We start from the raw sequence: 57,671 nt of genomic DNA on the forward strand, positions 1-57,671 counted from the left end.
CAGCTTGAAGCTGGCGTCAAATTGTCGGCGCCTTCTTGTCATCTATCTTTCTTCCTCGTCGATTCCGGATTGTCCTCCTATCGACCTGTCCGAGGAAATTAGACCACCACAGTAACGGTGTACCACGCGGCCAAGGTGAAGTGTCCTCGAGTGCAGCGATCGCTTCGGCGAGGAAGAAGTAACGTCGTAACGTTTCGCGATGTCGCTGTTGCGACCGCGTCAGGTGCCTGCACACTTCGGCTTCAAGATAAGGAATAAAGTGGACCGTAAAGAGTTCCGCAAGGTAGGGAAAGCGCTTGCCGTGATCGAGGCAGTACCTGATGTACTTTGCCAGCACGACGGTGTAGGGAGCCCCGTCGAAATACGGATCTCGGTAGTAAGCTGCCCGCGCGTAACGGATAGCGCGCTCGAAGTCGCTCGCTTCCCAGTGTGCCGTCTTATCGAGCGGAGGGATAGGAATAGAAGGTTCCCACCAAGCGGGCGGGATTATCGGTCGCTTTTTTGACATCATGGCCTCCTACGAGCTCACCATCGGGATGATCTGAATCATAGTTCGCCGGCGGTGGCGGCACCGACTGCGGCCGTTCCTCGACACGCTACTCGCTTCAACCAGTCGGGGGCCTTGGGTTTAGGCGCGTAGGCTCTGGTGCGCAAAGCAGTGCCCTGGGACGATCCGACACGGAAGCACATGCTGGGCGGCTGTCACCGAACGGGCCCAGGCCATCATGGGGCTAATGCAGATGGCGCGCGCGCTGGAGCACTTGTGCGTTGTAGCTGAATTGCCAGTCTTGGATTGCCGCGCGCCAGTCGGCGAGGGAGCAGGCGCCCTGGCCACTGGCGGTGACGAGGCAATCTAATACAAACGACTCGATGACGGCGAAGACATGGGGATGCGCGACACAGTATCGGCTCACGACAACGTGAGTCCCATGCGCAGCGGCCCAGGACGAGAGCGCCCCAAGGTCAAGGGCTGAGTCGGTGGCCGTGTAGAGTCCCTTGATGACCTCCTCTCGCGAGAGGGCACGATCCAGCTATGCCGGAGTGCGTCGCCCGAGCGGTGCGCCGTCAATGTCCGTCCGTCGGCAACGGCCGTTTGCCACCTCGATTAGCTGATGCACGAATCCGCCGGGCAAACGCAGGGGCCTGTAGTCCGTTGACAGCAAGACGTAATTGCCAGGTAGCCATAGCTCCGGCAAGTGTTGGTAGGCAATCCTCCGATCGGGCTGGGCTTGCATGGCGTGACTCCGGTGCAGTTTGGCGTTTAATGGGTGTTTCGCCGTGTAATTAACGACTCATCGGCACGACATAGGATTCTGCAAAAGTGCGAGACTTGCCTTGTTGACAATCAGTCGAAGTTGTTCCATGTCAAGAGCGGGCCGGGCTTTACCGAAGACTCGGCGGGGGTAGCGGCCGGTCAGATAAAACTGCTGTTGGCAGGTGGCACCCTGCATCGGCGATGCGCTCGATGAAATCGCGCCTTAGATTTTCGAGGGTGATGAGGGGCAACCCTGCACGTTCCAAGAGGTGTAGCCATCTCGGCCTGATATTCAAAGCCTGACCGCCGGGGCTTTTCCCAGGAAACACCAGTAGGCCAGGGCACTGCTCGCGCCAGCGAGACATGGTTTCCCAGGCGAGATCGGAGAGCGGCAGGTTCCAGCGACAACCGCTGCGCGACGTCACTGACCATTCTTTCGGTGGCAGATCGACATCGCTCCAGGGCATATGCATGCTTTGGCTATATCCCGCGCCTGTCTCTCGCAGGAAGATGTAGATGACGGGGAGGTGGTCCACGAACGTTTGTTCCCACAGACTGGGCAACTGCACCCGATGGTGCGCGACCTGATCGAGGTTGTGCCGGTCCCGCGCAGCGCGCATGGCAGCGGCGCTTGTGTTCAATTCTTGGAGAATGGCCCAATGGTCATGGCGGGTGAGTTCCATGAACTGGCGCGGCGGCTTTAGTGGGAGCCGGGGCAGCGCGTCTGTGGGAAATTGCGCGAGGAGATCGAGGCGACAGGCGAAGTCCAGAATCTGCTTGAGCATCGCTCGAAGACTGGTGACTGTAGAGTCTTCATAGCTGAGGCGGGCTTGCTTATCCCATTCTGCGATGCGATTGGCATCGAGTTCGCAAACTGGCACGTCGAGGAGTGGTGAGAGTCCACGCCCACATTTTTTGAGCATGCTTGCCTTGTCTTGCCGCCGAGCGAAGATTGTCTCGCCATGGCGCGCTAGTATTTCGCCGACTGTGAGCTGGCTACCGAGAGTGAGCGACATCGAATGCGATCGTGACGACGGCGGACGGTTTGCCCGTTCAGTCGCCTGGACGAGGGGTGGCGGTATCTTGATCGCCGTTATCGTTGGCCGGCAACAAACGTGGCGCGATGGTCAAGAGCTGCGCAAGTTCGCCGCAGCACTTGCACTCCCACTCCTTGCGCGCCTGATGAAGAATCCGCACGCATCGGCCAAAATGCGCCTCACGCGGACCTTTCCCTTGCTTGCGCAATTCATAGTAGAGAGTCGGGGAGATGTGATAGTGCTGACAAAGCTGTTTGACCGTGAACGCCGGTCCATCCTCTGTGTCATCGAGATCCATGGAGTGCTCCAGAATATTGCCTGTCGCAAGTCGTCGGATCGACGCTCTCATCGACCTTAGTGAATGCGCTTCGGAAGATCGACGACAACTGGGTCCCGCTATTTGTCGTCGGCCATTGGTCACATTGGCCGATGTGTCTCAGTTAGGTGGGCACAAGGCATGGTTCTGAGTCCCATTGGCGCTCATCCGGGAGGAGGAGGTGTTGGGCGAAAGGCAAAACCGCCGGAAGACGGCAAGAGTCAGGTGTCGGCTGGCGGGCGCGTTCCGGCGGTGAGGGCAACTGCAGTCCAGGGCGAGAGGCGTTCTTGCGGTCGTCGTGTCGACCAGGCAAATCCGTTGCCGTCTTTAGAGTGAACGATCGGTTCGGCGACAGGCATCACGGGGGGAAGCCGAGGCAGTCATCCACGCCTCGAACCGGGTCGGACCACTGATAGGGGGCGCGATACGGCCGGTCGTTGTGTGGGCGGTCGGTCGTGTCATGGTGCGGCAAGGGCTAGTGCAGGGGCGGCGGCAGCCGATGAATCTCTGAGACCACACGCCCAGAGTCGAGGCGTTCGACGGAATCCGCCAGATGATCGGGCGCGACGGTCGCGTACCGTTGGGTCATCTTCGGATCGCGGTGCCCCATGAGGTGCCTTGGGTGGACAGAGGCGCCCTTTCATTGGGGCAATCCCAAACACCGGAATCGCGCCCGGAGTCCGTCGTACATCGACGGTGTGGTGTAGGACAGCAACTGCGGATTTCCTGCCAGTATTCGTGCGCGCAATCCATTTTCGCGACTTCATTACCTCCACCGCCTCACGAAGAATCTCGTTCTCCGTGGTCTTCTTGCCGAGCAGCCACTGCAGTTCACGCATTTGCTTGAGCGCATCACTCAGTTCGGAGGCGGGAACCACTTCCTCGCCAGCGCTGACCGCCGACAGGCTGCCGTCCTGGTACAGCTTGCGCCATTGGAATCGCTGGTTCGGAATCACGCAGTGCTGGCGGGCCACCATCGACACCGTATTGCCCGGCTCGCAGCTCTCGCGCACCATGGACAGCTTCTCAGCGTCCAGCGCCGCGTGCGCTCCGGCCCCGTCAACACTTCCAGGGGACGGGTCACCATGGGGCAGGAAACCGAAGGTCGGTCAACCGCCCTGGTAGACATTGGCCTCCGGCGAGGAGGTGCTAGGTCGATCCGAGCTAGGCTAGTTCTGAAGGAGCGCCCGGCTGGCCTTGTTCACGATTTGTCGAAGTTGTTCAATTTCTAGCGCCGGCCCGGGCTTCCCGAATACCCGGCGAGGATACCGGCCGGTCAGGTAAAACTGCTGCTGAGACGTTGCGCCTTGTTCGGCGATGCGTTTGATGAAGTCGCGCCTAAGGTTCTCTAGCGTGACGATAGGTAGCCCTCCATGGCGGAGGAGATGAAGCCACGCGGATTCGATACTCAGTGGCTGCCCGTCAGGGTTTTGCCCAGGGAAGACCAGCGCGTTGCCTGGGCATTGTTGGCGCCATTGGCCTAAGGTTTCCCAAGCCAGGTCGGATAGTGGCAAACGCCAGCGGGTGCCATCACGTGACGTTTGGGTCCACTCTTTCTCGTCGAGATCGACATCCGACCACGGCACACGAACGGCGAGGCCATATCCTGCGCCGACTTCCCGCAGGAATAGATAGATGACAAGGAGATGATCGACGAAGACCTGTTGCCGGAGATCGGGTAATGCGGGGCGATGCCTCAGAGCCAGATTGGCGTTGCCTTGGTCCCGCCTCCGGCGGAGGGCTTCCGTGCGCACGTTCAGTTCATGGAGGATGGCGCAATGATCCTCGCTGGTCAGCTTCAAGAATTGGCGCGGCGGACTCGGGGGCAGAGTGGGCAGTTCGGCCGGGGAAATTTGCGCGAGGAAATCGAAGCCCCAGGCGAAGGCGAGAATCTGCCTAAGCAACGCGGTATAGTTGATAATGGTCGAGACTTCACGGTCGACTTGTCTGTGCTCGCGCCACGCTGCAATTCGTCGGCCATCCAGCTCGGATACGGGCACGTCGAGGAGCAGGGCGAGTCCGACGAAGCATCGTTGGATCACCTCGGTCGTGTCTTTCCGTCGCCCGAAAATCAGCTCCCCATAGCGCTTCAGGAGCTCGCCGACCGTGAGGTTGATGTACCGTGTTTGTTGCATGAGAGTGATGGTGACGATTCTGCGAGCGCAATGCGCTTGGTCGTACCGGGTCCTTCTAGCGCGCTGACGTGCGATACCGGCGATATTCGTGGAACTCCGTGATCGAGTTGGCCGGGCCATCCGTTATGCGATCGATGTTTGCCTCACAATGGCGAACGGCAAGGGGGCCCCAAGTTCCTCGCATTGAACCTAGCAAAGGCGCTTCAGAAAGTCGCCGTCAACAGCCTCAAGCGATTTGACGTCATCGACACCGCTGCCGATGGTGTCGTGAGGTATCCGTGCAATGGTTCATCGGGTCCGACGGCAGTTCACTGCACGCTCGCAGCCTGGAGGGCAAGGGGTGGCGAGGCGTGAATTGCTGGGATGGGTGGTAAACATCAGGTTGCTGCCGAAGGACGACGACTATGCCGAGGCGGTCGCAATGGCCGTGCCGAGTGCCGGAGGTGCCGCCACACGATTTCCTGCTTGGCCAGCTTCACCGCGCCGCTGCCCGCGCCGCAGGCCGAACGAGCGCGCAGGCCTTCAACAAGGATTCCTGAGTAGCGATGAGCCGTTGGAAAGGACAGGGCGCGGCCCGGCTGGCGAGTCCCCAGCCGGGTCTTCATGCTGGGCCGCCTACTGTGGCGGCAGGGAACGACGAGTGCGCTCCGATACGGCGCGGCCAGCATCCAGGCGCTCGAGCGTGTCCGCAAGGTGGTCCGGCGCGAACGTGGCGTAGCGTTGGGTTACCTTCGGCTCCTCGTGGCCCAACAGGTCGAGCGGCAGGGGAAGACGAGTGCGTTCCGATACGGTGCGGCCAGCATCCAGCCGCGCGACCGTGTCCGCAAGATGGTCCGGCGCGAACGTGGCGTAGCGTTGGGTCATCTTCGGATCCTCGTGGCCCAACAGGTCGCCGACCGCCTTCAACGGGACGCCCCGCATCACCATTTGCGAGGCGAAATCATGCCTGAAATCGCGCCAGTCGAAATCGGCGACGCCGGCGTCGGCCAGGATGGTTTTCCAGGCTTTCCGGATGGTGCCGATGGGGCCGGTGCCGGCGCGGTTCGGGAACACATACTCGCCGGTGGACTGCGTGCGCCAGAGCGTGAGGACGTGAATGGCCTCGGCTGACAGGTACACGATACGTTCCTTTTCCGTCTTGCAGGTCTCCGCTTCCACAATGACGAAGGGACGAGGCGCCTCCAAAAAGACAGCGCTCCACTTGGTCAGTCGCATCTCCTGCTGACGCTCGCCGGTTTCCCGTGCCCAGATGACCATCGGGATCATCGGGCTGGTGTAAGGCACGAGGCGAAGATCCGGGAGCAGCGGATAGCCACGCGCCAGGTTTCTCGCGTTGCCGCGGTCGCGCTTGGCGCGTGCGGCTTCCTCGGCCCGATACAGGGCATCAAACAGCCGCTGCACTTCTTCCAAGGTCAGGACCCGCTTCCTCAGCGGCTCGGGTTTGTGCAGTCCTGCTCGATACAGAGGATGGACCGCGATAAATTTCTTCTTCCATGCCAGAGTAAACATGCAAGACAAAATGCCGAGATTTCGGTTGATGGTGCCGTTGGCCAGGCCGATCAGTCCCTTTCGTTTTCCGTGTCGAACCACCACGGAGTGCATAGTAGTAATCCAGTCTTCGGCGTGGCCAACATTAAATTCCACCAGCGGCATGTCGAGATAGGGCTTAAAGCTGGCTCGCAGTGTTTGGACGCGGTCTTTGCCCGTTTTGGCATGCGCACATTCCCACGTTTCGAAATGCTTGTCGATAAACCAGCCAATGGTCCGGGTGCTGGTGGCGAGGGCTTCGGCGTCACGCTTGGCTTGCTTTTCCTGCTGGACGGTGACGGGGTCGCGTTTGGTGATGGCCTCCTTTAGATCGTCGAGCGCCTTCACTCGTGCCGCCTCTGCCTCGATGGCCGGGAAGTGCCCAACGGTCAGTTTGCCTTGCTGCTGCTTGCCCTTGACCGTCTTGCCGGGCTTCAGATAGTGCTGAATAAATGAGATGGTGCCCTCGGCGGACACTCTGACGGCAAAGCCGCGCAGTTTGCTGTCTGCGTAGTTTTGCTCGACGCCTGTCGCTTTCAGGGACCGACAAAAATCCCGATCGATATATGTGCGTGTCTTGGCCATGTCTGATCTCCAAGTCATTTGCCCCATCGGCACCTTCACCATAGGATGCCGGGCAATCTGAGGGCAAAATCCGCCCGCGATCGGTCAGGTCTTCGGCAGACAAGGCTGGAATCATCGGCGCACGGAATTACCCGCCAAGCCCCAGAACTATTGGGATTCCGCGACCACGACGGAGTGCGCCAGACGATGGTGGACAAACGTCCCATTGCATGGTAAGCAAGTGCTCCTGCCTTCTAAGCGAGCGGTCAGAGGTTCGAGTCCTCTAGGACGCGCCAGTCTCGATGAGGCTCGAGTCATAGCGAGTCGGGCCAGCCGGGTGTATGCCAATTCATTGAATTTGCGCGACCGGCGTCAAGCGCCGAGCCGATCAGGCTCCGGGAACGGCCTGTGAGATCCTGAACGGCGTCTGAACCATCCCGTGAGCGACATGCGGTCGCGCGTCGCAGGCAATACTTCGTGCAGCATGTCGGCGGACAGAAACACTGCGATCCGGCTGCCGACTGGCGAGATGTCCTGCGTGCTCAAGCCCTCTGGATGTAGCCGCAATGCACCGCCGTGCTCGGGCAGCCAGTCCGCATTCAGATAGACGACGATGGACACCGTGCGGCTGTCGTCATCGCGAAACTGATCGCGGTGTCGCAGATACGAAGCGCCCGGGGCATAGTATGCGAAGTGGCTTTCGTATTCTTCGAGCCCCAGGAAGAGCCTGCGATTCAGCGCAATACGCAGCATTTCCATGATCGCCAGATACCGGTCTCGGGCTTCGGACTGGCCCGCCTCCAACCACTGAATCCGGTCGCCGCGCACATCGCGCTGCAGCGAACGCGCCGTGCCATGGCCGACACGCGCCATTGCGAGCGTCCCGTCCGCCGCAAGCGCGGCGCATTCCAACGCCAGCGCGAGCGTCAGATCAGGTGGAAGAAAATTGTCCTGTTCCGACCAGCCATGGTCATGAATGGCATCCACGATACGTTGATGATGTTTATCTCCGGAGGCATCGGAATGCACGGGCGGGGGTGATCGGGTCACTGCCTGTTCCTTCGAACGAAGGTGCTGGGTGGAAACTCGAACCGGCGTCCGAGGCGGGTATCGGCAGGGGCCTGATCTGACAGCCCCTCAGTCGGCCGTCGGTGCGCAGGCGCTCGAAACGGCTGCAAACTCGAAATGGGCCGCGGCATACATGGCATTGCATGCCCAGACCTCTTCGCCGCCCTTGTAGAAGGTGACCCATTTGCCGTCGCTGGCGCAGTGGGCGCCGGGGAACACTTCGTCATGGCCGTTTGGACCGTCCAGCAGGAAGGGCGCGTGGGGCGTGGCCCAGTAGTGGCCGCTCGGCAGGGGCGCGATAGTCGTTGGCATCCTCATCTGGCCCGGTGTGGAGTGACGCAAGGCGCAGTTCCGACCCCGCCATGACGAAACGGAGGTGGTGTCAATCCCACAACGGCGTAGCACCGTCTTGTGGCAGCTTCGTGTAGTCTCGCCAACCATTACCTCCTGCTATCCGGTGCGATTTCCATGGCACGATACCTTCAATTTGTGGCCCGGGCCTGCTGCGTCGGTGCCATCATCGTGATCGTCGCCATGCTCTCCCGGCAAGTATATCTGCACAATGCCGCGGAAGCGGGCACAGTCGACGCTGATCAGGAGCCTGCGAGCAAGATATTGATTCACTGCGAGACGATGCATGACCGCCTCCACAACCGGTACAGTTCCGCGGACACTGCGGATGCTGACGAGCCGCCTCGCGTTCGTTGCAGGGAGTCTTGAAGCCGGTGCTCCGGCATTCCACCACTGTCCTTCAACGCCAGGGACTCTGTAGACGAATCACCGCTTTCATCGAATCTCTTCCTCGCTGCGATGAAAGTCAGAACCTTTTATGCTCCCGACGCGCGCGGCAGTAAGACTGAGAAGGTTGTCTCCGCATCGTCGGACCGAATTTCGATCGTACCCTGGTGGGCCTTGGCGATTTCGCTCGCAATATACAGCCCTAATCCGAGGCTGCCGATTCGCTCTTCGTCTCTCTGCTGGTTCGCCCCTCGCGTCAGAGGGTCAAAGACGCGGGCCAGCATTTCCGCTCCGATTGCCACGCCGCGATTGCAGACATCGATGCGCACACGCGTAGCATCGCCGGTCAACGTCACGCGAATGGGAGCGTCCTGTGACCCATATTTGATGGCATTGAGAACAAGATTGCCAAGCAATTGCTGCAGACGCGGACCATCCCAGTACCCCTGCGAGTCACCACTCACGTTCCAATCAATTTGCCTGTCAGGATGAATGGCGCGCAACTCATCCACCTCGTCGGCAAGCACGTCCGCCAGATCGACATTCGCAGGTATTACGTTGATGCCCAAGCCAAGCTTGGTTCGGTTGAAGTCGGTCAGGTCATCCAGTAACGCCTGCATCCTGGCACCGCTGCGTATCAGGCGATCCGCGGCCTTCGATATCTGTTCGCCGGCATTGAGTATCGCCAGATGTGATGCGGTGACCTGAATCGCCTGCAGAGGGCTTCGCATGTCGTGCCCAAGCATTCCAAGCAGAAGATTCCGATTCTGCTCGATCTGCGCATTGAAGGAACAGACCGAGCCTGCAACGGCGTGATCGATGGCTTCGTTGAAGCGAACAAGGTCGTTCAGATCCGGCACGTCGGGCTGGCAATCATCCATCCATAGGCGAAGCACGCTAGCGCGCAGGGCGCGATATTCGGCGACGAGCTGGTTAAAGTTGAAGCCGGCTTTTGCTCGCAGAACGCCATGCTTCTGCGCAGCCACGTTTGCTGCCGGATCGACCGTGCCGGCGCCTCGTCCCATCGACTTTTCGCGTTGAGCTTCCCGAGATTGCGGGGCTTGCAGGTCCATCGCCACGTCCTGCAGTATTTCCTTTACATGCTCGCGCAGTTCCAACGATTCCAGATGTCCCGCTGCTGGCAGCAAAGTGACGGCGAAGGCCTCCCATTGCTTCGCAATCGGCTCCAAATCCCGCAGGATAAAGTCTGAAAGTCTCATGCCCGAGCCTCCGAATCCGGAATACAGGGTCACTTGAGCGTAGTCCGCGAACCGTAGTCCAGCAAATCCAGTGAATTGAAGCACAGGTAGTCTACGCGTCCTTCGCACCCGAGCGGCCATTCGCGCGAGACACGGTCGAGTGTCCCACTGTGGTCAGGAACCGCCGGCGGCACTTCCCGCCCGATCTCGGCCACCCGGCCAACACCGCATCGCAGCCAGCATGCGATTACCGGGAGGCGTCCGTGGTTCGTCCAGCCACAAGCCATGTACGCAGTTCGCCGATGCCCTTCGCGTTGATGGTTCCGCGCGCTTCCAGCAGGAATGGCTTGCCAAGCCGTTGCCGAGTGGCTTCCGTTATCTGAACGCGGCCGGCCACACCGTGGGATTCCATCCGGCTCGCAATATTGACCGTTTCGCCCCACAAGTCGTAGATGAACTTTCGTCGGCCGATCACACCGGCAATGACTGCGCCGCTGTGGATGCCAACCCGCAACTGCAAGTCGTAGCCGCTACGCTCGTTGAACCGGTTCAGTAATTCCATCATGTCCAGGGCCATATGGGCGGCCCGGGCTGCGTGGTCGGCAGCAGGGAAGGGCAGACCAGCGGCGGCCATATATGCGTCGCCAATCGTCTTGATTTTCTCCAGCCCACGGTTGTCGGCGATATCGTCAAAGTCGGCGAAGATCTCATTGAGTATGGCCACCAGTCGTTCGGGGCTCAGGGCAGGCGAGAAGCGGGTGAACTGAACAAGGTCGGCAAACAGCACCGAGACTTCTTCGAACCTGTCGGCGATGATTTCCGGTGGGCCGCTGGCGATAAGGTCGGCTCGCAGCTTCAAGCGTTCGGCAATAGGAGACGGCAGTACATTGAGGAGCAGCCGTTCGGTGACCTGTTGCTCGCGAACAAGCTTCTCGTAGAGGTGCCTGAGTTCATCGCTCTGGCGAACGATGGTTTCCCTGCTGGCTTCCAGTTCACATACCTTGCGCTCGAGCGCTTTGCCGTACTGCAAGGACTCGCTGTGCAGCAGGCGCACTTCCAGCATGTTCCGCACCCGCATCAGCACTTCGCCGAGATCGAACGGCTTGCTGACGAAGTCTTTCGCTCCGGCCCGCAGTGCGCGCAGTTTGTGATCGGGCTGGGCGGTGATGACGATCACGGGTAGGTAACTGTCCGGCTGGACGGACTTGAGGTGCTCCATGACCTCGAACCCGTCCATCCCTGGCATCTGGAGATCCAGCAAGATCAGGTCATAGTGGTTCCTGCCGTGAAGCCCGGAAACCATGCGCGGATCGGTGGTTGATTCGACGCTGGTATATCCGGCCGCGTTCAGCATCCGTTCGAGCAGCAGGACGTTGGCTTCCAGATCGTCAACGACCAGGATTCTTGCAGCCAGGATGTCCGATGGGTGGATCATGGCAAGCCAGTTCGCGGGACTGGGTGCTAGCCCTGCGCAATGAATCCTCGCGGCCGTTCCAGTGCGGCGTTCAGTGCATCCATGAATTCATGGATCCTGATGGGCTTGGTCAGGTACCGGAAGAAACCTGCCTTCATGCCTCGCTCGATGTCGCGTGGCATGGCATTGGCACTGAGCGCGATGACCGGAATATGCATGGTCATCGGGTCTTCGCGCAGGCGTCCCAGTGCTTCGATGCCATTGATGTCCGGCAGATGGATATCCATCACGATCGCATCGGGCAGGGAAGCGCGCGCGAGTTCGACGCCGAGAGTCCCGGTGGCCGCGGACAACAAATGGACGTCTGCACGCCGGGCGAGGAGTTGCTCCAGGAGTTTGAGGTTGGCGGGGTTGTCTTCCACGTACAGCAAGGTGTGCATCGTGGACGAGGCTTCGATTGGCGACCGGACAGGTGCGGCGGCCTCCGCGCTGTCGCCAGCCATGGCGGGAGGCGCGGCAGCAGGCAGTTCGACCCGGAACGTGCTGCCGACGCCAGGCGTGCTTTCGGCGTCGATGGTTCCACCCATCAACTCGGCCAGCCGCTTGGCCACCACGAGGCCAATGCCGGTGCCTTCCACGGGGCCGGCCTCGTGCCCCAGCCGGTTGAACGGCTGGAATAGCTGGGCCAGCCGTTCCGGTGTCAACCCTGCACCGGTGTCGCGCACGCTGACGCATACGCGATGCTCCGTCGTCGTCACCTGCACATCGACTGAGCCCTGGTCCCGGTTGTACTTGATGGCATTGGAAAGCAGGTTGAGGAAGATCTGCTTCAGGCGGGTTCGGTCGGCACGGACGAAGCAGGGTGCTTCGCCCGCGGGGAAACACATGCGGACCGTGCGTTTCAGTGCCTGCTGCTCAAGCATTGCGTGGCACTCGCGCAGGGTGTCGATGACCGATACCGGTTCGGGCGACAGCGACGCGTGACCAGCTTCTATCCTGGCCAGGTCAAGAACTTCGTTGATGAGTTCCAGCAAATGCCAGCCCGCTTTCAGGATCTGGTCGATGCTGGCCTGCTGCGACGCAGTCGGAGGCGGAGACTCGGAGGCCATCAGTTGCGCAAAGCCGAGGATGGCGTTCAGCGGATTGCGCAACTCATGGCTCATGCTCGACAGGAACTCCGACTTCGCATGGTTGGCAATCTCGGCAGAGGCCTGGGCCTGCTTCAGCGCTTCGATGTCGGTGCTGGAGGCCAGCCACTTTACGATGTTGCCGTCAGCGTCCTTCAATGGCGACCCGCGTTCGAGGTGCCATCGGTAGGCGCCATCGGATGCCCGTTTCAGGCGATATTCGATTTCGTACTCGCAGCCTCTCGCCACCGCGTCCGCCCAGTGGGCGATATTGCGCGCGAAGTCCTCGGGGTGGACGGCCGATTTCCAGGCGCCGGACCGGGTTTGCTCGAGACTGAGGCCGGTATAGCTCGTCCACCGTCGGTTGCAGTAATCGATGTGGCCATGCGAGTCGCCGGTCATGACCATATGAGGGATGCCGTCGGCGAGCAGCCTGAAGTGCGGCTCGCCCTGCCTGAAGTCGAGGGCGGAAGGATGATCCTTTCCCGATCCGTCATGAGGCGGCTTGCGCATGATCTGCCCCGCAGTCGGCGATCTGGCGTCGGTGTGCGAGAACCGATGTCAGGCCAGCCGAAATCGGCGTAAATGAGAAACCCGCAATCAGAATACGCGCAGCCGCCGCCGGTGCAAACCATCACGCACGGGAAGGCCGCGCCTGGATCGGAAGTCTGTCTTGCACCACTCGAGGCGGATCAGCCGATGCTGGATGCCACATCAATGCCGCGCAGGCGTGGATTCGGTTCAACATGTCGCCGGCATGGCTCAGGAACTCCTGGCGTGCCCGCCCCGTCAGCGTGACGGGTTCCATCAGCATGACGCTCAGCGGGTTCTGCGGCACGTCGTTGAAGCGGAGCTCGTAGTGCAGATGCGGTCCGGTCGCCCAGCCGGTCTGGCCGACGTACGCGATCAGTTGTCCCTGCGTGATGCGCTGGCCGGGCTGGATGCCAGCGAAGCCCGACAGGTGCGCATAGTAAGTCGAGTAGCCGTCAGGATGCTTGAGGATGACGATATTGCCGTAGTGATGGAAGCCTTCGACAGGGTCCTGCGCCTTAACCTGTCCAGCGTGATGGCCTGCGCGGTCAAGTTCCGGCCTATGCTCCGTGAGCGCCAGGGTTCGCTGATTACGCTGAGTTCGATCGCTGGCTTCCGGTCCGTGCGGGGAAACCCGGCCTAAGCCGCATCCAAGTCAGGCGTGGTGGGCCTGACCCGCACGCTGGGGGAAGCCTGGGCGGCTGATGGTATCCGCGTCAACGGCATTGCCCCGGGGCTGGTGGATACCAAGCTCACCAAGGTGACCACGGCTTCGCCGGCGCGGCTTGATGCAACGCTTTCGCGCGTGCCCCTCGGCCGCATGGGCTTGCCGCACGAGATAGCCGGGGTAGCCGGGGTAGCCGTTTTCCTGGCCTCACCCCTGGCCTCTTATATGGTTGGCGAGACCCTGCTCGTCGACGGCGGGTTGACGCTGGCCTGACCTCGGGCGCGCCAGGGATGCCCAGGAGGTCAGAGGTGCGAGTCCTCCAGGACGCGCCAGGAAATTGTCCGGACTGACGGCAAATTTGCCGGGGCCCGGCGGCCAGCCCGCGATGGGCTGAGGTCCCGGCCCTCCAGAATGCTTTCATACGCTGCAACGGAAGTCGGTTGGTTGCGCGGTGCGCGCAGGCGACGTTCCTTGTTATTCGACTTCACCGCTATCGGTGTCGCCGATCTGGGCGTCGTTCTCGTGCATGGCTGCCGCCGCCAGCGCTGTGGCGTGTGCCGGCGCAGCGTCCTTGCGTTCGCTATAGCGGTCGGTCAGGTAGTCGCTGCGATCGCGCACCATCAGCGTGAACTTGTAGAGCTCTTCCATGACATCGACCACCCGGTCGTAGTACGAGGACGGCTTCATGCGCCCGTTGGCGTCAAACTCCTGATAGGCCTTGGCGACGGACGACTGGTTCGGGATCGTCACCATGCGCATCCAGCGCCCCAGCACGCGCAGCGCGTTGACGGCGTTGAATGACTGCGAGCCGCCGCTGACCTGCATCACGGCCAGCGTGCGGCCCTGTGTCGGGCGAATCCCGCCGATCTCCAGTGGCAGCCAGTCGATCTGGTTCTTGAAGACGGCCGTCAGCGTGCCGTGACGTTCGGGGCTGCACCACACCTGGCCTTCCGACCACTCGGAGAGCTTGCGCAACTCGACCACCTTCGGGTGATCGGCGGGTGCGCTGTCCGCCATCGGCAGTTCGCGCGGATCGAATACGCGGGTCTCCGCCCCGAAATGCTGCAGAATCCCTTCGGCTTCCTGCACGAGCAGCCGGCTGTACGACGTCGCGCGCAGCGAACCATAGAGCAGCAGGATGCGCGGTGGGTGGGTGCTGACGCATGCGGGTTCCAGCTTGCGCAGATCCGGCGTATCGAGCACCGCGGGGACGACGTTGGGCAGGTCCGTGGTCATTTGACTCTCCGGCCTTGCGCGTCGATGACGACCTCGCCGTCCTCCTTGATGAACGCACCTTGCTGCGGCGCGGGCAGGATATCCAGGACGAGTTCCGACGGCCTGCACAACCGCACGCCAAGTTCGGTGACGACGAAGGGCCGGTTGATCAGGATCGGGTGGGCCAGCATGGCATCAAGCAACTGGTCATCGGTCAGCCCCGGATCGGCGAGCCCAAGCTCCGCGTAGGGCGTGCCCTTCTCGCGAATCGCTTCGCGCACCGCGAGTCCGGAAGCGAGGATCATCGCCTGCAACGTTTGCCGGTCGGGCGGCGTGTTCAGGTATTCGATGACGTTCGGTTCGATGCCCGCATTGCGGATCATGGCCAACGTATTGCGCGACGTGCCGCAGGCGGGGTTGTGATAGATGGTGACGGACATGGAGATTCCTCAGTGCCTCAGTGCCTCAGTGCTTCAGTGTGATTCGTACCAGCGCTGCGAGCGATTGACCACGCCCACAACGAACAGCATCACGGGCACTTCGATCAGCACGCCCACGACGGTGGCGAGCGCCGCGCCGGACTGAAATCCGAACAGGCTGATGGCAGTCGCCACGGCCAGCTCGAAGAAGTTGCTCGCGCCGATGAGCGCCGACGGGCCGGCCACACAGTGCGCGACGCCGAGCTTGCGGTTCAGCAGGTAGGCCAGGCCGGAGTTCGCCAGGACCTGGATCAGGATCGGCACGGCCAGCAACAGGATGATCAGGGGCTGGTCCACGATCGCATTGCCCTGAAAGCCGAACAGCAGCACGAGCGTGGCGAGCAGTGCGGTGATCGAGTAGGGGCCAAGGGCGCCGACGACGCGCTTGTATGTCGCTTCGCCACGCGCGAGCAGCATCTTGCGGATGACCTGTGCAATCAGTACGGGAACGACGATATAGAGCGCGACCGAGGTGATGAGCGTATCCCATGGCACGGTGATCGACGACAGGCCCAGCAGCAGTGCGACGACAGGCGCAAAGGCCACGACCATGATGGCGTCGTTGAGCGCCACCTGCGACAGGGTGAAATACGGATCGCCCTTGCAGAGCTGGGACCAGACGAACACCATCGCCGTGCAAGGCGCGGCAGCCAGCAGGATCAGGCCGGCGATGTAGCTGTCGAGCTGGTCTGCCGGCAACCAGCCCGAGAACAGGTGGCGCACGAAGATCCAGCCCAGCAGCGCCATGGAGAACGGCTTGACGAGCCAGTTCACGAAGAGCGTCACGCCGATGCCGCGCCAGTGCCCGGCGACCTGACCCATCGCGCCAAAGTCGATCTTGATCAGCATCGGAATGATCATGATCCAGATCAGCACGCCGACCGGCAGGTTCACCTGCGCGACTTCGCTGGCGCCAATGGCCTGAAACACCGCCGGCAGCCATTGGCCGAGCAGGATGCCGGCGACGATGCAGAGTGCCACCCAGACGCTCAGGTAGCGCTCGAAGAAACCGATGGCGCTGGGTTGCGCTGCCCCGGCGACCCGTTGTGCCGTGCTCATTCTCCGGACTCCGTGGCGACGGAACAGGCGGACACCGGTGAACACGGCGCACCGCCGCAACAGTTTTCGGTGAGGTAGCCCAGCAGCGCATTCATGGTCTCGAAGCGAGCCATATAGAGGATCGACCGGCCTTCCTGGCGGCTCCCAAGGAGTCCGGCGCGGTGCAATTCCTTGAGATGGAACGACAGCGACGACGCTGGCATCTCCATCAGCTCTGCAATACGGCCAGCCGGCAGGCCTTCGGGCCCGGCTTGCACCAGCAGACGGAATACGGCCAGGCGAATGGCGTGGGCGAGCGCGGCAAGCGCTTCGAGGGCGTTATCGGTTTCCATGATTCGACTATATTCGAATCATGGAAACCGCGCAACCGGAGATCCGGCCATGATGTGCGCAGCGCGTGGAAAAACGCCGCCCGCGCCACCGCGATGCGCACGCCTATGCTGTTCACATGGCGCACGATTCCCTTGCCCGATACCGCGACAAACGTGATTTCCGGATCACGGGGGAGCCTGGCGCGCGCACGCGTACCCGTCGCGCCACGACGAAGCCGCTGCGCTTCGTCATCCAGAAGCACTGGGCCAGGCGCCTGCACTATGACTTCCGCCTTGAACTCGATGGCGTGCTGCTGAGTTGGGCGGTGCCCAAAGGTCCCAGCTTTGATCCCTCCGACAAGCGCATTGCGATCCACGTCGAGGATCATCCGGTCGACTATGCCGACTTCGAAGGGACCATTCCGCCCAAGCAATACGGGGCCGGTTCCGTCATCGTCTGGGACAACGGCACGTGGGAGCCGGTCGGAGATGCCCAGGCCGGCATGGCGAAAGGCAAGCTCGAGTTCGCACTGCATGGACAAAAGCTGGCTGGCCGCTGGGAACTGGTCAGGATCTCGAAACCCGGCGATGCGGACGACCAGTGGATGCTGTTCAAGAAGCGAGACCAGTGGGCACGGCCTCATGAAGAGTTCGACGTCATCACGGCCTTGCCCGACAGCGTCGTCGCGCATCCCCTGGGATCGATCGAGCAGCGTGAGAACAGCCGCGGCGTGAAGGAGGCCAGCGAACCAGACCTTTCCGCCGCCGTGAAGGCGCCGCTGCCGGCGCGACTCGCACCGCAGCTCGCAACGCCGACGGCCAGACTGCCGCAAGGCGACGGGTGGATCATTGAAACGAAGTTCGATGGTTACCGGCTCCTCGCACGGATCGTCGACGCCAAAGCGCATCTGATCACGCGTAACGGTCACGACTGGACCCGCAAGCTGGCCAGCCTCGCCAAGGAAGTCGAGACGCTGGATATTTCCGAGGGCTGGCTCGATGGCGAGATCGTTGTGCTGCGCGATGGTTTGCCAGACTTCAATGCGCTGCAGAACGCGATCGATGGGCATCAGAACGACGCGATCCTTTACTTCCTCTTCGATGTGCCGTACTGGGAAGGGCGGGACCTTCGCCGCGTGCCCTTGCGCGAGCGCCGGGCGCACCTGGCGCGGCTGATCGGCGACCACTCGGACCGGGTGCGTTTCAGCGAGAGCTTTGACGCGCCGGCGGCACAGGTTTTCCTGGCAGCGGCCGAGCTCGGCTTGGAAGGCCTCATGCTGAAGCGGGCCGATTCCGTCTATAGCTCGTCCCGCAATGCGGACTGGATCAAGGCCAAATGCCGGCTGCGTCAGGAGTTTGTCGTCTGCGGCTTCGCGGACCGAGAGGGCGCCCCGGGCGAAATCGGCAGCTTGCTGCTTGGCGTGAATGAGGACGGTCAACTGCGCTATGCCGGCAACGTCGGCACAGGGTGGGACAGCAAGACAGCCGCGATGCTGCGGAACAAGCTCGCAAAGCTCGCGACCGAAGCGGCCCCGTTTCCCTTGGCCAACATGCGGGGCAGCCGGTGGGGGCCGGCCCGGACCAGTGCCCCGCAGTGGGTGAAGCCATCGCTTGTGGCAGAGGTCGAGTTTGCGGAGTGGACAGCATCGGGACTGGTGCGCCAGGCATCGTTCAAGGCGCTGCGCAGCGAAACGCCGGCGAGCGACGTTCACCGCGAGGCCGTACTGGTCGATCCCAAGGCATCGCGCATCACCGTGAAGGTCACCAACCCCGAGCGCGTGATCGATGCCACGACCGGCATCACCAAGCTCGACCTGGTGCGCTACTACGAAAGCGTGGCGGACTGGATGCTTCCGCACCTCGCGGCGCGCCCCGTGGCCCTGCTGCGCGCACCGGACGGCATCGGCGGGGAAGTCTTCTTTCAGAAGCACGCCGAGACCACGAAGCTGCCTGGCCTGGCCGAACATCCTGCCGCACTGTGGCCCGGGCACGGCCGCTTGCTGACGGTCGACTCGGCCGACGCGCTGGTCGCCGCTGCCCAGCTTAACGTGGTCGAGTTCCACACGTGGAACTCGACGGTCGAAGACCTTCTCCAACCGGATCGCGTCATCTTCGACCTGGACCCCGGAGAGGGCGTGTCCTGGCAGCACGTCCAGGAGGCCGCATTGCTGGTGCAGACCTTGTTGGGCGAGCTGGGCCTGGCCGCGTGGCTGAAGACCAGTGGCGGAAAGGGTTTGCACGTCGTCGTGCCGCTCGCCCCGGAGCTTGACTACGATACCGTGAAGGCCTTCTCGCGCGCGGCCGTACAGCACCTGGCGCGGGCCATCCCGCAGCGGTTCGTGGCGAAATCAGGCCCGGGCAATCGCAAGGGGAGGGTGTTTGTCGATTACCTGCGCAACGGCACCGCCCAGACCACGGCCGCTGCGTTTTCAGCGCGCGCACGGCCCGGCATGGGGGTGTCGATGCCAGTATCATGGGACCAGTTGTTGCAGCTCAAAAGCGCCGATCAATGGAACGTCGGGAACGCCCGGGAATACCTCAGCTTCAGGACGACCGACCCGTGGAGTGGCTTCTGGTCGTCGGCGCAGACGCTGACTGGCGCGATCGAGCACCTGGGCTGACAGCGCATGTTTTTTCATCCGTGACGTGGAGATAGCATTATGGCTGCGCGATCACTTGCATCCCTCTCCCTTTCCTTCGGCCTCGTGTCGATTCCCGTCAAGCTGTACACGGCGACAGATTCCGACAGCGCGGTGCGCTTCAATCTGCTCAGCAAGGAAGGCTCCCGGCTCAAGCAACAGTATGTGTCGGAGCAGACGCGGGAAGTGGTCCCGCGGGAAGAGATGGTCAAGGGCTACGAGTTCGAGAAGGATCAGTTCGTGATCTTCAGCGCCGATGAACTCAAGGCGCTGGAAGAAGGGGCGAGCCACATCGTGGAGATCGTCGCGTTTGTGCCGGAGAAGGGCGTGGACCCGATCTATTACGACAAGACCTACTACATCGCACCGGACAAGCGCGGCGGCAAGCCGTACAGCCTGCTACGTGCCGCCATGGCCAAAACCGGGCAGTGCGCAATCGCGAAGTGGGCCGCGAAGGGCAAGTCGCACATGGTCCAGATCCGGCCGATCGAGGGCGGTCTCGTCTTCCAGCAGTTGCTGTTTGCCGATGAAGTCCGATCGATTGTCGACCTGCATGTCGAGGAAGTCGCGGTGTCGGACGCGGAGCTGAAGCTCGCCATCCAACTGATCGAGCAGGCGTCGGAGGATCACTACGACGCAAGCCAGTATCGCGATGAAGAAAGGCAACGGGTTCTGTCGGCCATCGATGCAAAGATCGCCGGCAAGCAGATTGTCTCGCCTGAACCGGTTGAAATCTCTCCCTCTGGCCAGGTCATTGACCTGGTGGAGGCCCTGAAGAAGAGCCTGTCCGCCGGCAAGAGAACAGCGCCGGCTGCCAAGACCGCCGCCGTCAAGGCTGCTGCCGGAGAATCGCCCGCACCACGCAAGAGTGCCAAGCGGACCGCATCCACCGTGGCGGCGATTCCCAAGCGCGCGGCGAAGAAGGCGTGAGCATGCAGTCTTACACATTGAGCGACGTGCTGGCCCTGGTTGGCATTTCGCGGTCTGTGGTCAATGCCATGCTGACTGCCGGAGTGGTGACGCCCGGGCGTGGCCGCGGCAACGAGTACCGCTTTTCCTTTCAGGACCTGCTGTTGTTCCGTACCGCCCACTCCTTGCGCGCGGCTGATGTGCCGACGCGGCGTGTCGTGCGGTCACTCAAGAAGCTGGAGAGCCTCGAAGCGGGTCGGCCTCTGACCGGAGTCCGCGTGACGGCGCTTGGCGGCACGGTCGCCGCGAAGGACGCCTATGGCCAATGGCAGGTCGAGACTGGCCAGCGGCTCATCGACTTCGACACGCGTGAGCGTCCTGCCCGCGTGGTGACGATCAACGTTCCGCCGGAGCCGGCGGCAACCATGGATGGCAATACGCTATTCGAGATGGCGCAGGAACTTGAGCGCGGAGGATCTGCCGAGGCTGAAGCAGTCTACCGCCAGGCAATCGCTGCGGAGCCAGCCCTGGTCGATGCCTACGTGAATCTCGGGTACCTGTTGTGCGAGAGATCCGCGTTCGAGGAGGCCATCGCGCTTTATCGAACCGCGCTGACCCAGGGCACGGACGCGCCGCTGATTCGCTTCAACCTGGCGGTGGCGTTGGAAGACAGCGGAGATGCCGCGGCGGCGCTGGCTGAATACCATGCCTGCATTGACCTGGCTCCCGGTTTCGCCGATGCGCACTACAACGCGGCAAGACTGCATGAAGCGTTGGGGGACAATCAGCGGGCCATCCGCCACTATCACCAGTACAGAAGGCTGGAGCCCAGCCGCTGAGAAGGGAGAAGAGGGCCCCTGGGGATTCCCGGCACGCCCTGCAATCTCACGTGCAATTGGCGCGGTATGTCTCCTGCAATGCCTTGCGGCTCTTGTCCCGTTCGATCTTCGGGACGGGGCGCCCCTGCGCGTTGTGCGTGGCGGTACCCGACGACTGGTAGGTCCGCTGTTTCGAGGTCGCGTTGAACTCATCCTTCAGCGCTTCGCACTTGGCGCGCCTGGCTTCCTCGGGATCGGTGCTGCCGCCTGAAGGCGGGCGATACGGGTTGCTGCCTTCCTGGACAGCATCGGATATCGCGTTGGCCGCGCCCTGGCCCGGCGCGGTCTGCGCCAGGGCCGTGGAGGCAAGGCCCAGCACCATCAGGCCGGTCAGGAACAGCGGAAGGGGCTTGTGCATAGGGTCTCCCGAGGAAGGGAATGCCGCTGGCCAGTCCGGCGGACTAGACTAAGGGTAGCGATGCCGGGCTCTGTATGTCAAAGCGGCACGCTCCGGGCGGGATTCGAGAGGGGGGCCTCCATGCGTCAGATCCGTTCCCGCCATGCGCGGGTTGCCCTGCTGGTGCTCGTCATGGCGACGGCGCCGGCGCATGCCTATTTTGACTATTTCCTGAACGGCACCGTCATCGGGACCCTTCGAAAGGACGAGGTTCCGCAGTACATCCATCTGTACAAGGACGCGCTCGCCAACGTGCCTGACGGTGGCACGGTGCCCGTGCAGTTCCCCGCCGTCGACCGGCGCCCGGCCATCACGGGCACCCTGACGCTGGAGCGCAGCCGGATGGAGCAGGGCCACAAGTGCCGCCGCGTGCGCTCGGACCTCGCGCAGGCGGGCCGCAAGGAGCGTTGGGCGGGATGGTTCTGCCAGACGCCCGACGGGGACTGGAAGCGGCAAACCGCGAAGCGCTGAGTCGCTTTGTGCATGCCAACCGCCTTGTACTTCACCAAAGATGATCTAGAACATACAGGGATGCGGCCACATTTGTGGCCGCGAACGGGGGAACTGATCATGGCCGTGCTGTTTCTGGGGAACGTCGACGCCGGTGTCACCGACGAGGAAGTTCGGGATTTCCTGATCAAGTACGGCTTGCCGCCCTACGACGAGATCGAGCATGTGCAAGGCGACGGCACCCATCCAGGCGTGACGCTGGTCTTCAATGAAATTGACCCCGAAGCACTGCGCAAGCTGCAACCGCGCATCCATGGCATGTTCTGGAAGGGCCACAAGATCAACGCACTGGTGATGGCCGAGCGTTACAGGTGACGTAGGCTGCTCACCGACAAGCGCCACCATGGGCATTCTGCGGTGGATCCAGCGGCAGGGCCGTAAGCCGCAGCGCCGCGACGACAAGGAACTCGTCGCGATGACCGCGCGCGTGACGGCGCTGAACCCACGCCTGCGCCTGGTCCCGCACTACGAGAAGCGGCTGGCGCCCCGGCTCGCCACGGCGCTGGAGGCCATCCGCGCGACCGTGGATGGCCTGCCCGCCCCGCGCGAGGCAAGCGAGGCCGCCTGGGACAGCGATCCTCATATCCATGCGTACTTCGGCACGGCGGCGGATGTCGTCCGCGCCTTCAGCCGGTCGCCGGACCTGCGTGAATTCTTCGACCGTACGCCGTTCGCGGAACACGCCTATGCCGTGCTCGGGATGGCCATGAACGAACGCCGCACGCTCGGCGTGGCGCTGGAAGGCGACGTCATGCACACGGACGTGCCCCAGACACTGGTGTCTTTCAGCGACTATCAGTTGAGGATCTGCGCCGAATCCGAGGCCGCGCTGCGCGCGGAGATCCTGCTGCGCATGCTGGACCAGCTGGCCATCGAGGCGATGGCGCAGTTCGCGGCGGGCAAGGGCCGGCGCGACACGCTGGAGCGCGAACTGGCTCTGCTCAAGGCGCAGCTCAAGCTCTATGAACGGCAAGGCATGGGCCTGCGCTCGATGGTGGGCGGTGAGACGGCCGACGCGGCGGCGGTCCAGTCCGTCAGGGACGAGATCGCGCAAAACGACAGCGAGCTGGCCGCACTGGGCCACGCTGGCGACACGCTCGAGCGGCAGCTCGAGTGCCTGGGCGAAGTCCTGGGCGACGCCGCCAACCGCATGCATGTCGAAATGCGCCAGATCCGGCTGAGCCAGGTGAATGTGATGCTGCCCGCGGACAGCACCGCGCCCGGCGTCGACCTCGAACTGCTTTGCGCGCACGTGCCCGGCGATCCGCCGCTCGTGCGGTGGTTTTCGATCGTGCGGTATGCGCGGGCCGACATACTGTCGCAGGCCACGCTGCTGGACGAGGCAGCACGCATGTTGTAGCCCGCGGGTGGAACCGCCGCCCAATCTTTCCAAACTGGCGCAAGGAGCCAAGCATGAACCCCAGCAAGGTACTGGTAGCAGCCGCCCTGGCCGCGGCATCCCACCTGGCCGTGGCCCAGCCGGAGACCCGCGTGGAAGCGGCTTCCGGCGTGGGAGCCGCCATGGTGACCGGCACGGTCAAGTCCACGGCGACGATCACCGCGATCGATGCCGCCACGCGGACCGTCTCGCTGAAGAACAAGCAGGGCAAGGTCACCGACCTGCAGGTCGGCGACGAGGTGCGCAACTTCGACCAGCTCCGGGTGGGTGATACGGTCACGGCGGAATACAAGGAGGCGCTGTCGGTCAACCTGAGCAAGCAGAGCGGCATGCGCTCCAGCACCGAACGCGCGATCGAGGAGAGGTCCGCGCCCGGTGCCAAGCCAGGCGGCGTGGTCGGGCGCGAGGTGACGGTGACGGCCGACGTCGTCGCCGTGAACACCAAGACCGGCAAGGTGACCCTGAAGGGGCCGAAGGGCAAGATGGTGGACATTCATGTCGAGGATCCCCAGCAACTGAAGGGCATCCGCAAGGGCGATCAGGTGCAGGCCGTGTACACGGAGGCGTTGGCCGTTTCGGTGACGCCCAAGGGCGGTCACTGAGCGCGCAGGACCGGAGCACGCCATGCGCGACGACGCGGGCCCGGCGCCCCGGCGTCCGCGCTGGCTGCCCGAATGGCTGCGCACCTGCCGCAAGGAGGATATCGGGCCTGATGTCATTGCCGGGCTGACCACGGGCGCCGTGGTCATACCGAAGGCGCTCGCCTATGCGACGATCGCGCAACTGCCGGTGCAGGCGGGTTTGTACACGGCATGCGTGCCGATGGCCGTCTATGCCTTCGTCGGGGCATCGCGGCGGCTCAGCTTCAGCACCACGGCAACGCTTGCGATCCTGGTCGGCGGGGCGCTGGCACGCATCAATCCGTCGGGCGACGCGGCTGCCGCGATGGCCGCGTCCGCGGCGCTCACGCTGCTGGTGGGCGGCATCCTGCTGGCCGGCGCGTTGCTGCGCTTCGGCTTTGTCGCCAACTTTATCTCCGACCCGGTGCTGACAGGTTTCAAGGCCGGGATCGCGGTGGTGATCCTGATCGACCAGGCGCCCAAGCTGCTCGGCATCCATTTCGACAAGGGCTCCCCGCTGCACAACCTGGTGGCGACCGTCCAGGGCCTGCCGCACGCGTTGCCGGCAACGCTCGGGCTCGGGATCGCCACCATGGTCCTGATCGTGGTGATCGAGCGGCTCTGGCCGCGCGCGCCGGCGCCGCTGATCGCCGTGGCGGCCGGCATTGCCGCCGTGGCCATCCCGGCGTTGCGCGCGGCCGGCGTGGAAACCGTCGGCCATGTGCCGGCCGGGCCGCCCGCGCTCACCGTGCCGGAGCTGTCGGCGCTTGCCGTCCTGTGGCCCGCTGCGCTTGGCATTGCCTTGATGAGCTTCACGGAATCCATCGCTGCCGGGCGGGCATTTGCCGACCGCGGCGAAGCGCCCGCGCCCGCCAACCGCGAGTTGTTCGCGTCGGGCGTTGCCAATGTCTGCGGGGCCTTCCTCGGGGCCATGGCTTCCGGCGGCGGCACCTCGCAAACCGCCGTCAACCGGCTGGCCGGGGCGCGCTCGCAGCTGGCGGGCCTGGTATCGGCGGCGCTGGCGCTGGCCGCCATGCTGCTGCTGGGCCCGCTGATCGGCAAGATGCCGCACGCCACGCTCGCGGCGATCGTGATCGTGTACTCGGTCGGCCTGATCGATCTCGCCGAGTTCCGCGCGATCCTGGCGATTCGCCGTACCGAGTTCATCTGGGCGCTCGTCGCCATGGCGGGGGTGGTGGTGCTGGGCACGCTGCAGGGCATCGTCGTGGCCATCGGCGTGTCGCTCGTCGCGCTGGCGCGGCAGGTGGCGGACCCGCCGGTGCATGTGATCGGGCGCAAGCCGGGCACGGCGGTGTTCCGGCCACTGTCGCCGTCGCATGAGGAGGACGAGACCTTTCCGGGCCTGCTGTTGCTGCGGCCCGAAGGCCGGGTCTTCTTCCTCAATGCCAGGCACATGGGCGAGAAGATGCAAGCCTTCGTGCGCGCCTACGATCCCGCGGTCATCGTGCTGGACCTGCGCGCGGTGTTCGATATCGAATACACCGCGCTGCGGATGCTGGTGGACGGCGAAGTGCGGCTGCGCGGCGAGGGGCGCGAACTATGGCTGGTGGGCCTGACGCCGAACGTGTTCGAGATCATCCGCCGCTCGGAGCTGGGGCCGCGGCTCGGCACGGAGCGGATGTTCTTCAGCCTGGAGCAGGCGGTGGCGTGCTTCGCCGAGCGCCGTAAGTCCGGGCGGGAATGAGCGCCCGCCAGCGGGCTACGGATTGCCCTGGGCATGCTGCGGCGCGTGCGCGCCGTGCCGGCGCCGCCACGTCACCGGGGCCTCGCCGAACTGGGTGGAGAACCAGCGCGTGAATGAACTCGCCGAGCCGTAGCCCAGCAATTCGGCCACGCGCAGCAGCGAGTACTGCGGATTCTCCACATAGCGCCGCGCCAGTTCGCGGCGCACCTCGTTCAGGATGTCGGTGAACGTTTCGCCGGCTTCATCAAGCTGGCGCTGCATGGTACGCAGGCTCATGCCGAGTCCCTGCGCCACGCCTTCGCAAGTGGCGCGGCCCATCGGCAGCATCAGGTACACGGCGCTGCGCACGTCGCGTCCGATCGACGGTGCATTGACGCGCGGCAGCGTATCGACGAAACGCTGCGCATAGCGCGCCATGCCCGGGTCCGCGGTCGGGATGGGCGCATCGAGGTCGCCCGCCAGACACGTGATCCCGTTGAACTCGCAGTCGAACTCCAGCGGGCAGCCGAACAGGCGTCGGTGGACCTGCAGGTCGGCCGGAGCGGCGTGCGTGAAATTGACATTGAGCGGATGCCAGTGCGGCCCAAGCAGCGCCCGGCACAAGCGAAACGTTACGCCTACCGCCAACTCGCTGGCCTGCCGGGAGGGTGTATCGAGCACCACCTCCTGCCGGATGATGGCAACCTTTCCCGCTTCCTCGAGCAGGATCGCAAGCGACTCGTTGACCAGATGCCGGTAGCGGATGATCGTGGCCAGCGCATCGCGCAGCGTGGGCTGCTGGCTGATCAGCAGGCTCATCACGCCGAAGTCGGACAACTGGCGCGACTCGGCCATGCGCAGGCCGAAGGTCTCGCAGTGCGCCGCCTGCGCCGCCTGTTCCAGCAGCCTGGCGCAGGCATTGACCGAAACCCGCTGGTCGGGGTCGCATAGCAGCGCGCGGCTCAGCCGGGCCTCACGCAACAGCGGTTGCGGGTTGAGGCCCAGCCCCTCGGCAACCTCGAAGAAATTGGTCACTGCGCCCGCGCGTACCAGCGTGTCCAAAGCTTGTCTCCCAATCTTGTTATCTCTGCGGTTCGCGCCGTGCGGCGGCGTCCGCGCTGTCTTGTGTTGCCTTCGCAGCGGCATGATAGGCGGCGCTGGCATGAAATGCAAAGTCGGCGGAGGCCAATGCAAAGCGGCGCGCGCCGGCAAGTCCTAAATTTCAGGGCATGAGCGGCGCCCCTTGCGCCGACGCAGATCCAAGGAGACGAGCAAATGGCAAAAGTCGTACGCATGTATGAGGCCGGTGGACCGGAAGTGCTTCGCGTTGAAGAGATGGAAGTCGGCGACCCGGGTCCGGGCCAGGTACGCATCCGCCACGTGGCGGTGGGCCTGAACTACGCCGATACGTACTTCCGCAATGGCACCTACCCGGTGCCGATGCCCGCCGGCATGGGCGTGGAAGCCTCTGGCGTGGTGCAGGCGGTTGGTCCCGGTGTCACCAACGTTGCCGTGGGCGACCGCGTGACCTATACCGGCTTCATCAACACGCTGGGCGCATACAGCACCGAGCGCCTCGTGCCGGCCGCGCCGCTGATCAAGCTGCCCGAAACCATCGGCTTCGAGACGGCCGCCGCCATGACCATGCGCGGTCTGACCTCGGCATACCTGATGCGCCGCATCCACAACTTCAAGGAAGGCGACACCATCCTGCTGCATGCGGCAGCGGGCGGCGTCGGCCTGATCGTGTCGCAATGGGCGAAGCTGCTCGGCCTGACGGTGATCGGCACGGTATCGAGCGAGGCCAAGGCCGAAGTGGCGCGCGCCCATGGCTGCGACCACATCATCAACTACAGCCACGAGGACGTGGCCAAGCGCGTGCGCGAACTGACCGACGGCGTTGGCGTGTCGGTGGTCTTCGACAGCGTGGGCAAGAACACCTTCATGGCTTCGCTGGATTCGCTCAAGCGTCGCGGCACCATGGTGTGCGTGGGTACCGCGTCGGGCCCGATCCCGCCGTTCGATCCCGTGCTGCTGGCGATGAAGGGCTCGCTGTTCCTGACGCGTCCGGCCCTGGCCGACTACATTGCCGATCCTGCCGAGAAGGCCGAACTGGCCGGTGAAATCTTCGGTCATGTCGGCGCGGGCCGGATCAAGATCGAGATCAACCAGCGCTATGCACTCGAAGACGCGGTGCAAGCCCATCGGGACCTGGAGTCGCGCAAGACCACCGGTTCGTCGATTTTTGTCATCTGAGGGAGCTGAGCCATGCAAGTCAAGCAACTCACCTGCTCGCTGGGCGCGGAACTGGTTGGCGTGAATCTCGGCGATGCCGTTCGTGATGACGGCCTGTTCGCGGAGATTCGCGCACAGCTGCTGAAGCACCGCGTGCTGTTCCTGCGCAACCAGGACATCAGCCGCGCCGAGCACGTCGCGTTCGCGCGCCGCTTCGGCGAACTGGAAGATCACCCCGTTGCCGGCAGCGATCCGGAGCATGCGGGCCTGGTCCGCATCTACAAGACGCCGGAACAGCCCAACGACCGCTACGAGAACGCGTGGCATTCGGACACCACGTGGCGCGAAGCGCCGCAGTTCGGTGCCGTGCTGCGCTGCGTGGAATGCCCGCCGGTCGGCGGCGACACCATGTGGGCGAACATGGCGCTGGCCTATGAGCGCCTGCCCGAACACATCAAGACGCAGATCGCCGGCCTGCGCGCGCGCCACAGCATCGAGGCGAGCTTCGGCGCGGCCATGCCGATCGAAAAGCGCCTGGCGCTCAAGGCGCAGTTTCCCGACGCCGAGCATCCCGTGGTGCGTACGCACCCGGATACCGGCGAGAAGATCCTGTACGTGAACGCGTTCGCGACCCACTTCACCAACTTCCATACGCCGGAACGCGTGCGCTTCGGCCAGGACGCGAATCCGGGCGCGCCCGACCTGCTGCGCTACCTGATCAGCCAGGCTTATATCCCCGAGTACCAGGTGCGCTGGCGCTGGGAACCCAACAGTGTCGCGATCTGGGACAACACCGCCACGCAGCACTATGCCGTGATGGATTACCCGCCTTGCCACCGCAAGATGGAACGCGCCGGCATCATCGGCAGCAAGCCGTACTGAACACCTGCCGGAGGAAGACCCCATGCAAAACAACCTGATCGTATCCACGCCGTCGGCGTACTCCTATCCGCTGCTGGTCAAGCAACTGCTGACCCACTCGCTGAGCCTCTACGGCGACCAGGAGATCAGCTACCGCGGCGAAATGCGCTACACCTACCGCGACTTCCGCCGCCGCGTGGGCCAGCTCGCTTCGACGCTGACCGCGCTGGGTGCCAAGCACGGCTCCACCGTGGCGGTGATGGACTGGGACAGCCACCGCTACCTGGAGTGCTACTTCGGCGTGCCGATGATGGGCGCGACGCTGTTCACCGTGAACGTGCGCCTGTCGCCGCAGCAGATCCTGTACACGCTCAACGACGCCGCCGCGGACATCGTGCTGGTCCATCCCGACTTCGTGCCGGTGCTGGACCAGATTCGCGGCGAGCTGACGTGCAACCCGCGCTTCGTGCTGCTGGCCGACGGCCAGGCCGCGCCGCAGACCCAGTTGCCGCTGGCCGGCGAGTACGAGGCATTGCTGGCCGATGCGTCGCCGGACTTCGAGTTTCCCGAGTTCGACGAGAACACCAAGGCCGCCACGTTCTACACCACCGGCACCACCGGTGATCCCAAGGGCGTGTGCTACAGCCATCGCGACATCGTGCTGCACACGCTGACGACGTCCGCCAGCCTGTGCTCGCCGCGCGAAGGGCAGCGCATGCACCGCGAAGACGTGTACATGCCGATCACGCCGATGTTCCACGTGCTGGCGTGGGGCATCCCGTACGTGGCCGTCATGCTGGGCCTGCGCACCGTGCTGCCTGGCCGCTATGCGCCGGACATGCTGCTGAAGCTGCGCGAGCAGGAGAAGGTCACGTTCTCGCATTGCGTGCCGACCATCCTGCAGATGCTGCTGCAGTCCTCGCAGGACAGTGCGCAGGACCTGTCGGGCTGGAAGATCATCATCGGCGGCTCGGCCCTGCCGCCGGCACTGTGCGAGGCGGCGCTCTCGCGCGGCATCGACATCTTTGCCGGATATGGCATGTCGGAAACCGGCCCGATCGTCTCGCTGGCGCAGTTGCCGCCGCGCGTGACGCCGAAGGACCGTGCCGACGAAGTGCGCATGCGCTGCTCCACCGGGCGTCCGGTGGTGATGGTGGACTTCCGCATTGTCAGCGAAGACATGCAGGACCTGCCGCGCGACAGTGCGAGCCGCGGCGAGATCGTGCTGCGCGCGCCGTACCTGACGCAGTCGTACTTCAAGAAGCCGGCGGCTTCCGAAGACCTGTGGTCGGGCGGCTACCTGCATACCCAGGACGTCGCGGTCATGGGGCAGGACGGTTTCGTCCAGATCGTCGATCGCATCAAGGACGTCATCAAGACCGGTGGTGAATGGGTGTCGTCGATCGAGGTCGAGAACCTGATCACCGAAGTGCCCGGCGTGCAGGAATGCGCAGTGATCGGCGTGCCCGATGCCAAGTGGGGTGAGCGTCCGATGGCGTTTGTCGTGCGCAAGGCCGGAGCGGAAGTCGGTGCGGATGCCATCCGCGAGCAACTGCTCGGACACGTGGATACGCAACGCATCAGCAAGTACGCGGTGCCCGAGGCGGAACGGATCGCGTTCGTGGCTGAGATTCCGAAGACCAGCGTCGGAAAGATCAATAAGAAGCAACTGCGTGAAAAGGCAGTCTGAAGGGTAGGAAAGGGAGAAGTTGGGCGCTGGTTCTTGAAGGGGGACCAGCGCTTTTTTTTATTTTGGGGGCGATGACGGGGTTATCGCGTCAACCTTGTCGCATCAGACCATGTAGCAAGGCATGAGCCTGCGATACATCCGACTCGACAACGCTTACACGCCACTCAACGATGACTGGCGTGCTGATTAAATCAGCACTTTCCCAGCGCGAACTGGTTTAAAGATTGTGGCAATTTTAAGAATCATCCGATATAAGTTGGGAATCTTACGGGGTAGCCTAAGGCTACCCCGCATCGTTCGTGGGCTGGTATGTCACAGCGATGCGACCGTGCATCACCGATACCCAGCCAACGACCATTGCCCATCATGAGTCCCCCGGAACTCACCCCAGCCGAGATAGTTCGCATCGCCCGCACCACCGTGACCTACGAGCCCAAACTCGCGGGCTGCGTGGACTGCGAGGAAAAAGCGCCCATCCGTGCCATCATCCTCAGCCCAAGTCTGGGCACGCCTCTGGTCCTGCCGCCAGGGCAGACCCGGTGCACCCTTTTCATCGCGGCCGAGGCAATGGCTGAGCATTACTTCGGAGTGGGCAATCCCGTGATGCCCGTCGAGTACTACGGCCGCAAGATCATCGAGGCCAAGTACGGCCCGGTCTTTGTGGATCGCCATCTGCGCGTGTATCCGATCCAGGGCAAAGAGACCGCAGCCGAGCCCAAGGACACGATGCTGTTTCGGGATGGCAAGGCCGCATCAAGGGCGATGGAGGTCGTCAAGGTCTGGCAGGTTGGGCAATTTCGCGGCGGGCTGATGGTCAATCACCGCGGCGAGCCGGTGGCCATCATCCGCCCGGAGACGGTCGGGCTGTACAAGGACATGACGCATGTCTACGAGATCGAGATCGATCTTGCGACGTTGCCAGGCAAGCCTGAACCCACGGTCATGCACACCTTCGCGTGGATGGTCCCGGTGCCGTCCAGGTATGCGCAACGTCCGGAGGTCAAGGGGGTACAAACCTGGGAGTATCAGGATCAGGTGATTCTGGATTTCCTGGACGCGCAGGCGAAATCCGAGGAGCAGAATGGTCAGAACCATTCTCCGCGCTTCTACGAATACGATGTGACCAAGGCTACGACTTTTGCTTTGCCGCCGCTGAAGACCGATACCGCGCACCGCCTGATGGCATGGCACCCGGTCATCCAGAAGCAGAACAAGACCTTGAAGCTCGGACACCTGTCGGATGTCCATGTTGACGTTCGCCATTTGGCCCTGCAGAAGTCCCCGGCGTGTCTGATCGAAGCGACCGATGGCACGCCGATGCCGGGGACACCCCAGACTCCACGCGCGTCCCATCTATGCAATAGTTTCCTGGCGTTACGTGATCTGATTGAACAGTTCGGCGGGAAAGGCAGCGCTGACGCGCTGGTGATCACCGGCGATCTGATCGACTTCAACCGCAACATAGTGCCAGGCGAGACGGGCAATACCATTGCCGAGCAATGGAGCGAGTTCAATGTCCTCAACCAGATCCGCAATGGGAAGCTCTACCAGCGCGGTGCGGACGACATGCTGGTCTATTCGCTGTTGCGCCACGCGTATCGGGAACTGAAATTGCCGGTATTCCTGACAACCGGCAACCATGAGGCGTACGCCGTGCCGTACGGGGTCTCGCCACGCCCCAACCAGTGGGTCGTGGCGACCGGCGGGCTGGAGCATGTTGGAGCGCTCAAGGGAGCGCACGGGCCTAGAACGATCGACCCCACCAAGATCGAGGATCTTGGAAAGGTGGTCGGCGCAGGGGCAGGTGCCCTTGGCGGCCCGCTTGGCAGTTTGGCCGGCGGCGCGCTGGGCAAACTCGTCGGCAGCAAGGCGGCTGACAAGGCCGCCGAAATCTATCAGGATTTCGATCGCGCCAGCGACTGGGCCGAGGACAAGGCAAACGCCGGTATCGGGGCGGACCACAACCTCACCGTCTACGAAATCTGCCTGGCGTATGGCCCCACCTATGCGCAAAGCATCACCTCGAAGAACTTCACGCCCGCGAACTTCGACTGGTTCTTTACCCTCATCACGCCGCTTTCGGATTGGCGCCTGGACTATGGTTCAAGCCAGACATTGCTGGGCCTGGACTGGGGCAGTGGCGAAAACTACCTCAATCCGCTGGGAGGACTCGACAAGATCCCCAAGGTTGGCGACAAGACCCGCTGGGTAGCCGAGCATTTGCCCAGCCGAGCGGACAAGCAGGGATTTGGCATCCTGCCCCGGGCAACGCAATCGATCTCCGATGAGCAGAAAGTCCTCCTGCAAGGCGGGCAGCGCCGCAAGCGCAAGGTCGGTGGCAGCCTGACCGTGTTCTCGCACTTCACCATCGTGAGCTATGACGGCACGATTGCGTTCTCGAAGCCAGATCGCCAGATTGAACCCCAAGAGAGTCCCAATACGCGGAAGACGATGCGCTTCGAGGACAACGCCGGGGGCTGGAACCTGAATAACCTGGGGACCTGCGAGCGCAACGTGGACTGGTATTTCCGGGAATGTGTCGCCGGCCACGACCAGCCCAATCAGGACAAGGTGGACTATCACCTGAGCGGGCACTCCCATCGCGCCGGTGTGTACACGGTTGGACTGCGGGACGGCGGGAAGCGGGTCCAGGTGCGCAGCGCCTTCGACCCTGGGCTGTCCGCCACGCAGAGTACCAACCAGCACGGCGGCCCCACCAAGCTGATCGTGAGTTCATCGGGCGGCCCGCTTGGCACGCAGAACCTGAACGGCGAACTGAAGCAATGGTTGCTGACGGCGCCGTCCGGCACGCTGCTGAACGAAGCCGACGCCACGCCCATCCGGCAGGTCAGGACCGAGGCGGGCAATGGCAGGCCGCGCCTGGCGGTGGCGCTCGATTATCTGCACATCGACAAGGTGGAGACGCCGCTGGTGTGGCTGCCGCCCGCCAGCGGCCCGCTCCCGCCGACCTCCTGGACCATGCAGGTCGGCCCATTGACCGATGCCCTGCAATGCATCGACAAGGTGAGATTCTGGGTCTTCATGGCTGCAACGAAAAATGCCCCCGCCGGATGGAACCAGGTTGACGCCCTGCTGAACCCCGCGACGGACTGGCGGGCGCAGCCCCGTCCCGGCAGCTACGTCATGGCGGCGCCCCTGCAGCCGCTGCTGGCGCGCTTCGATTCGTCGACGTGCCGCATGTTCTGCGAGGTGCTCCTGAAGGAGCCGATCTGGCCCAAGGGCTCGGAGAAGCTCAAGGGCACGTTCGATGTGGCGAGTTCCTGGGTGTTTCCGGTTGACTATCAGTATGGGCTGATCGCTCGGCGGCTGGGGGAGCAGGGGGAGGTGCCGGATTGGAAATGGTTGAGTCTGACCCTCAATCCCGATCGCTACCCGCCGAAGGGGAAAATCACAAAGGTGCATCGCAAATGATCTCGCGCCGGCATTTTCTTCGAACGCTCACTGCCGCTGTACTGACCCTCACTGGATGCAAACGGATGACCGCCAAGAACATTGACCAGATGCCCCATGAATTTGCGATGCTGACCGACGCCGAGCTTCGCAGAAAGACCCTGGGTGAACAACCACTCAAGATCAGTGGGGCTGACTTCATTACCCTCGAAGCGTTCTACGAAGCCACGTGGGAGAACGTGCACTTCTACGACTGCATTTTCTACGGGATGACCCGGCTGAGCCTGCTGAAGAATTGCGTCTTTGAGCGCTGCCAGTTCCCTGGATCGAACTTCCAAGGGTACGGCTGGGACAACGTGCTGTTCGTGCGGTGCGATACGCTTGGTGAGGTCAATCTCATGGGGGGAGACGAGAGCAAGGCGGTCCGCTTCGTCGAGTGCGATTTCGGCGGGACCAAGGAGGATCCCAATCACTGGGGCGCGGTGGGTACATGGGCGGGTGAGGTTTCGTTTGAAAACTGCACCGGCAAGTTCACAAATGTGTTCGGTAGAGATGCGATCTCATACAAGGATTGTCGATTCGGTAGCATTGATTTAAGCGGGGGAGACTATGACTACAAGACCGGCACCACGTATCCAGGCCGGATGTTGCTCGACAACGTCAAGAGCGATGGGAGGTTGAGACTGGGCCAGCGAGTATCGTCGCTCACTGTGCGCAACAGCGCCTTTACCTTGCTTGACATGGCCCAGTTCAAGGCCACTGGCGCTGTCCGATTCGACAATGTCACCGCCAGTGGCATCGCGGCCAACGGAATCGATGCAGCAAGTTTCACGATGATCGACGTGGTTCTAACCGGAGATGGCCTCGTCGCTTTGGGGGATACTGTGATGGATGCCGGGCGCATGCGTGCTGACGCCATCCTGCTGGAACGTGTGAAATGCAGGATGAGCAAGGCCTCCATTGCGCTTAGTGGCGCGGGCGTGCGCGAAAAGCTGGATCCGACGCAAACCGCCGTGCCGCAGATAATCCTGCGCGAGTGCGCGATACCTGAAATTGAACTGCAGGCCGTCAATGCGCTCAACGTCGCGCTGCAGAACGTGGATGCGCAGACCGCAGATTTCTCAGAAAGCACGATCGGTACGCTGACGCTCAATGGCACAGGCATCGTGCGCAAGATCGATTTCACCAAGGCAAGCGTTGGGCAGGTCAGTGGGCTGGTCAGATATACGACTCAGGAAATCGTGACCGAGGGGAGCAACGTCAAGCTTTGAAGGTGGTGAAGAGTGGTTGGCGGCAAGCAGCCAATCAGTTAGCCATTCTGTTTGGCGAGCGATTCACCTCCGCCATGAGCTGAGATTCTTAACCGACCTCAGCACACGAAATTCCTGACACCTTCGAACCGCGACCTGGCCGCGATGTCCCTGGCGCACGTGCCATAAAAAACGCCCTCCAATGGAGGGCGATCCCGAATCACGCACCAATAAGAATTCAAGGCTGAATATTGAACGCCTTGACGATCTGCCCGTTCCGCTCATACTCCGCCCGCAGCGACTGGCTAAGCTGCGGCAGCGTCTGGGCCGCCATCGGCTCATAGCCAAGCGCTTCCATCCGGTCATGCACCTTGGGCGTGGCAGCGGCCTTGTAGGCGGCGGCCTGGATCTTCTGCGCCAGTTCGGCCGGAACCTGCGCGGAGGCGATCACGCCGATCCAGTTGCTGAACTCGACATCCGCGTACCCGAGTTCCGCAAACGTCGGCACCTGCGGCAGCAGCGGCGAGCGATTCTTGGAAGCCACGGCGAACGCCTGCACCTTGCCGGCCTTGATCATCGGCAGCGAGGTCACCATGCCGTCGTACATGACCGCGATCTGTCCGCCCATGACCTGGGTCAGCGCTGGCCCCGAGCCGGCGAACGGCACATGCTGCAGGTCCATACCGGCCTTCTGGTTCATGATCATGCCGGCATAGTGCGACGCCGTGCCCGAGCTGTAGGACGCGAAGCTCAGCTTGCCAGGATTGGCCTTGACGTAGCTGACGAGCGACGGCAGGTCCTTGGCGGGCAGCGTCGGCGCACCGACCAGCACCATGCGCGACCGCGCTACCGCGGCCAGGGGGCGGATGTCCTTCATGGTGTCGAAAGACGTCTTCAGGACGTGCGGCACTTCGGTCAGCACATTGGTGGCCGTCACCATGATGGTCTGGCCATCCGCCGGCGCCGCCAGCAGCGTGTTGATGGCGATGCCGCCGCCGGCCCCCGGCTTGTTGTCGACGATGACGGGCTGGCCCAGGTCGGCGGAAAGCTGGTCGGCCAGCAGGCGGGCCATGACGTCCATGGTGCCGCCGGCCGGCGCCGGTACCAGCATGCGCACCGGCTTGCTGGTCCACGCCATGGCCGCCGGCATGGACAGGGCCATGACGGTGGCGAGTGCGGCTCGGCGCATGCGAAGCAGGGTTGGGCGATTCTTCATATTGTGTTGTCTCCGTTATGGGTATGGGACGTGCGACGGCGCCCGTGCCCGCCGTTTGACGGGACGGGCACGGGGTATTGCAGGTACAGCGGATGCGGTCGATACAGGACGGACTTCGCCCTGTTCAGGAGGGACAGCGCTTCAGGCGGCAGCGCGGGTGGCGATCTGCTTTGCCCGCGCCAGTGCGCGCAGCATGGCTTCCAGCAGCGCGGCCGGCGGGCGCGACCCCGACACGCTGTGCGTGCCGTTGAAGATGAAGTGGGGCACGCCGAGCCCGGTGCGCGGCGGCGCGTCATCGGGGCCACTCAGTGGCGGCAGCCATTCCAGGTCGTGCCGCACTGGCGTGCCCGCAAGCTCGGGCACGTCAATGCCGCACTCGGCCAGCGCGTCGTTCAGCACTTGCCCGTCGCCAATGTTCTGGCCGCGGATGAAGTAGCGCGTGAAGAGGTTGTCGACCAGCGCCGTGGCGGCCTGGGCACCTTCCCGCTGGCGGACCAAGCGCACCACCCGATGCGCCAGCAGCGTGTTCGGGAAGGTTTCGATGCGGTCGAGCGCCAGCGTCAGGCCGGCTTCGCGCGCCGCACTGTATACCTGTGCCTGGCGCACGGCCACGGCCTGCAGGCTGCCCAGCCGCGCTACGTAGAAGTCGCGATAGGGGATGCCATCGGGCGGCGTGGCGGGAATGAGCGGATACGAGCGCCATTCGACCTGCACGGTAACGTCCGGGCGCTCGCGTGCGAGCTGGTCGATGGCGGTTTCAAGATGCCGTTTGCCGATCAGGCACCACGGACAGATCAGGTCGAAGTACGCTTCGACCGACAGAGTGTTGGTTGGGGTCATGGCTGCTGCGGAAAGGCGCGGGGGGATTGTGCGCGACGCGCTCAGGCGCGCGGCGCCTGCGTGCCGCGATTCGGGCGGCGCGCGGGCAGCAACGCCGTCACTTCGGCGCGCTGCTCATCGGTCATCTGTTCCCAGCGGCCGATTTCCACGAGGGTCCTGCCGCAGCCCTGACAATACTTGCCCGCCTGGTCCATGCGGCAGATGTTGATGCAGGGATTCGCGACGGAAATGGACGGGTTCATGGCTTCGTTCACTTGCGGTGGCGGGATTGGCATGCCGGCCGGCACAGGGCACGCGCCCTGGCCGGCCGGCAGTCCATCAGGCTGACTTGCGCAGTGGCAGGTTCTTCTGGCCGGCCTTGCGGTTCGGCGCCATGCCGTGGGCTTCGAGCGTCTCGTCGGCGCTGTCGTACCAGGTGCCGATGCGGTAGATCTCGCGCGCTTCCTTGCCCGAGGCGATCTCGCGGCCCAGTTCCTTCGCCACGCGCACGCACTGCTCGATCTGCTGCACCGATGTCATGCGGTTGCCGTGCTGGTCGATGATGGTGTCTTCGATGCCGCAGCGCGGGTGCAGGCCAATCGACATCGCCATCATGTTGAACGGCAGCACGTTCTTCAGCAGCGACTCGGCGGTCAGCGTGCAGCCGTCCGGCGCGCGATGCACGAAGTTGAAGAAGTTGAACGGGTTGGGGCCGTCGAAGCCGCCGCCGATGCCGATCCACGTCAGGTTCAGCGGGCCCTTGTAGAGGCCGGCGCGCACCATGCGCTCCAGCGTTTCCATGGCATGGATGCCGGTCAGCTGGAAGTGCGGCTGGATGCCGGCGTTGCTCAGGCGGCGCAGGTGCTCTTCCACCCAGCCCGGGCCTGCCGGCACGGTCATTTCGCGATAGGCTTCGATGAACGCCGGGTTGGACAGCGACGTACCCTCGAGGTATTCGGGGTACAGCAGTTCCATGATGTTCATCTGGGTGGTGTTGATGGCCACCGTGACCTGGTCCGGCTTCGGGTCCAGGTCGGCCAGCATGTGGCGCGTATCGTCCGACAGCCACTTGGCGGCCTGGCCGTCATCTTCCGGAGCGAACGAGATCGAACCGCCAACCTGGATGATCATGTCCGGCACCGCGGCGCGCACGCCGGCGATCAGCTCGTTGAACTTGGACAGGCGCTTGGAGCCCTTGCCGTCCAGTTCGCGAACGTGCAGGTGCAGCACGGTGGCGCCGGCGTTGTAGCAATCCACGGCCTTCTGAACCTGCTCTTCCATGGTCACCGGGATGTCTTCCGGGAAGTCCTGGGGCATCCATTCCGGGCCGTACGGGGCCACGGTGATGACCACTTTGTCCTGGTTCTCGGGGTGCAGGGAATCGTCGAGGAATTGCATTGCGTTGCTCCTGAGTGTGCGTGGCTGCCGGCGCTGCGTGCCGCCGTCTTGCCTTGTTCTGGGAACTGTCGTTCCGGTGACCGAAGTATCGGTGAATGGTGCGGAGCAATTTGACGATCCGGGACGATCGATTTACATTTCGGGACAGTCAGGGAAAACGCGAGGAAAGCGCGATGTCCTACTACCTTCGTAGTGCCAGCCTTACCAATTATGTGGAAGTGGCCCGCGCCGTCGGGCTGGATCCGCATCACTATCTGCGCGCGGCAAAGATCAGCCGCGATGTGCTGCTCGATGCGGATATCCGCATACCGGCGAAGAAGGTCGGCCGCCTGCTCGACGACTCCGCACGTGACGCGAAGGTGGACGACTTCGGCGTGCGCATGGCAGAACTGCGCCAGGTCGCCAACCTTGGCCCGCTCGCCTTCGTCGTGCGCGAGCAGCCTACGTTGCGGCGGGCGCTGGAGTCGATGGTGCGGTACATGGGCGTGCAGAATGAAGCGCTGGCGATGCGCATGGAAGAGTCCGAGGGCCTTCTGATGATCCGCCTGCACATCCTCAGCGACGAGCCGGGTACGCTGCGCCAGGCCACAGACCTTGCGGTCGGCGTGATCTACCGCTTGCTGAGCGTGTGCCTGGGGCCGTCGTGGCGGCCGCGCAGCATCTGCTTCACGCACGCGGCGCCCGCCAGCCAGGCCACCTTCCTGCGCGTGTTCGGCATGCCGTGCGTGTTCAACCAGGACTTCGACGGCATCGTCTGCGTCGCCGCCGACCTCGAAGCGCCACTGCCTTCGTATGACCCGGTCATGGCGCATCAGGTAAAGCGCTACCTCGGCACCTTGCTGGCCCAGGCCAACACCACGTTGCCCGACAAGGTGCGCGAGCTCGTCCACGTGCTGTTGCCGTCCGGCATGTGCTCGGTCGATCGCGTGGCGCAGCACCTCGGTGTGGACCGCCGCACGGTGCACCGGCGGCTGGCGCAGGAGAGCACGAGCTATTCGGATATCGTCAATGAAGCCCGCGCGAGCCTGGTGGTGCGTTATATCGACAACCGCGAGCGGCCGCTGTCCGAGGTGGCCACGTTGCTGGGCTTCTCGTCGCTGAGCGCGTTTTCGCGCTGGTTCGGCGGCCAGTTCGGCTGCAGCGTGTCGAAATGGCGCATGCAGCAGGACGAAGCGCGGAACAACATGTAGCCGACCGGTTCTCGCCACGTGGCGGCTGTGACAGAATGCACCAGCCGCCACCTTTCCATTGCACGCCTTGCCAGCGTCCCGCGTGAACGACGTGAACGACTTCTCCGCCACCGTCCCCATCTCCGTCGTCAACGGCTTCCTGTCCGGCGCCGATCCCGCGGCGATGGCACGGCTGGCCGAGTGCTCCGGCATTGCCTCCGAGCTGCTGGCCGAGCCTGCCGCACGGGTCACGCAGGAACAGTTCTCGACGCTGTACCGGCTGCTGGCGAAGGAGCTGGACGACGAAATGCCCGGCATCTTCAGCCGGCCATTGCGCAACGGCACGCTCAAGTACCTTTGCCTGAGCCTGCTCGATGCGCCACGGCTGGAAGTCGCGCTGCGTCGCTTCGGGCAGTTTTTCCACCTGATTCTGGACGACTTCCGCATGCAGTCCCGGCGCGAGGATTCGAGCGGCATCGTCGAACTGGCGGACAACGCGGCCGGCCCGGCCGCGAGCATGCTGGGGCGCGAGCTGATGCTCAAGCTCGTGCATGGCGTGGCGTCCTGGCTGATACGCCAGCGCATACCGCTGCTGGCGGTGGAGCTGCCCGATACACGGCCGGCACTCGCGACTGACCATCTCTACCTGTTTCCCGGCCCCGTGCATTTCGATCGCCCGCACACGCGGCTGGTGTTCGATGCCGCGTACCTCGACCTGCCCGTGCGGCAACGCAAGCCCGATCTCGAGAAGTTCCTCGCGCGTGCGCCGGAGGACTGGATCTTCGTCTCGTTCGCCGAGGAGATGACCTGCCACCGGGTGCGGCAGCATGTGGCCGACTGCCTGCCGGCGTCGCCGACCATAGACGAGGTGGCGCAGGCGCTGCACCATTCGGTGCGTACGCTGTGCCGGCGGCTGTCGGCAGAAGGCACCACGTTCCAGGCCATCAAGGACGAGGTGCGGCGCGATATTGCGATCCGGCGGCTCACGCGCTCCGAAGATCCCATCGCGGCCATCGCCTTCGATGTGGGCTTTGACAACCCCACCGCCTTTCATCGCGCCTTCCGTCACTGGACGGGCAGCACGCCCAACGCCTACCGTCGCGCCCCCTGAGCGCGCGGGGCGGCTGGCAAGGCCAGCCGTCGACTGACAAATCCTGCCACATCGGGCGCCTCTGACGCCGCACGCCGCGTGCGCCGCCCATGGCATGGTGCAATGCGGCAGGATTTGTCATTCAAAGGGCGGGTTTAGGTAATCGCTTTCGCGTGGATGACCCTTACGATCAGGGCCATCAATGATGTCGCAGCACCGCGGGGCCTTGTCCCTGAGCCGGCGCTGCATCGCCGCGAGAGGAATGAGATGAGCTATACCGCGCCCACCAAGGACATGCTGTTCGCCATGCGCGAACTGGCCGGACTGACAAAGATTGCCACGCTGCCGGGCTACGAAGATGCCACGCCGGAAACGGTCGAGGCGGTGCTGGAGGAAGCCGCGAAGTTCCACGGCGAAGTGCTGGCCCCGCTGAACGCCGCCGGCGACCGCCAGCCGAGCAGCTGGAACGACGGCCAGGTCACGACCACCGAGGGTTTCCGCGAGGCCTTCCGCCAGTTCGGCGAGGGCGGCTGGCAGGGGATCGTGCATCCGGCCGAGTTCGGCGGCCAGGGCCTGCCCAAGCTGGTAGCCGCGCCGTGCATCGAGATGATGAACGCGGCCAACATGTCGTTCGCGCTGTGCCCGCTGCTGACCGACGGCGCCATCGAGGCGCTGCTCACGGCCGGTTCGGACGCACTCAAGCAACGCTACCTGCCGCGCCTGATTGCCGGCGAGTGGACGGGCACCATGAACCTGACCGAGCCGCAGGCCGGTTCGGACCTGGCCCTCGTGCGCACCCGCGCCGACCGGCAGGCGGACGGTACCTACAAGGTGTCCGGCACCAAGATCTTCATCACCTACGGTGAGCACGACATGGCCGAGAACATCGTGCACCTGGTGCTGGCGCGCACGCCGGACGCGCCCGAAGGCGTGAAGGGCATCTCGCTGTTCCTGGTGCCGAAGTTCCTGGTCAACGACGATGGTTCGCTGGGCGCGCGCAACGACGTGGAGTGCGTGTCGATCGAGCACAAGCTCGGCATCAAGGCGAGCCCGACCGCGGTGCTGCAGTTCGGCGACAACGGCGGTGCCGTCGGCTACCTGATCGGTGAAGAGAACCGCGGCCTGGAGTACATGTTCGTGATGATGAACGCCGCGCGCTTCGGCGTGGGCGTGCAGGGCATCGCCATCTCCGACCGCGCCTACCAGCAGGCCGTGGGCTATGCGAAGGACCGTGTGCAGAGCCGCCCGGTCGATGGCTCCGCCAAGGAGGCCGTGTCGATCATCCACCATCCCGACGTGCGCCGCATGCTGACCGAAATGCGCGCGCTGACCGAAGGCGCCCGTGCGCTGGCGCTCGTGGCCGCAGGCTATTCCGACCTCGCGCACCAGTCGCCGGACGCCGAGACGCGTGCCCGCTTTGGCGCGGCCTACGAATACCTGGTGCCCGTCATCAAGGGCTGGAGCACCGAGATGTCGCTGGAAGTGACCAGCCTGGGCGTGCAGGTGCATGGCGGCATGGGCTTCATCGAAGAGACCGGCGCGGCGCAGCACTACCGCGACGCACGCATCCTGCCGATCTACGAAGGCACCACGGCGATCCAGGCCAATGACCTCATCGGCCGCAAGACCGCGCGCGATGGCGGCGCGGCGGCGCGCGGCATCCTCGCGGAGATCGACCAGACGCTGGAGGCACTGAAGGAATATGCCGACGGCTGCCGGAACGCGGCATGCAGCGCCATGCTGATGCGCCTTGGCGTTGCGCGGCTGGCCCTGGGCAATGCGGTCGACCACGTGGTGGAGAACACGCGCAAGGACCCGAATGCGGTGTTCGGTACCAGCGTCGCCTATCTGAAGCTGACCGGCATCGTGCTGACGGGCTGGCAGATGGCCCGGGCGCTGATCGTGGCGACGCAGAAGCGCGACGAGGACGAAGCCTTCTACGGCGCCAAGATCGCGACCGCGGAGTACTTCGCCAACCATATCCTGCCGCGCGCTTCCGCGTTCGAGGCAGCCGTCATCAGCACGACAGGCCAGGACGGTTTCCTGGCGCTGGACGAAGCCTGCTTCTGACGCAGCGGACCGGAATACAAGACAAGGAAGGAAAGAATATGGCAATCGAAGGCTACAGCATGGCGACGCTCGACGCGTTCGTCGGCAAGGAACTCGGCGTGTCCGAGTGGGTGGAAGTGGACCAGGCGCGCATCGACGCGTTCGCGCAATGCACGGGCGACCACCAGTGGATTCACGTCGACGTGGACCGCGCCAAGCGGGAAAGCCCGTTCGGCGGCACGATCGCCCACGGCTACCTGACGCTCTCGCTCGTGGCGAGCCAGCTGACCGAGAGGGGCGTGGTGCCGCACGACGCGAGCGCCGCGGTGAACTACGGCCTGGAGAAGACGCGTTTCCTGACGCCGGTGAAGGCCGGGGCGCGCGTGCGCAACCGCGTGAACCTGCTTGCCGCGGACCGCAAGGGCGATGGCCGCGTGCTGCTCAGGACCGAGAACACGGTGGAGATCGAAGGCGAGGGCAAGCCCGCGCTGGTGGCCGAGGCGCTGGCGCTGCTGGTCGCCTGAGGCATGGGCAAGGCAAGAACAGGTATGAACAAGGCAGGACGAGGAGTGGCAGCATGACAACAGCCGTGAGTACGAAAGCGCCGGCGAAGAAGGCAAAGAAGACCGCAGCGATAGCAGCCGTTCCGGCGGCGATCGTTGACCGCGCGCCGGCCGTGACGGGACCGAATCCCTTCGTGGGCATGCGTCCCCAGGACCTGGTCAGCACCGCTCAGCAGATTGGCGCGCAGTGCGTGCAGGAACCGACGCTGCTGCTGCAGCAACAGACGCGGCTGGCGCAGGACCTGATGGCCGTCGTGGACGGCTCGGCGCCCGCGCCTGCTACGCGCGACCGCCGCTTTGGCGATCCCGCCTGGCAGGACAACCCGGTCTACCGCATGGCCCTGCAGGGATACCAGGCGTGGCGCGATGCGCTGACCGGCTTCGTCACCCGCTCGGTGATGGACGGGCGCAGCAAGGAGCGCGCGCAGTATTTCACCGACCTGCTGATGGATGCGGTGGCGCCGACCAACACGCTGCTGGGCAATCCCGCCGCGCTGCGCAAGACGTTCGAAACCGGTGGCCTGAACCTGGTCAGTGGCCTGGTCAACCTGCTGACCGATACGATGACCAACCAGGGCATGCCGTCGCAGGTGGACAAGGGCGCATTCCGCGTCGGCAAGAACCTTGCCGCCACGCCTGGCGCGGTCGTGTTCCGCAACGAGGTGCTGGAACTGATCCAGTACACGCCGACCACCGCGGACGTTCACGCCCGGCCCCAGCTGATCGTGCCGCCGCAGGTGAACAAGTTCTATGTGTTCGACCTTGCACCGGGCAAGAGCCTGGTCGAACACCTGCTGCGCAACGAGCTGCAGGTGTTCATGGTGAGCTGGCGCAACCCGACCGCGGCGCACCGGGACTGGAACCTCGACACCTACGTGGGGTCGCTGGTCGAAGCCATCCATGCGATCCGCGAGATCACGGGCAGCCCCGACGTGAACCTGCATGGCGCGTGCTCCGGCGCGATGACGATGTCGGCGCTGATGGGCTACTGCGCGGCGCGCGGCGAAAAGCTCGTGCACTCGGCCACGCTGATGGTGTCCGTGTTCGGCCTGGATTCGCAATCGCAGCTGGGCCTGTTCGCGACGCCGGAAGCCATCGATGCCGCGCGGCAGGGCAGCCAGGCCCGCGGCGTGCTCGACGGCGAGGAACTCGGGCGCGTGTTCGCGTGGATGCGGCCGAACGACCTGGTGTGGAACTACTGGGTCAACAACTACCTGCTCGGCAAGGCGCCGCCGGCGTTCGACATCCTCTTCTGGAACAACGACACCACGCGCCTGCCGGCCGGCCTGCATGGCCAGCTGCTGGACATGCTGACGCTGAACCAGCTGGCGACGCCGGGCGCGCTGCGCATTCTGGGCGAGCCGATCGACCTGGCGGCGGTGGACTGCGACAAGTACGTGCTGGCCGGCATGACCGACCACATCACGCCGTGGAAGGGCGTGTTCAGTTCGGTGCGCGCCTTTGGCGGGCAGACCGAGTTCGTGCTCAGCTCCAGCGGCCATGTGCAGAGCCTGATCAATCCGCCGGGAAATGCCAAGGCGAAGTACTTCCTGAACGACGCGCAGGCAGCGGATGCCGAAGCGTGGCTCGAAGGCGCCACGGCCAACCAGGGGTCCTGGTGGGAGCACTGGGGCGAATGGCTGAAGACGCGCTCTGGCGCAAAGCACGCCGCACCGTCCAGCCTGGGCAGCAAGCGCCACGCGTCGCTGGGCGAAGCGCCCGGACGCTATGTGACCGAGGCCTGATCCCGGCCCGTCGATTTCTGTGATGTAACCCGTAAGGAGAGTTGAAGATGGAAACCACCAATACCGCCGGCACCGCCGTGCACAAGAAGCTGCTTGATTTCGTCAAGCAAAACCGCCTGGACCCGGCGGCGATCCTGGAATCGCGCCGCAAGGACATCGAGGCGATCGCCAGCGTGAACACCACGCTGCTGGCCGGCCTGCAATCGCTGGTGCGCCAGCAGGCCGAGTTCCTGACGGACACCGCCGCCGAGCTGCAGTCGCTCGCGCGCCGTGGCCAGGCGGCCGACGGCGAGGCTGCCAAGGTCTCGGAAGTGCTGCCGCGCTCGCTGCAGAAGGCCGTGGCCGGCCTGCGCGCCGTGACCGATACCGTGTACAAGGCCCAGGCCGACAGCGTTGCCACGGTCGGCAAGCGCCTGGCGGAAAACGTCGAAGAGGTGAAGGGCATCCTGCGCCCCAGGCAGTAAGCGCATGGAAGCATGGCCGCCCCCGGCCATGCTTCGCCGCCAACCTCTCCGGGACGACTTGATGACAACAAACAACGCCAGCATCGAAGCTGGACAGATCATGCAGACCCGTACGGTGGACCTCGACGGGCAGTTGCTCAGGGTCGGCATCCGGCCCGGCAGCCGCGCGCATCCGCCGCTGCTCATCTTCAATGGCATCGGCGCCAACCTCGAACTCGTCGAACCCTTCGTCGATGCACTCGAGGATGTGGAAGTAATCATCTTCGACATCCCCGGCGCAGGGGGCTCTCCGGCGCCACTGCTTCCCTATCGTTTCTCCAACCTGTGCGTGATGGCCGACAAGCTGCTGTCGCGCCTTGGCTATGCGGGACCCGTCGATACGCTCGGGGTCTCGTGGGGCGGGGCGCTCGCGCAGGAGTTCGCGCGGCTCTATCCGCGGCGTTGCCGCCGGCTGGTGCTGGCCGCCACGTCGCCCGGGGTCCTGATGGTGCCGGGCAGTCCGTCCGTGCTCTCGAAGATGATCGGGGTGCGGCGTTACTCCGATCCGAAGTACCTGCAGCGCGTGGGAGCCGAGCTTTACGGCGGGGCCTTCCGCGACGACCCGTCGTTGCTCGATGAGCACGGCCGCCATATGCATCCGCCGCGCGGACGCGGCTACCTCTACCAGCTGATGGCCGCGTGGGGCTGGAGCAGCCTGCCGTGGCTCGGCGCGTTGAACCAGCGCGCGCTGGTGCTGCATGGCAGCGACGATCCGATCGTGCCGCTGGTGAATGCCAGGATCCTGGCACGCTGCATTCCGAACGCCACGCTCCATGTCTTCGACGACGACGGTCATCTTTTCCTGCTGACCGCGGCCGGTGAAACGGCGCGCGTGGTGGCGGAGTTCCTGTACGGGGGCAGGAACTGACGATCGTACGCAGGAGCCTCAGGAACTCGGTACGCCGGGAGCCTGCTCCTGCACCAAGCGGTCACGGCCGGTGCGCTTGGCCTGGTACATGGCGCTGTCGGCGCGGTTCAGGAGAGTGTCGATCCCCGGCATCTCGGGAACCGCGCAGACCGCGCCCAGGCTGATCGTAACGATCGGCTGGGTCGGCGTGCCGTGGTGCGGGATGCCCAGGCGGCGCACGGCCGCGACCAGCCGCTGCGCCACCGCGTGCGTTTCCTGCGGGCTGGCTTCGGGCAACACCACCGCAAATTCTTCTCCGCCCAGGCGCGCACAGAACTGGCCAGCGGCCAGTTCATTCATCAGGGCTCCTGCCACCTGCCGCAGGCATTGGTCGCCCACCGGATGGCCATAGAGATCGTTGAACTGCTTGAACCGGTCGATATCGAGGATCATCAGGCCCAACGGGCTGCCGTGTGCAAACGCGCGCTCGGCGGCGGCGTGCGCTTCGCGCTGGAAATAACGGCGGTTGGGGCTGCCGGTCAGCGCGTCGACGTCCAGGTCTGCCTGGATGCGCGAAAGCTGGGCCTGGGTCTGGCCGAGCCGCTGGGTCAGCGCAAGTTCGCGCTCGCGGTAGCGGGTGATGTCACGCAGGAAGACCAGGGTGCCGATGCGCTTGCCGTCCATGCGCCGGACCGCTTCGGCGCACAGTTCGAACGGCATGCCGGGCGGCACGACCGGCCCCGCGCTGCCGGCAGTCTCATGCAGAACGCCTGCCAGCGCCGAGGGCGCTGGCCGGTTCCGCGCGATCTCCGGCAGCAGCCGCGCGCCCGCCGGATTGAAATCCACCACCATGCCTTCCGGGCTCAGGATCACGCAGCCTTCGCCGAGGGCGTCGAACACGCGCAGCCGCGCGTAGTGGCCGATGTCGCCAAGATGCGTGCGCAGGGCGCAGAACCACACCAGCACGGCCATCAGCGAGAAGGTGGCGGGCGTCAGGTCGCCGCCCAGCGGGCCGGTCCAGCGCAGAAGGTAGGCCACATGCACCGTCAGGGGCAGCAGCAGGGCGCCGGCAAGGATATTGCGGCCCCGTCGCGACAGCGCGTCGTTCGGCACTTCCGCGGTAAGCAGGAAGTACAGGCTGAGCGCCAGAAGTCCGTAGGTCCAGGCCGCAACCAGGCCATAGCCCAGGCTGTGCTCGAACACCGCCCCCGGCGCAACGCCGGGCGGCGAAAGCGTGATGCGTGTCCAGATCCAGTGGTGGTATTCGTTGGTAAAGACCAGCGCGAGCGTCAGGACTGCCGCCAGCAACGGCAGCGACAGGATCGACCACGGCACCACGTAGCGCGGCCGGCTCAGGTGCACCATGGCCACAAGCCAGCCGATCGGTACCGCAACAATGCCGAAGTACTGGATCTTCGCCCAGAGGATGCGCCAGTCCAGTTCCGGCGAGCTGACTTCCAGCAAGCGCCCGCCACTCCAGATTGTCACGCCGGCCGCCAGCGTCAGGAATGCCCTGACAGTGGGATCATCGCGCCGCGGCAGGGCAGTGAGGATCATGCCCACGGCACCGACTACGGCAATGGTCAGGCAAAGGACTAGAGGGTAGGAAGGCATGGGTCGCGGCTGGCCCGAGGGGCATCGTACGTCGCCCGGCCTGTATGGTGGCGCCCATTATAGATCGGCCTTTGGCCATTCACGCCTCGCTCACACCTCGGTAGAGGGCTGGCGGTCGGCGGGTTGCCGGCAAGCGGGCGCTGGCTCTTTCTTTGCAGGGTTGCGGACACACGGCCATTGGCCTGGCGATTCCTTTTGCTGCGGGCCCGGGCCATAAAAAAACGGCTGCGCGGGGATCGCTCCCCGACACAGCCGCAACGAGCATGCTTTCTTGAGTCGGCTTAGAACTTGTGGCGAATACCCAGGGCCACACCCAGCATCGAGTTCTGGCCATTGGCCAGCGCGTAGCTGTTGCCCGTGGAAAGGCCGGTGGCGAAGAAGTTGGATACCGAATCCATTGCCAGGCCGGCGTGCTTGGCGTAAGCCGTGCTCAGGTACACATCGGTACGCTTGGAGAACGCGTAGTTCGCAATGAACGCGACCTGCCAGGGGTTGGCGAGGCCGGTATTGCCGAAACTGTTCTTCAGGTTGTCGTAGTCGTACTCGAGGGACAGTGCGACGGCAGGCGTCACCTGGTAGGCGGCGCCAATCCAGTAGAAGTCGTCGCGCTGGATCAGCACGTCCGCCGCATTCTTGTTCTGGCCCCAGCGATAGCCGCCCATGACCTTGGCCGGCCCGTAGCTATAGCTTGCAGCGATCACAGCCTTCTTGGCCGTGCCGTTGCCCGTGCCAATGGTCGGATTCCACTGGTCGTAGCCGGCGGTCACGCCGAACGGGCCTGCCGAGTAGGCCAGGGCCGCACCATAGGCGCTGTCGCGCCGGAACTGACCCGGGACTTCGCCGTTGCCGCCGATCGGCGTTGCCACGCCGATGAAGGCCGGCAGGGCCAGGCCGGTGCCGAACGACCAGTGGGCCAGTGCGGTTACCGGGCCGAACTGACCCGTGTACTTGATCGTGTTGTCTTCGCGGAAGTTCGCGCCGGTCAGAAGCGCCGCCGGCTCGTACTGCGTGGCATAGGCACCCGGCACGAAATTGGCGAGCGCTTCAAACATCGAGGTGTACTGGCGGCCGAGCGTGACCTGGCCGAGGGTGGCGCTCTGCACGCCGACGTACGCCTGGCGACCGAACAGGCGGCTGCTTTGCTGCAGCGTGCCGGAATCCAGGCTGAAGCCGTTTTCGAGCACGAACAGTGCCTTCAGTCCGTTGCCGAGATCCTCGGTGCCGCGCAGACCCCAGCGGGACCCGGAGACGCCACCCGAATTCATGCGGTAGACGTTGTGGGCCGGGCCGGAGTTGAACTGGTTGGCAGCCTGGGGGATGGCGCCGACGTGGTTGGCGTATTCGATGTTGATGTCAGCGACGCCGTACAGCGTGACGTTGGATTGCGCAAAAGCGCTTCCCGAACAGGCAAGCAAAGTGGCCAGGGCCATGCTCCTGAGTTTCATGAGGCAATTCTCCGTTTCTTCCTTTGGTTGTAATGCGGGTATTCCCGTCGGAATGGGTACTGCGGGGTACTGCATCGGGGGTGGCCGGCGCGGGACCGTGCGGTCCGCTACCGGCTTCTTGTCTTCGCCGTCAGCACATGCGGAGCAACTGGTCGATCAGCTCCGTGGCACGCGGCCACGGGCCGTAACCGGCTGCCGGGTTGAGGTGGCCGACCTCGCCGAGGTCGACCAGTTGGCTGCCCCAGTCGCTTGCCATCTGCGTGGCGCGTTCGTACGTCGCCAGCGGGTCATTGCGGCTCGCGGCCAGGATGCTGGGGAAGGGCAGCGGCTTGCGCGGCACGGGCAGCCAGCCATGCTCGGCCAGCGCTTCCTTTTGCGGATAGCTGGCCGGCATCGGCGTTTCGAGATCGGCCGGTGTCACCAGCAGGGCGCCGCGGATCTTGCGGTGGTGCTGCGCGGCCCAGTGCACGCTGATCATCACGCCGGCGCTGTGGGCGACCAGCACCACGGGGCCGTCGATCTGCGCCAGCGCGGCGTCCAGCGCGGCGACGCGGGCGGCGCGGCTCAGCTTGTCGTGTTCCAGCGGCGTCACGGAGCGGGCATTCGGCAGTTGCGCCTGGAGCAGGGTCTGCCAGTGTTCGGCCACGTGGTCGCGCAGACCGGGAACCAGCAGGACGGTGGTGTCGGGGGTAAGGCTCATCGGAATTCCAGATAATCCAATAGGTATCAGTTGGCGGCTTGCTGGGCGTTGCGCTGGTGTTCCAGGCGCTGCAGGTCAGCGGTGTAGTAGCGGCGGCCGGCGATGAAGCACGCCGCGGCGAGCAGGCCCGTCAGCGGAATCCACTGGAGCGCGCCGAGCAGGCCGATGCGGTCGGCGAGCACACCGGTGACGAAGGGGCCCGGCGCCAGGCCCAGCAGGTTGTTGGCCAGCGTGAGCGTGGCGAATGCGGTGGCGTGGATGGCCGGATGGGTCAGGTTGGCCACCACGGCGCTGGCGGGGCCAGCCGTGCCGCCGACCAGCACCATGCCGGCTGCGATCAGCGCAAGCTGGGCGGCGCCGGCGGGCAGCCGGAACGCCACGGCCAGCAGCGCGCAGCAGGCGAGGCTATAGGCAATCGCCATCAGCCATTTGCGGGCAGGGGAACGGCGGGCGACCCAGTCGGTCAGCGCGCCGCATGCAACCATGCCGACGCCGGCTGCCAGGACAAAGGCGGCAGCGGTCATGCCTGCACGATCGGTCGCCATGCCGTAGTAGCGCGACAGGTAGCTGGGCATCCACGCAAGCAGGGCGCCCATGACGAGCAGTTGCAGCGCGCTGCCAACGTAAGCACAGAGGATGGATCGTGCCGAGAACAGGGCGGACAGCAGCGGGCGCAGGGCCAGGCTCTCGCGGTGCGACTCGGTGGGCGCGTCCTCGCCGAGCGCGAGGCGTTGAGCCTTCAGGCGCGGCTCGGTGATGAGAGCGCGATAGATGACCACCAGCACCAGACCGAAGATCGCCATGCCAGCGAATGCCCAGCGCCAGCCGAAATGGGCCGACAGGGTGCCGCCGGCTGCCATGCCCAGCACCGAACCGAAGGCGCCGCCGGCGATGAATGCGGAACTCAGGCTGGCGCGCAGGTGACGCGGGAATACCGACAGCACCACGGCGATGCCCACGCTGCCGTAGGCGGCTTCACCGATGCCGACACACAGGCGGGCGATGAACATTTCGCCGAAATTGTTGGCCAGCGCGCAGCCCAGCGTGGCCAGGCTCCAGAGCGCGGCCATCAGCGTCAGGCTCTTGACGCGACCCCAGCGGTCGGCAAGGATCGACAGCGGAAAAGTGAGCAGGCCGACCATCAGTGCGACGATGCCGCCCAGTGCGCCCAGCTCGGTATCGGTCAGGGCCCATTCTGCCTTCAGCAGCGGGAACACGGCGTTGAGCACCTGGCGCGACATGTAGTCCGACAGCAGCAGGCCAAAGCTCAGCGCGAACACCAGCCACGGATATAGGCGCGACGCGGTCGCGGCCGGCTTGCCGGTCAGCATGGTGGGGTGGGTGGAATGTTGTCCAAGCATGGATGCCTCTCTTCTTTCTGTAAGACTCGATCGCTTGCGGCAGTGGCCGCACGGCGCCGCCGCTGGTTGCCCGGGGCACTTGAACGGCTCCGGTCGCGACTGGCGAAGTATCGGGGATTGGCAGGTCGCGGTTTGACTATGCGGGACAACCTGTTTGCATCTCGGGACAGTCGGGGAAAACGCGTAGAACGACCGCCAGGACCGTCCCTTTTGTGCGAAAAAAGGCATTCCGTCGAGGCTGGCGGCACTGCAAAGGGTCCGGTGTTCACCCCATATTAGGCAGGCGTCGGACGCTTGGCCGGATGGCTGGCGGGCCGCGGGGTTCCACCGGTGCATCTGTCATCCTTCCGGGGCATTCCGTGAGCGCCATCGCACGCTGGCGCGCAGAGAGCGGCGCCGGAGTGGAGTGGGAAGCGCGCTGACTTGTTGACGTAGAAATTGCAAACGTGGCCGCGACGCACTATCGTCGTATCGTGACCGTCACTCGTGCTGCCCTGACGGTCCGCAACAGCACGATCAACGTGCCTCTTGCATTGCGCTGATTTCAGCCGGGGGAGAGTCGCCATGAGTATTCGGGGAAAGGGCCGGGTCCCAGCGGTCTGGGGCGTGCTTGTTGCCTGCCTGGTGTCTGGCGCGGGCGAGGCCGTCGCGCAGCAGCAACAGGCGCCTGCGCCGGCGCCTGCCCAGGCGCAAGCGCAGGCGCCCACGTTCAAGCCCGAGGAACTGGAGGCGCTGGTTGCGCCCATTGCGCTGTACCCGGATTCGGTGCTTTCGCAGGTGCTGATGGCATCCACCTATCCGCTGGAAATCGTGCAGGCGGCACGCTGGGTCAAGGCCAACCCCAAGGTCAAGGGCGATGATGCGGTCAAGGCCGTGGCCGACCAGCCGTGGGATGTCAGCGTCAAGTCGCTGGTCGCATTCCCGCAGGCGCTGGAGCCGATGAACGACAAGCTCGACTGGACCCAGAAGCTCGGGGATGCCTTCCTGGCGCAGGAAGCGGACGTGCTGGCTGCGGTGCAGCGGCTGCGCGGGAAGGCGCAGCAGACTGGCAACCTGAAGTCGAACGAGCAGCAGCAGGTGACCGTCGCGGTATCCGGGCAGCCGGGGCAGACCATCGTCAAGATCGAACCGGCCAATCCGGAAGTCATCTACGTGCCGTCCTACAACCCGGCCGTGGTGTATGGGTCATGGGGATACCCGGCCTATCCGCCGACGTACTGGCCGCCGTATCCGGCGTACTATCCGGGCGCCGCGCTGGCCACCGGGTTCGCATGGGGCGTCGGCCTCGCGGCGGCGGGGGCGATCTTCGGCGGCTGCAACTGGGGTGGTGGAGACGTCAATGTCAACGTCAATCGCGCTACCAATATCGACCGCAACTTCGACCGGACCAAGGTACAGGGCGGCAAGTGGCAGCACGACGCTGGCCACCGCAAGGGCGTGGCCTACCGGGACAATGCCTCGCGCGAGAAATTCGGCCGCAATGTGCCCGGTGCCGATCGGCGCAATGACTTCCGCGGGCGTGAGGGTGCCGGAGACCGGCAGCGGGTCGCTGATCGCGGCGGCGTAGGTGACCGCGGTGGTGTCGGCGATCGCGGCGGCGTGGGCGATCGGGGTGGTGTCGGCGATCGCGGCGGCGTGGGTGACCGCGGCGGCGTGGGTGACCGCGGCGGCGTGGGTGATCGCGGTGGCGCGGGTGACCGCGGTGGCGCGGGTGACCGCGGTGGAGCCGGCGATCGTGCCGGTGTTTCGGACCGCGCCGGCACCGGGAATCGCGGCGCCACGGCCGGTGCCGGAAACCGCGCATCGACCGCGAATCGGGGCGGCGGTCGCGATAGCGCCTTCCAGGGCGTTGGCAGCGGCGGCGCGTCGCAGCGTGATTTCGATCGCGGCCGCAGCAGCCTGCAATCGTCGCCGGCGAACCGCGGGGGCGGAGGATTCAGTGGCGGAGGCGGCGGTGGACGCGGGGGCGGAGGATTCAGTGGCGGAGGCGGTGGCGGTCGCGGCGGTGGTGGCGGCGGTCGCGGCGGTGGTGGTGGCAGGCGCTGAACGGGGAGAACGGCCATGATGAAGCCACTTGTCTTTTCCGGTATGTCGTTTGCGGCCCGGTGCCGCCGGATTGCCGTCGCGCTGGCCCTGGTGGCCGGTACTGCAGGGTTCGCGCACGCGCAGCAAAACTTCGCGACGGCCGATGAAGCGATGGCCGCCTTTGGGGCTGCGGTCGAAAGCAGCGACGACGCGGCCATGAAGAAGATCTTCGGTGAAAGGTTCCAGAAGCTGATTCCACCTGTCGGAGCCGATATCCGTACCCGGTTCCTGACCGCGTGGGGTGCGTCCCACGCGGTGCAGGCCGTCGATGACCAGCACGCGCGGATTGCCGTCGGCACGGATGGATGGACGCTGCCGGTCCCGCTGATCAAGACCGCGCAGGGCTGGCGCTTCGACACGGCCGCCGGCCTCGAGGAAATGCGGGCGCGCCAGATCGGGCGCAATGAACTGTCCGTCATGCAGACCTTGCTGGCCATCCATGATGCCCAGTCCGAGTATGCGCAGGTCGATCACGACGGCAGCGGCGTGCTCGCCTACGCCTCGAAGCTGGCCAGCTCGCCCGGCAAGCAGGACGGCCTGTACTGGCCCACCCATCCGGGAGAGAAGCCGAGTCCGCTGGGCGAGGCGTTCCTGACCGCCGGCAAGCGCACCCCCGGGGCGGAAGGCTACTACGGCTACCACTACAAGCTGCTCACGAAGCAGGGCGCGAGTGCCCCGGGCGGGGCCTTCGACTATCAGGTGCGCGGCAAGCTGTTCGGCGGATTCGCCGTGATCGCCTGGCCGGTCCGCTATGGCCAGACCGGGGTGAAGACCTTCATGGTCAGCCATTCGGGCGAAGTCTTCGAGCGTGACCTCGGCAGCGATACCGCAACCAAGGCGGCAGCGACGACCTCATTCGATCCGGGATCCGGCTGGACCAAGGTGGCGCCATGAACCGCATCCTCCTCGCGGTGCTCGCCGCCGTCCTGATGGCCCTGCAGAGCGGATGCACCTACTATGGCGCGCCGGCGATGGCGCCGGCGAGTTTCGATCGCTCGTTCGATGCCGCGGCGGGCGCCATGCGGGATGAGGGCGTGGCAGTCAGCGTGCAGGATCGTGCAAGCGGATCGATTGCGGGCAATTTCGGCAACACGGTGATCCGGGCCAGCGTATTGCGGCAGGCCGACGGCTCGGTGCGGGTGCAGTTCGATTCGAGCGATTCGCGGGATCCGGGCCTGCTGGGACGTATCTCCAGTCGCTACGACCAGCGCATGGGCCGGTGAAGCGGTTGCCCGCAGCCGCTGCCAATGAAAAAGGGGCGCCAGCAAGCGCTGGCACCCCTTCAGGGCCGGTAGGCGGGCCGCCGCTTACGCGTCGGCCGGCATCGCGCCGACGACATTGAAGCCGGCATCGACATAAGTGATTTCACCAGTCACGCCGCTGGCAAGGTCCGACAGCAGGAACGCTGCGACATTGCCGACTTCCTCGATGGTCACGTTGCGACGCAGCGGGGCCGTGTTCTCGAAGGCGCTGAGCAGCTTGCCGAAGTCCTTGATGCCGGATGCGGCCAGCGTCTTGATCGGGCCAGCCGAGATGCCGTTGGCACGGATGCCGCGCGGACCGACCGAGGCCGCCAGGTAGCGCACGCTCGCTTCCAGCGCGGCCTTGGCCAGGCCCATGGTGTTGTAGTTGGGGACCACGCGCTCGGCACCGAGGTAGGTCATCGTCAGCAGCGAGGCATTGTCCGCCAGCATCGGCAGCGCAGCCTTGGCCAGCGCGGGGAAGCTGTAGGCGGAGATGTCGTGCGCGATGCGGAAGCCTTCGCGCGACAGGCCGTCCAGGAAATCGCCGGCAATGGCTTCACGCGGGGCGAAGCCGATCGAGTGCACCAGACCGTCGAGCTTTTCCCAGCGCTGGCCCAGGCCGGCGAAGGTCGCGGCGATCTGCTCGTCGCTGGCGACGTCGCATTCGAAGACGAGGTCAGTGCCGAATTCCTTGGCAAAGTCGCTGATCCGGTCCTTGAACCGTTCACCGACGTAGGTGAAGGCGAGTTCGGCGCCTTCGCGTTTGCAGGCCGATGCGATGCCATAGGCGATCGAACGGTTCGAGAGCAAGCCGGTGATGAGGATCCGCTTTCCTGCCAGAAATCCCATGAATTCTCCTAGGTGGTCAAGGTGGTGTATGGGGCACGCTTTCTGCGTCGGCCCTGCGGCCGGGGGCATGCCCTCGGTGTCAGACGGCCATTTTATTGCGCCGTGTAGAGGGAATGTCCGGATGGCTGGAGCCTACCCGAACGCATGTAAAATTGTCTCACAACTTGGCCCGGCCGCAGAACGCCGGACCCCAGAGGTCATATTGGAGGAATCCAGCGGGATGCCTATTCAAGCACGTTGGCCGCTTCAGGCGGCATGGCAGTGCTTCCGTCGGGATGCGGTACTGCGGGTCGGGCTGGCGCTGGCGCTGGCGGCGGGGGTTCCCGCAACGGCGAATGCGGAGCATGGCTTTGCCTTGCACGGGGATCTCAAATATCCCGCCGATTTCAAGCATTTTGATTATGTCAATCCGGATGCCCCGACAGGCGGCACCCTGACGCTCGCCAATCCGGACCGCCGCACGAGCTTCGACAAATTCAATCCGTTCACCCTGAAGGGAACTGCCGCGCCGGGGCTCAACGCCTTGATGTTCGAGTCGCTGCTGATCAGCAGCGCCGATGAAACCGCCAGCTCTTACGGCCTGCTCGCCGACGACATCACGGTGGCGCCGGACGAACTGTCGGTTGTCTTCCATATCCGTCCCGAGGCGCGCTTCTCCAACGGGGACCCGGTCCTGGCTTCGGACGTGAAGTATTCCTACGACATGCTGATGAGCAAGGCGTCCAGTCCGGGCTACCGCAGCATGTGCACGGACGTGAAGTCCGTGGTGGTCACGGGCGAGCGCAGCGTGCGTTTCGATTTCAAGCAGCGCAACCGCGAATTGCCGCTGATCGTCGGGTCGCTGCCAGTGTTTTCGAAGAAGTGGACCCAGACGGTCTCGTTCGAAAAGCTGACCTTTGAAGAACCGGTGGCCAGCGGCCCGTACATCATCGACCGCTATGATGCGGGCCGCGGCATCATCTTCAAGCGCGACCCGAACTACTGGGGTAAGAAGCTGGCGGTGCGGCGCGGCACCTTCAACTTCGAGCGCGTGGTGTACCGGCTCTACAAGGACGAAACCGCCAAGCTCGAAGCCTTTAAGGCCGGCGAGTTCGACGCGATCGTCGAATATCGTGCCAAGAACTGGGCCAAGAGCTACCAGGGCACCCGCTTCAGCAAGGGCGAGCTGATCAAGACGGAGTTCCCGCACCGCAACGGCGCGGGCATGCAGGGCTTCGTCATGAATATGCGCAAGCCCATCTTCAAGGACGTGCGGGTCAGGCAGGCGCTGATCCTCGCGCTGGATTTCGAATGGCTCAACCGCCAGCTCTTCTACGGCGCGTACAAGCGGCTGGATAGCTGGTTCTCCAACAGCGAACTGGCGGCCAGCGCGACCTTTGACGGCAAGCCCGGGCCGGGCGAACTGAAGCTGCTGGATCCGATGCAGGCAAAACTGCCGTCGGAGGTCTTTGGTCCCGATGTCGTGCAGCCAACCACCAATGCGCCGCGCTCGCTGCGGGACAATCTGCGCGAGGCACGCCGGCTGCTGGCGCAGGCCGGCTGGACGTACACGGATGACGCCTTGCGCAACGCCAAGGGCGAGCCGATGGTGTTCGAATTCCTCGATGACGGCGGCGCCATGAGCCGGGTGATCACGACCTATGTCCGCAATCTCGAGAAGCTCGGCATCCAGGTCCACCAGCGCACCACCGACTACGCGTTGTACCAGAAGCGGCTCGAGGATTTCGACTTCGACATGGTATCGATCCGCTACCCCGATTCGCAGAGCCCAGGCAACGAACTGCGCGACCGGTTCTCGAGCGAGGCGGCCGATACGCCGGGATCGGACAACCTGTTCGGGTTGAAGTCG

At 64.4% G+C, this 57,671-nt stretch carries 49 protein-coding genes and 3 pseudogenes (1 of these 52 running past the window's edge); 25 read left to right on the forward strand and 27 right to left on the reverse strand.

What is annotated here, in order from left to right:
- Positions 1–16 precede the first annotated feature (16 nt).
- The 12 genes and pseudogenes from KHO22_RS00005 to KHO22_RS00060 form a co-directional block, all read right to left on the reverse strand.
- Positions 17–511, reverse strand: a complete 495-nt coding sequence (locus tag KHO22_RS00005) for a hypothetical protein (protein ID WP_211945054.1) — start codon at positions 509–511, stop codon at positions 17–19.
- Positions 512–1,383: 872 nt separating this feature from the next.
- A complete protein-coding gene (locus KHO22_RS00010) occupies positions 1,384–2,271 on the reverse strand; it encodes a site-specific integrase (RefSeq protein ID WP_211945055.1) in 888 nt (295 codons plus the stop codon).
- Positions 2,272–2,308: 37 nt separating this feature from the next.
- Complete coding sequence (locus tag KHO22_RS00015) at positions 2,309–2,590, reverse strand: MerR family transcriptional regulator (RefSeq protein WP_211945056.1); 282 nt, start codon at positions 2,588–2,590, stop codon at positions 2,309–2,311.
- A gap of 770 nt (positions 2,591–3,360) precedes the next feature.
- A pseudogene (locus KHO22_RS00020) lies at positions 3,361–3,680 on the reverse strand (transposase); the annotation flags it as partial.
- A gap of 97 nt (positions 3,681–3,777) precedes the next feature.
- Positions 3,778–4,743: a site-specific integrase gene (locus KHO22_RS00025; RefSeq protein WP_211945057.1), complete on the reverse strand. Its 966-nt coding sequence runs from the start codon at positions 4,741–4,743 to the stop codon at positions 3,778–3,780.
- Positions 4,744–5,358: 615 nt separating this feature from the next.
- Positions 5,359–6,855 (reverse strand): site-specific integrase, encoded by a 1,497-nt coding sequence (locus tag KHO22_RS00030; RefSeq protein WP_211945058.1) that lies wholly within the window; start codon positions 6,853–6,855, stop codon positions 5,359–5,361.
- 351 nt (positions 6,856–7,206) lie between these two features.
- Positions 7,207–7,884, reverse strand: a complete 678-nt coding sequence (locus KHO22_RS00035; RefSeq protein ID WP_211945059.1) for a 2OG-Fe(II) oxygenase — start codon at positions 7,882–7,884, stop codon at positions 7,207–7,209.
- A gap of 87 nt (positions 7,885–7,971) precedes the next feature.
- Positions 7,972–8,214: a hypothetical protein gene (locus KHO22_RS00040; RefSeq protein ID WP_211945060.1), complete on the reverse strand. Its 243-nt coding sequence runs from the start codon at positions 8,212–8,214 to the stop codon at positions 7,972–7,974.
- Between the two features lie 515 nt (positions 8,215–8,729).
- Entirely contained in the window at positions 8,730–9,860 is a 1,131-nt protein-coding gene (locus tag KHO22_RS00045) for a sensor histidine kinase (RefSeq protein ID WP_211945061.1), read from the reverse strand.
- Positions 9,861–10,086: 226 nt separating this feature from the next.
- Complete coding sequence (locus KHO22_RS00050; RefSeq protein WP_211945062.1) at positions 10,087–11,274, reverse strand: adenylate/guanylate cyclase domain-containing protein; 1,188 nt, start codon at positions 11,272–11,274, stop codon at positions 10,087–10,089.
- Between the two features lie 26 nt (positions 11,275–11,300).
- Positions 11,301–12,893, reverse strand: coding sequence for a hybrid sensor histidine kinase/response regulator (locus KHO22_RS00055; protein ID WP_211945063.1), 1,593 nt, complete (start codon positions 12,891–12,893; stop codon positions 11,301–11,303).
- Positions 12,894–13,107: 214 nt separating this feature from the next.
- A pseudogene (locus tag KHO22_RS00060) lies at positions 13,108–13,398 on the reverse strand (M23 family metallopeptidase); the annotation flags it as partial.
- On the opposite strand from KHO22_RS00060, the pseudogene KHO22_RS00065 reads away from it, so the two are divergent.
- A pseudogene (locus KHO22_RS00065) lies at positions 13,291–13,851 on the forward strand (SDR family NAD(P)-dependent oxidoreductase). The pseudogenes KHO22_RS00060 and KHO22_RS00065 sit on opposite strands and share 108 nt — an antisense overlap.
- A gap of 201 nt (positions 13,852–14,052) precedes the next feature.
- On the opposite strand, the gene arsH reads toward KHO22_RS00065, so the two are convergent.
- The 4 genes from arsH to KHO22_RS00085 are packed head-to-tail and all read right to left on the reverse strand — an operon-like array spanning position 14,053 to position 16,663.
- Positions 14,053–14,814, reverse strand: coding sequence for an arsenical resistance protein ArsH (arsH, locus tag KHO22_RS00070; protein WP_211945064.1), 762 nt, complete (start codon positions 14,812–14,814; stop codon positions 14,053–14,055).
- Positions 14,811–15,233: an arsenate reductase (glutaredoxin) gene (gene arsC / locus KHO22_RS00075; protein WP_211945065.1), complete on the reverse strand. Its 423-nt coding sequence runs from the start codon at positions 15,231–15,233 to the stop codon at positions 14,811–14,813. The genes arsH and arsC overlap by 4 nt, the downstream gene beginning before the upstream one ends.
- A gap of 33 nt (positions 15,234–15,266) precedes the next feature.
- Positions 15,267–16,331 (reverse strand): ACR3 family arsenite efflux transporter, encoded by a 1,065-nt coding sequence (gene arsB, locus KHO22_RS00080; protein ID WP_211945066.1) that lies wholly within the window; start codon positions 16,329–16,331, stop codon positions 15,267–15,269.
- Entirely contained in the window at positions 16,328–16,663 is a 336-nt protein-coding gene (locus KHO22_RS00085; protein ID WP_211945067.1) for an ArsR/SmtB family transcription factor, read from the reverse strand. The genes arsB and KHO22_RS00085 overlap by 4 nt, the downstream gene beginning before the upstream one ends.
- A gap of 116 nt (positions 16,664–16,779) precedes the next feature.
- Here KHO22_RS00085 and ligD point away from each other — a divergent pair, with 116 nt between their 5' ends.
- Genes ligD through KHO22_RS00100 form a run of 3 tightly spaced genes read left to right on the forward strand, consistent with a single transcriptional unit; the run spans position 16,780 to position 21,029 of the window.
- The gene (gene ligD, locus KHO22_RS00090) at positions 16,780–19,263 is read left to right on the forward strand and encodes a DNA ligase D (RefSeq protein ID WP_211945454.1); all 2,484 of its coding nucleotides are present in this window, start codon (positions 16,780–16,782) and stop codon (positions 19,261–19,263) included.
- 39 nt (positions 19,264–19,302) lie between these two features.
- Positions 19,303–20,211, forward strand: coding sequence for a non-homologous end joining protein Ku (gene ku, locus KHO22_RS00095; RefSeq protein WP_211945068.1), 909 nt, complete (start codon positions 19,303–19,305; stop codon positions 20,209–20,211).
- Between the two features lie 17 nt (positions 20,212–20,228).
- The gene (locus KHO22_RS00100) at positions 20,229–21,029 is read left to right on the forward strand and encodes a tetratricopeptide repeat protein (RefSeq protein WP_338031320.1); all 801 of its coding nucleotides are present in this window, start codon (positions 20,229–20,231) and stop codon (positions 21,027–21,029) included.
- 46 nt (positions 21,030–21,075) lie between these two features.
- Here the strand turns inward: KHO22_RS00100 and KHO22_RS00105 are convergent, their stop codons facing one another.
- Positions 21,076–21,426, reverse strand: coding sequence for a hypothetical protein (locus KHO22_RS00105; protein WP_211945070.1), 351 nt, complete (start codon positions 21,424–21,426; stop codon positions 21,076–21,078).
- A gap of 120 nt (positions 21,427–21,546) precedes the next feature.
- Between KHO22_RS00105 and KHO22_RS00110 the strand changes: the two genes are divergently transcribed.
- The 5 genes from KHO22_RS00110 (at position 21,547) to KHO22_RS00130 (ending at position 25,699) form a co-directional block, all read left to right on the forward strand.
- Positions 21,547–21,936 (forward strand): hypothetical protein, encoded by a 390-nt coding sequence (locus KHO22_RS00110; protein ID WP_211945071.1) that lies wholly within the window; start codon positions 21,547–21,549, stop codon positions 21,934–21,936.
- Positions 21,937–22,035: 99 nt separating this feature from the next.
- A complete protein-coding gene (locus tag KHO22_RS00115; RefSeq protein WP_211945072.1) occupies positions 22,036–22,290 on the forward strand; it encodes an RNA-binding protein in 255 nt (84 codons plus the stop codon).
- 28 nt (positions 22,291–22,318) lie between these two features.
- Complete coding sequence (locus tag KHO22_RS00120; RefSeq protein ID WP_211945073.1) at positions 22,319–23,335, forward strand: hypothetical protein; 1,017 nt, start codon at positions 22,319–22,321, stop codon at positions 23,333–23,335.
- Positions 23,336–23,388: 53 nt separating this feature from the next.
- Complete coding sequence (locus KHO22_RS00125) at positions 23,389–23,976, forward strand: hypothetical protein (protein ID WP_211945074.1); 588 nt, start codon at positions 23,389–23,391, stop codon at positions 23,974–23,976.
- Positions 23,977–23,998: 22 nt separating this feature from the next.
- Positions 23,999–25,699 carry a SulP family inorganic anion transporter gene (locus KHO22_RS00130; protein ID WP_211945075.1) on the forward strand — a complete coding sequence of 567 codons (1,701 nt, stop codon included), beginning with the start codon at positions 23,999–24,001 and terminating at the stop codon, positions 25,697–25,699.
- 15 nt (positions 25,700–25,714) lie between these two features.
- Here KHO22_RS00130 and KHO22_RS00135 read toward each other — a convergent pair whose 3' ends face one another.
- Positions 25,715–26,740, reverse strand: a complete 1,026-nt coding sequence (locus KHO22_RS00135) for an AraC family transcriptional regulator (RefSeq protein ID WP_230426689.1) — start codon at positions 26,738–26,740, stop codon at positions 25,715–25,717.
- Between the two features lie 213 nt (positions 26,741–26,953).
- Between KHO22_RS00135 and KHO22_RS00140 the strand changes: the two genes are divergently transcribed.
- From KHO22_RS00140 to KHO22_RS00160, 5 genes are all read left to right on the forward strand, one after another.
- The gene (locus KHO22_RS00140; protein ID WP_211945077.1) at positions 26,954–27,934 is read left to right on the forward strand and encodes a quinone oxidoreductase family protein; all 981 of its coding nucleotides are present in this window, start codon (positions 26,954–26,956) and stop codon (positions 27,932–27,934) included.
- A gap of 12 nt (positions 27,935–27,946) precedes the next feature.
- A complete protein-coding gene (locus KHO22_RS00145) occupies positions 27,947–28,795 on the forward strand; it encodes a TauD/TfdA dioxygenase family protein (protein WP_211945078.1) in 849 nt (282 codons plus the stop codon).
- A gap of 22 nt (positions 28,796–28,817) precedes the next feature.
- Positions 28,818–30,464, forward strand: a complete 1,647-nt coding sequence (locus KHO22_RS00150; protein ID WP_211945079.1) for a fatty acid--CoA ligase — start codon at positions 28,818–28,820, stop codon at positions 30,462–30,464.
- Between the two features lie 366 nt (positions 30,465–30,830).
- A complete protein-coding gene (locus KHO22_RS00155; RefSeq protein WP_211945080.1) occupies positions 30,831–33,896 on the forward strand; it encodes a metallophosphoesterase in 3,066 nt (1,021 codons plus the stop codon).
- Between the two features lie 65 nt (positions 33,897–33,961).
- Entirely contained in the window at positions 33,962–35,146 is a 1,185-nt protein-coding gene (locus tag KHO22_RS00160) for a hypothetical protein (RefSeq protein WP_211945081.1), read from the forward strand.
- Positions 35,147–35,363: 217 nt separating this feature from the next.
- Here the strand turns inward: KHO22_RS00160 and KHO22_RS00165 are convergent, their stop codons facing one another.
- The 4 genes from KHO22_RS00165 to KHO22_RS00180 all read right to left on the reverse strand — a co-directional run bounded on the left by KHO22_RS00165 (position 35,364) and on the right by KHO22_RS00180 (position 38,558).
- On the reverse strand, positions 35,364–36,341 hold the full coding sequence (locus KHO22_RS00165; RefSeq protein ID WP_211945082.1) for a Bug family tripartite tricarboxylate transporter substrate binding protein: 978 nt from the start codon (positions 36,339–36,341) through the stop codon (positions 35,364–35,366).
- Between the two features lie 141 nt (positions 36,342–36,482).
- A complete protein-coding gene (locus KHO22_RS00170) occupies positions 36,483–37,181 on the reverse strand; it encodes a DsbA family oxidoreductase (protein WP_211945083.1) in 699 nt (232 codons plus the stop codon).
- Between the two features lie 41 nt (positions 37,182–37,222).
- On the reverse strand, positions 37,223–37,456 hold the full coding sequence (locus tag KHO22_RS00175; protein ID WP_420839561.1) for a DUF1289 domain-containing protein: 234 nt from the start codon (positions 37,454–37,456) through the stop codon (positions 37,223–37,225).
- A 43-nt stretch (positions 37,457–37,499) separates the two neighbouring features.
- Positions 37,500–38,558, reverse strand: coding sequence for a beta-keto acid cleavage family enzyme (locus tag KHO22_RS00180; protein WP_211945084.1), 1,059 nt, complete (start codon positions 38,556–38,558; stop codon positions 37,500–37,502).
- Between the two features lie 173 nt (positions 38,559–38,731).
- On the opposite strand from KHO22_RS00180, the gene KHO22_RS00185 reads away from it, so the two are divergent.
- From KHO22_RS00185 to phaZ, 7 genes are all read left to right on the forward strand, one after another.
- Complete coding sequence (locus KHO22_RS00185; RefSeq protein WP_211945085.1) at positions 38,732–39,748, forward strand: AraC family transcriptional regulator; 1,017 nt, start codon at positions 38,732–38,734, stop codon at positions 39,746–39,748.
- A 118-nt stretch (positions 39,749–39,866) separates the two neighbouring features.
- Entirely contained in the window at positions 39,867–40,838 is a 972-nt protein-coding gene (locus KHO22_RS00190; protein WP_211945456.1) for an AraC family transcriptional regulator, read from the forward strand.
- 246 nt (positions 40,839–41,084) lie between these two features.
- On the forward strand, positions 41,085–42,887 hold the full coding sequence (locus tag KHO22_RS00195) for an acyl-CoA dehydrogenase (protein WP_211945086.1): 1,803 nt from the start codon (positions 41,085–41,087) through the stop codon (positions 42,885–42,887).
- Between the two features lie 38 nt (positions 42,888–42,925).
- On the forward strand, positions 42,926–43,390 hold the full coding sequence (locus KHO22_RS00200) for a MaoC family dehydratase (RefSeq protein ID WP_211945087.1): 465 nt from the start codon (positions 42,926–42,928) through the stop codon (positions 43,388–43,390).
- Between the two features lie 53 nt (positions 43,391–43,443).
- Positions 43,444–45,174: an alpha/beta fold hydrolase gene (locus KHO22_RS00205; RefSeq protein ID WP_211945088.1), complete on the forward strand. Its 1,731-nt coding sequence runs from the start codon at positions 43,444–43,446 to the stop codon at positions 45,172–45,174.
- 47 nt (positions 45,175–45,221) lie between these two features.
- The gene (locus tag KHO22_RS00210; RefSeq protein WP_211945089.1) at positions 45,222–45,638 is read left to right on the forward strand and encodes a phasin family protein; all 417 of its coding nucleotides are present in this window, start codon (positions 45,222–45,224) and stop codon (positions 45,636–45,638) included.
- A 61-nt stretch (positions 45,639–45,699) separates the two neighbouring features.
- Positions 45,700–46,545 carry a poly(3-hydroxyalkanoate) depolymerase gene (gene phaZ, locus KHO22_RS00215; RefSeq protein WP_211945090.1) on the forward strand — a complete coding sequence of 282 codons (846 nt, stop codon included), beginning with the start codon at positions 45,700–45,702 and terminating at the stop codon, positions 46,543–46,545.
- Between the two features lie 18 nt (positions 46,546–46,563).
- On the opposite strand, the gene KHO22_RS00220 is transcribed toward phaZ, so the two are convergent.
- The 4 genes from KHO22_RS00220 to KHO22_RS00235 all read right to left on the reverse strand — a co-directional run bounded on the left by KHO22_RS00220 (position 46,564) and on the right by KHO22_RS00235 (position 51,644).
- Complete coding sequence (locus KHO22_RS00220) at positions 46,564–48,138, reverse strand: GGDEF domain-containing protein (RefSeq protein WP_211945091.1); 1,575 nt, start codon at positions 48,136–48,138, stop codon at positions 46,564–46,566.
- A gap of 281 nt (positions 48,139–48,419) precedes the next feature.
- The gene (locus tag KHO22_RS00225; protein WP_211945092.1) at positions 48,420–49,583 is read right to left on the reverse strand and encodes a porin; all 1,164 of its coding nucleotides are present in this window, start codon (positions 49,581–49,583) and stop codon (positions 48,420–48,422) included.
- 130 nt (positions 49,584–49,713) lie between these two features.
- Positions 49,714–50,283: an RBBP9/YdeN family alpha/beta hydrolase gene (locus tag KHO22_RS00230; RefSeq protein ID WP_211945093.1), complete on the reverse strand. Its 570-nt coding sequence runs from the start codon at positions 50,281–50,283 to the stop codon at positions 49,714–49,716.
- 26 nt (positions 50,284–50,309) lie between these two features.
- Positions 50,310–51,644 (reverse strand): MFS transporter, encoded by a 1,335-nt coding sequence (locus KHO22_RS00235; protein ID WP_211945094.1) that lies wholly within the window; start codon positions 51,642–51,644, stop codon positions 50,310–50,312.
- A gap of 564 nt (positions 51,645–52,208) precedes the next feature.
- Between KHO22_RS00235 and KHO22_RS00240 the strand changes: the two genes are divergently transcribed.
- Genes KHO22_RS00240 through KHO22_RS00250 form a run of 3 tightly spaced genes read left to right on the forward strand, consistent with a single transcriptional unit; the run spans position 52,209 to position 54,952 of the window.
- Entirely contained in the window at positions 52,209–53,690 is a 1,482-nt protein-coding gene (locus tag KHO22_RS00240) for a DUF3300 domain-containing protein (protein ID WP_211945095.1), read from the forward strand.
- A gap of 15 nt (positions 53,691–53,705) precedes the next feature.
- A complete protein-coding gene (locus KHO22_RS00245) occupies positions 53,706–54,623 on the forward strand; it encodes a DUF2950 domain-containing protein (RefSeq protein ID WP_420839562.1) in 918 nt (305 codons plus the stop codon).
- Complete coding sequence (locus KHO22_RS00250) at positions 54,620–54,952, forward strand: hypothetical protein (protein WP_211945096.1); 333 nt, start codon at positions 54,620–54,622, stop codon at positions 54,950–54,952. The genes KHO22_RS00245 and KHO22_RS00250 overlap by 4 nt, the downstream gene beginning before the upstream one ends.
- An 84-nt stretch (positions 54,953–55,036) precedes the next feature.
- Here the strand turns inward: KHO22_RS00250 and fabI are convergent, their stop codons facing one another.
- Positions 55,037–55,822 carry an enoyl-ACP reductase FabI gene (fabI, locus tag KHO22_RS00255; RefSeq protein WP_211945097.1) on the reverse strand — a complete coding sequence of 262 codons (786 nt, stop codon included), beginning with the start codon at positions 55,820–55,822 and terminating at the stop codon, positions 55,037–55,039.
- Between the two features lie 220 nt (positions 55,823–56,042).
- On the opposite strand from fabI, the gene KHO22_RS00260 reads away from it, so the two are divergent.
- Positions 56,043–57,671, forward strand: partial view of an extracellular solute-binding protein gene (locus tag KHO22_RS00260; protein WP_211945098.1) — the 5' portion only. 261 nt of this gene lie beyond the right edge of the window; only the first 1,629 of its 1,890 coding nucleotides appear in the window; it begins with the start codon at positions 56,043–56,045; its stop codon lies beyond the right edge, outside the window.

The organism is Cupriavidus yeoncheonensis (assembly GCF_905397275.1).
In the GTDB taxonomy this organism is placed as follows: domain Bacteria; phylum Pseudomonadota; class Gammaproteobacteria; order Burkholderiales; family Burkholderiaceae; genus Cupriavidus; species Cupriavidus yeoncheonensis.

Bases quoted from the DNA above. Each gene is read 5' to 3' on its own strand.
- KHO22_RS00005 (WP_211945054.1), bottom strand. From the start codon at position 511: ATGATGTCAAAAAAGCGACCGATAATCCCGCCCGCTTGGTGGGAACCT.
- KHO22_RS00010 (WP_211945055.1), bottom strand. From the start codon at position 2,271: ATGTCGCTCACTCTCGGTAGCCAGCTCACAGTCGGCGAAATACTAGCG.
- KHO22_RS00015 (WP_211945056.1), bottom strand. From the start codon at position 2,590: ATGGATCTCGATGACACAGAGGATGGACCGGCGTTCACGGTCAAACAG.
- KHO22_RS00025 (WP_211945057.1), bottom strand. From the start codon at position 4,743: ATGCAACAAACACGGTACATCAACCTCACGGTCGGCGAGCTCCTGAAG.
- KHO22_RS00030 (WP_211945058.1), bottom strand. From the start codon at position 6,855: ATGGCCAAGACACGCACATATATCGATCGGGATTTTTGTCGGTCCCTG.
- KHO22_RS00040 (WP_211945060.1), bottom strand. From the start codon at position 8,214: ATGCCAACGACTATCGCGCCCCTGCCGAGCGGCCACTACTGGGCCACG.
- KHO22_RS00045 (WP_211945061.1), bottom strand. From the start codon at position 9,860: ATGAGACTTTCAGACTTTATCCTGCGGGATTTGGAGCCGATTGCGAAG.
- KHO22_RS00050 (WP_211945062.1), bottom strand. From the start codon at position 11,274: ATGATCCACCCATCGGACATCCTGGCTGCAAGAATCCTGGTCGTTGAC.
- KHO22_RS00055 (WP_211945063.1), bottom strand. From the start codon at position 12,893: ATGCGCAAGCCGCCTCATGACGGATCGGGAAAGGATCATCCTTCCGCC.
- arsH (WP_211945064.1), bottom strand. From the start codon at position 14,814: ATGACCACGGACCTGCCCAACGTCGTCCCCGCGGTGCTCGATACGCCG.
- arsC (WP_211945065.1), bottom strand. From the start codon at position 15,233: ATGTCCGTCACCATCTATCACAACCCCGCCTGCGGCACGTCGCGCAAT.
- arsB (WP_211945066.1), bottom strand. From the start codon at position 16,331: ATGAGCACGGCACAACGGGTCGCCGGGGCAGCGCAACCCAGCGCCATC.
- KHO22_RS00085 (WP_211945067.1), bottom strand. From the start codon at position 16,663: ATGGAAACCGATAACGCCCTCGAAGCGCTTGCCGCGCTCGCCCACGCC.
- ligD (WP_211945454.1), top strand. From the start codon at position 16,780: ATGGCGCACGATTCCCTTGCCCGATACCGCGACAAACGTGATTTCCGG.
- ku (WP_211945068.1), top strand. From the start codon at position 19,303: ATGGCTGCGCGATCACTTGCATCCCTCTCCCTTTCCTTCGGCCTCGTG.
- KHO22_RS00105 (WP_211945070.1), bottom strand. From the start codon at position 21,426: ATGCACAAGCCCCTTCCGCTGTTCCTGACCGGCCTGATGGTGCTGGGC.
- KHO22_RS00110 (WP_211945071.1), top strand. From the start codon at position 21,547: ATGCGTCAGATCCGTTCCCGCCATGCGCGGGTTGCCCTGCTGGTGCTC.
- KHO22_RS00115 (WP_211945072.1), top strand. From the start codon at position 22,036: ATGGCCGTGCTGTTTCTGGGGAACGTCGACGCCGGTGTCACCGACGAG.
- KHO22_RS00120 (WP_211945073.1), top strand. From the start codon at position 22,319: ATGGGCATTCTGCGGTGGATCCAGCGGCAGGGCCGTAAGCCGCAGCGC.
- KHO22_RS00125 (WP_211945074.1), top strand. From the start codon at position 23,389: ATGAACCCCAGCAAGGTACTGGTAGCAGCCGCCCTGGCCGCGGCATCC.
- KHO22_RS00130 (WP_211945075.1), top strand. From the start codon at position 23,999: ATGCGCGACGACGCGGGCCCGGCGCCCCGGCGTCCGCGCTGGCTGCCC.
- KHO22_RS00140 (WP_211945077.1), top strand. From the start codon at position 26,954: ATGGCAAAAGTCGTACGCATGTATGAGGCCGGTGGACCGGAAGTGCTT.
- KHO22_RS00145 (WP_211945078.1), top strand. From the start codon at position 27,947: ATGCAAGTCAAGCAACTCACCTGCTCGCTGGGCGCGGAACTGGTTGGC.
- KHO22_RS00150 (WP_211945079.1), top strand. From the start codon at position 28,818: ATGCAAAACAACCTGATCGTATCCACGCCGTCGGCGTACTCCTATCCG.
- KHO22_RS00155 (WP_211945080.1), top strand. From the start codon at position 30,831: ATGAGTCCCCCGGAACTCACCCCAGCCGAGATAGTTCGCATCGCCCGC.
- KHO22_RS00160 (WP_211945081.1), top strand. From the start codon at position 33,962: ATGACCGCCAAGAACATTGACCAGATGCCCCATGAATTTGCGATGCTG.
- KHO22_RS00165 (WP_211945082.1), bottom strand. From the start codon at position 36,341: ATGAAGAATCGCCCAACCCTGCTTCGCATGCGCCGAGCCGCACTCGCC.
- KHO22_RS00170 (WP_211945083.1), bottom strand. From the start codon at position 37,181: ATGACCCCAACCAACACTCTGTCGGTCGAAGCGTACTTCGACCTGATC.
- KHO22_RS00175 (WP_420839561.1), bottom strand. From the start codon at position 37,456: ATGCCAATCCCGCCACCGCAAGTGAACGAAGCCATGAACCCGTCCATT.
- KHO22_RS00180 (WP_211945084.1), bottom strand. From the start codon at position 38,558: ATGCAATTCCTCGACGATTCCCTGCACCCCGAGAACCAGGACAAAGTG.
- KHO22_RS00185 (WP_211945085.1), top strand. From the start codon at position 38,732: ATGTCCTACTACCTTCGTAGTGCCAGCCTTACCAATTATGTGGAAGTG.
- KHO22_RS00195 (WP_211945086.1), top strand. From the start codon at position 41,085: ATGAGCTATACCGCGCCCACCAAGGACATGCTGTTCGCCATGCGCGAA.
- KHO22_RS00200 (WP_211945087.1), top strand. From the start codon at position 42,926: ATGGCAATCGAAGGCTACAGCATGGCGACGCTCGACGCGTTCGTCGGC.
- KHO22_RS00205 (WP_211945088.1), top strand. From the start codon at position 43,444: ATGACAACAGCCGTGAGTACGAAAGCGCCGGCGAAGAAGGCAAAGAAG.
- KHO22_RS00210 (WP_211945089.1), top strand. From the start codon at position 45,222: ATGGAAACCACCAATACCGCCGGCACCGCCGTGCACAAGAAGCTGCTT.
- phaZ (WP_211945090.1), top strand. From the start codon at position 45,700: ATGACAACAAACAACGCCAGCATCGAAGCTGGACAGATCATGCAGACC.
- KHO22_RS00220 (WP_211945091.1), bottom strand. From the start codon at position 48,138: ATGCCTTCCTACCCTCTAGTCCTTTGCCTGACCATTGCCGTAGTCGGT.
- KHO22_RS00225 (WP_211945092.1), bottom strand. From the start codon at position 49,583: ATGAAACTCAGGAGCATGGCCCTGGCCACTTTGCTTGCCTGTTCGGGA.
- KHO22_RS00230 (WP_211945093.1), bottom strand. From the start codon at position 50,283: ATGAGCCTTACCCCCGACACCACCGTCCTGCTGGTTCCCGGTCTGCGC.
- KHO22_RS00235 (WP_211945094.1), bottom strand. From the start codon at position 51,644: ATGCTTGGACAACATTCCACCCACCCCACCATGCTGACCGGCAAGCCG.
- KHO22_RS00240 (WP_211945095.1), top strand. From the start codon at position 52,209: ATGAGTATTCGGGGAAAGGGCCGGGTCCCAGCGGTCTGGGGCGTGCTT.
- KHO22_RS00245 (WP_420839562.1), top strand. From the start codon at position 53,706: ATGATGAAGCCACTTGTCTTTTCCGGTATGTCGTTTGCGGCCCGGTGC.
- KHO22_RS00250 (WP_211945096.1), top strand. From the start codon at position 54,620: ATGAACCGCATCCTCCTCGCGGTGCTCGCCGCCGTCCTGATGGCCCTG.
- fabI (WP_211945097.1), bottom strand. From the start codon at position 55,822: ATGGGATTTCTGGCAGGAAAGCGGATCCTCATCACCGGCTTGCTCTCG.